The 57,671-nt window shown below is 65.9% G+C and carries 42 protein-coding genes and 1 tRNA gene (1 of these 43 running past the window's edge); 17 read left to right on the top strand and 26 right to left on the bottom strand.

Features of this window, described 5'->3' with window-relative positions; all coding sequences use genetic code 11:
• From QX124_RS29075 to QX124_RS29055, 5 genes are all read left to right on the top strand, one after another.
• Positions 1 to 737, top strand: partial view of an FAD-binding oxidoreductase gene (locus QX124_RS29075; protein ID WP_315798994.1) — the 3' portion only. 709 nt of this gene lie to the left of the window's left edge; the window shows 737 of its 1,446 coding nt (coding positions 710-1,446); its start codon lies beyond the left edge, outside the window; it ends in the stop codon at positions 735 to 737.
• A complete protein-coding gene (locus tag QX124_RS29070; RefSeq protein WP_315798993.1) occupies positions 734 to 1,177 on the top strand; it encodes a DUF4383 domain-containing protein in 444 nt (147 codons plus the stop codon). Before QX124_RS29075 ends, QX124_RS29070 begins: the two co-directional genes overlap by 4 nt.
• Complete coding sequence (locus tag QX124_RS29065; RefSeq protein WP_315798992.1) at positions 1,174 to 2,277, top strand: hypothetical protein; 1,104 nt, start codon at positions 1,174 to 1,176, stop codon at positions 2,275 to 2,277. Before QX124_RS29070 ends, QX124_RS29065 begins: the two co-directional genes overlap by 4 nt.
• Positions 2,261 to 2,566 carry a hypothetical protein gene (locus QX124_RS29060; protein WP_315798991.1) on the top strand — a complete coding sequence of 102 codons (306 nt, stop codon included), beginning with the start codon at positions 2,261 to 2,263 and terminating at the stop codon, positions 2,564 to 2,566. Before QX124_RS29065 ends, QX124_RS29060 begins: the two co-directional genes overlap by 17 nt.
• 159 nt (positions 2,567 to 2,725) lie before the next feature.
• The gene (locus QX124_RS29055) at positions 2,726 to 3,697 is read left to right on the top strand and encodes a S1C family serine protease (RefSeq protein WP_315716217.1); all 972 of its coding nucleotides are present in this window, start codon (positions 2,726 to 2,728) and stop codon (positions 3,695 to 3,697) included.
• 19 nt (positions 3,698 to 3,716) lie between these two features.
• Here QX124_RS29055 and QX124_RS29050 read toward each other — a convergent pair whose 3' ends face one another.
• A complete protein-coding gene (locus tag QX124_RS29050) occupies positions 3,717 to 5,651 on the bottom strand; it encodes a calcium-binding protein (RefSeq protein WP_315798990.1) in 1,935 nt (644 codons plus the stop codon).
• A 345-nt stretch (positions 5,652 to 5,996) separates the two neighbouring features.
• Between QX124_RS29050 and QX124_RS29045 the strand changes: the two genes are divergently transcribed.
• The 4 genes from QX124_RS29045 to QX124_RS29030 all read left to right on the top strand — a co-directional run bounded on the left by QX124_RS29045 (position 5,997) and on the right by QX124_RS29030 (position 9,694).
• Positions 5,997 to 7,064, top strand: coding sequence for a phospholipase (locus QX124_RS29045; protein ID WP_315782999.1), 1,068 nt, complete (start codon positions 5,997 to 5,999; stop codon positions 7,062 to 7,064).
• Between the two features lie 141 nt (positions 7,065 to 7,205).
• Complete coding sequence (locus QX124_RS29040; RefSeq protein WP_409997767.1) at positions 7,206 to 8,570, top strand: hypothetical protein; 1,365 nt, start codon at positions 7,206 to 7,208, stop codon at positions 8,568 to 8,570.
• Between the two features lie 4 nt (positions 8,571 to 8,574).
• A complete protein-coding gene (locus QX124_RS29035) occupies positions 8,575 to 9,396 on the top strand; it encodes a hypothetical protein (RefSeq protein ID WP_315798989.1) in 822 nt (273 codons plus the stop codon).
• A gap of 91 nt (positions 9,397 to 9,487) precedes the next feature.
• Entirely contained in the window at positions 9,488 to 9,694 is a 207-nt protein-coding gene (locus tag QX124_RS29030; RefSeq protein WP_172111383.1) for a hypothetical protein, read from the top strand.
• A 64-nt stretch (positions 9,695 to 9,758) separates the two neighbouring features.
• Here the strand turns inward: QX124_RS29030 and QX124_RS29025 are convergent, their stop codons facing one another.
• The 3 genes from QX124_RS29025 to QX124_RS29015 all read right to left on the bottom strand — a co-directional run bounded on the left by QX124_RS29025 (position 9,759) and on the right by QX124_RS29015 (position 11,907).
• Positions 9,759 to 10,421 carry a DsbA family protein gene (locus QX124_RS29025; protein ID WP_315798988.1) on the bottom strand — a complete coding sequence of 221 codons (663 nt, stop codon included), beginning with the start codon at positions 10,419 to 10,421 and terminating at the stop codon, positions 9,759 to 9,761.
• A 5-nt stretch (positions 10,422 to 10,426) separates the two neighbouring features.
• Complete coding sequence (locus QX124_RS29020; protein ID WP_315798987.1) at positions 10,427 to 11,212, bottom strand: sulfite exporter TauE/SafE family protein; 786 nt, start codon at positions 11,210 to 11,212, stop codon at positions 10,427 to 10,429.
• A gap of 200 nt (positions 11,213 to 11,412) precedes the next feature.
• Entirely contained in the window at positions 11,413 to 11,907 is a 495-nt protein-coding gene (locus QX124_RS29015) for a hypothetical protein (protein WP_315755910.1), read from the bottom strand.
• 191 nt (positions 11,908 to 12,098) lie between these two features.
• Between QX124_RS29015 and QX124_RS29010 the strand changes: the two genes are divergently transcribed.
• On the top strand, positions 12,099 to 12,413 hold the full coding sequence (locus QX124_RS29010) for a PsiF family protein (protein ID WP_315798986.1): 315 nt from the start codon (positions 12,099 to 12,101) through the stop codon (positions 12,411 to 12,413).
• Positions 12,414 to 12,496: 83 nt separating this feature from the next.
• Positions 12,497 to 13,582, top strand: coding sequence for an AbrB family transcriptional regulator (locus QX124_RS29005; RefSeq protein ID WP_315798985.1), 1,086 nt, complete (start codon positions 12,497 to 12,499; stop codon positions 13,580 to 13,582).
• Here the strand turns inward: QX124_RS29005 and QX124_RS29000 are convergent.
• Complete coding sequence (locus QX124_RS29000; protein ID WP_315798984.1) at positions 13,579 to 14,112, bottom strand: disulfide bond formation protein B; 534 nt, start codon at positions 14,110 to 14,112, stop codon at positions 13,579 to 13,581. The two genes, QX124_RS29005 and QX124_RS29000, sit on opposite strands and share 4 nt — an antisense overlap.
• A gap of 173 nt (positions 14,113 to 14,285) precedes the next feature.
• Here QX124_RS29000 and QX124_RS28995 point away from each other — a divergent pair.
• Positions 14,286 to 14,370, top strand: a tRNA-Leu gene (locus QX124_RS28995).
• Positions 14,371 to 14,644: 274 nt separating this feature from the next.
• Here the strand turns inward: QX124_RS28995 and QX124_RS28990 are convergent.
• The 6 genes from QX124_RS28990 to QX124_RS28965 form a co-directional block, all read right to left on the bottom strand.
• Positions 14,645 to 15,715, bottom strand: a complete 1,071-nt coding sequence (locus QX124_RS28990) for a hypothetical protein (RefSeq protein ID WP_315798983.1) — start codon at positions 15,713 to 15,715, stop codon at positions 14,645 to 14,647.
• 10 nt (positions 15,716 to 15,725) lie between these two features.
• Positions 15,726 to 15,935, bottom strand: coding sequence for a hypothetical protein (locus tag QX124_RS28985; protein ID WP_315798982.1), 210 nt, complete (start codon positions 15,933 to 15,935; stop codon positions 15,726 to 15,728).
• Entirely contained in the window at positions 15,935 to 16,951 is a 1,017-nt protein-coding gene (locus tag QX124_RS28980; protein WP_315798981.1) for a hypothetical protein, read from the bottom strand. The genes QX124_RS28985 and QX124_RS28980 overlap by 1 nt, the downstream gene beginning before the upstream one ends.
• A 100-nt stretch (positions 16,952 to 17,051) precedes the next feature.
• Positions 17,052 to 17,357: a hypothetical protein gene (locus QX124_RS28975; protein ID WP_315798980.1), complete on the bottom strand. Its 306-nt coding sequence runs from the start codon at positions 17,355 to 17,357 to the stop codon at positions 17,052 to 17,054.
• 260 nt (positions 17,358 to 17,617) lie between these two features.
• Positions 17,618 to 19,735: a S8 family serine peptidase gene (locus QX124_RS28970; RefSeq protein ID WP_315798979.1), complete on the bottom strand. Its 2,118-nt coding sequence runs from the start codon at positions 19,733 to 19,735 to the stop codon at positions 17,618 to 17,620.
• 17 nt (positions 19,736 to 19,752) lie between these two features.
• Positions 19,753 to 20,877, bottom strand: a complete 1,125-nt coding sequence (locus QX124_RS28965) for a phosphatase PAP2 family protein (protein ID WP_315798978.1) — start codon at positions 20,875 to 20,877, stop codon at positions 19,753 to 19,755.
• 230 nt (positions 20,878 to 21,107) lie between these two features.
• Between QX124_RS28965 and QX124_RS28960 the strand changes: the two genes are divergently transcribed.
• The gene (locus tag QX124_RS28960; protein WP_315782981.1) at positions 21,108 to 22,811 is read left to right on the top strand and encodes a hypothetical protein; all 1,704 of its coding nucleotides are present in this window, start codon (positions 21,108 to 21,110) and stop codon (positions 22,809 to 22,811) included.
• A gap of 277 nt (positions 22,812 to 23,088) precedes the next feature.
• Here the strand turns inward: QX124_RS28960 and QX124_RS28955 are convergent, their stop codons facing one another.
• From QX124_RS28955 to QX124_RS28930, 6 genes are all read right to left on the bottom strand, one after another.
• The gene (locus QX124_RS28955; protein ID WP_315798977.1) at positions 23,089 to 26,193 is read right to left on the bottom strand and encodes a DEAD/DEAH box helicase; all 3,105 of its coding nucleotides are present in this window, start codon (positions 26,191 to 26,193) and stop codon (positions 23,089 to 23,091) included.
• Positions 26,194 to 27,067: 874 nt separating this feature from the next.
• The gene (locus QX124_RS28950; RefSeq protein WP_315798976.1) at positions 27,068 to 28,951 is read right to left on the bottom strand and encodes a hypothetical protein; all 1,884 of its coding nucleotides are present in this window, start codon (positions 28,949 to 28,951) and stop codon (positions 27,068 to 27,070) included.
• Positions 28,944 to 34,613, bottom strand: a complete 5,670-nt coding sequence (locus tag QX124_RS28945; RefSeq protein WP_315798975.1) for a hypothetical protein — start codon at positions 34,611 to 34,613, stop codon at positions 28,944 to 28,946. The genes QX124_RS28950 and QX124_RS28945 overlap by 8 nt, the downstream gene beginning before the upstream one ends.
• A 37-nt stretch (positions 34,614 to 34,650) precedes the next feature.
• Positions 34,651 to 37,947, bottom strand: coding sequence for a hypothetical protein (locus QX124_RS28940; RefSeq protein ID WP_315798974.1), 3,297 nt, complete (start codon positions 37,945 to 37,947; stop codon positions 34,651 to 34,653).
• Positions 37,948 to 37,998: 51 nt separating this feature from the next.
• Complete coding sequence (locus QX124_RS28935; protein WP_315798973.1) at positions 37,999 to 41,505, bottom strand: DUF6603 domain-containing protein; 3,507 nt, start codon at positions 41,503 to 41,505, stop codon at positions 37,999 to 38,001.
• On the bottom strand, positions 41,498 to 44,014 hold the full coding sequence (locus QX124_RS28930; protein WP_315798972.1) for a M64 family metallopeptidase: 2,517 nt from the start codon (positions 44,012 to 44,014) through the stop codon (positions 41,498 to 41,500). Before QX124_RS28930 ends, QX124_RS28935 begins: the two co-directional genes overlap by 8 nt.
• Positions 44,015 to 44,398: 384 nt before the next feature.
• Here QX124_RS28930 and QX124_RS28925 point away from each other — a divergent pair, with 384 nt between their 5' ends.
• Entirely contained in the window at positions 44,399 to 44,683 is a 285-nt protein-coding gene (locus QX124_RS28925; protein WP_315736153.1) for a hypothetical protein, read from the top strand.
• A gap of 858 nt (positions 44,684 to 45,541) precedes the next feature.
• Positions 45,542 to 45,784, top strand: coding sequence for a hypothetical protein (locus QX124_RS28920; RefSeq protein WP_315736152.1), 243 nt, complete (start codon positions 45,542 to 45,544; stop codon positions 45,782 to 45,784).
• Between the two features lie 169 nt (positions 45,785 to 45,953).
• On the opposite strand, the gene QX124_RS28915 is transcribed toward QX124_RS28920, so the two are convergent.
• From QX124_RS28915 to QX124_RS28900, 4 genes are all read right to left on the bottom strand, one after another.
• On the bottom strand, positions 45,954 to 46,175 hold the full coding sequence (locus tag QX124_RS28915; protein WP_315716269.1) for a hypothetical protein: 222 nt from the start codon (positions 46,173 to 46,175) through the stop codon (positions 45,954 to 45,956).
• Positions 46,176 to 46,302: 127 nt separating this feature from the next.
• Positions 46,303 to 47,535 (bottom strand): MFS transporter, encoded by a 1,233-nt coding sequence (locus tag QX124_RS28910; RefSeq protein WP_315782971.1) that lies wholly within the window; start codon positions 47,533 to 47,535, stop codon positions 46,303 to 46,305.
• A gap of 100 nt (positions 47,536 to 47,635) precedes the next feature.
• Positions 47,636 to 48,325, bottom strand: a complete 690-nt coding sequence (locus QX124_RS28905; protein ID WP_315798971.1) for a substrate-binding domain-containing protein — start codon at positions 48,323 to 48,325, stop codon at positions 47,636 to 47,638.
• Positions 48,326 to 48,419: 94 nt separating this feature from the next.
• Positions 48,420 to 50,459 (bottom strand): NAD(+) synthase, encoded by a 2,040-nt coding sequence (locus tag QX124_RS28900; protein ID WP_315798970.1) that lies wholly within the window; start codon positions 50,457 to 50,459, stop codon positions 48,420 to 48,422.
• A 190-nt stretch (positions 50,460 to 50,649) separates the two neighbouring features.
• Between QX124_RS28900 and QX124_RS28895 the strand changes: the two genes are divergently transcribed.
• Positions 50,650 to 51,498, top strand: a complete 849-nt coding sequence (locus QX124_RS28895) for an SDR family oxidoreductase (protein WP_315798969.1) — start codon at positions 50,650 to 50,652, stop codon at positions 51,496 to 51,498.
• Between the two features lie 66 nt (positions 51,499 to 51,564).
• On the opposite strand, the gene QX124_RS28890 is transcribed toward QX124_RS28895, so the two are convergent.
• From QX124_RS28890 to QX124_RS28870, 5 genes are all read right to left on the bottom strand, one after another.
• On the bottom strand, positions 51,565 to 51,894 hold the full coding sequence (locus QX124_RS28890) for a hypothetical protein (protein ID WP_315798968.1): 330 nt from the start codon (positions 51,892 to 51,894) through the stop codon (positions 51,565 to 51,567).
• A 19-nt stretch (positions 51,895 to 51,913) separates the two neighbouring features.
• Positions 51,914 to 52,534, bottom strand: a complete 621-nt coding sequence (locus tag QX124_RS28885) for a hypothetical protein (protein WP_315737021.1) — start codon at positions 52,532 to 52,534, stop codon at positions 51,914 to 51,916.
• A 180-nt stretch (positions 52,535 to 52,714) separates the two neighbouring features.
• On the bottom strand, positions 52,715 to 52,981 hold the full coding sequence (locus tag QX124_RS28880) for a hypothetical protein (protein WP_315772726.1): 267 nt from the start codon (positions 52,979 to 52,981) through the stop codon (positions 52,715 to 52,717).
• 84 nt (positions 52,982 to 53,065) lie between these two features.
• Entirely contained in the window at positions 53,066 to 54,037 is a 972-nt protein-coding gene (locus QX124_RS28875) for a nitronate monooxygenase (protein ID WP_315736146.1), read from the bottom strand.
• 56 nt (positions 54,038 to 54,093) lie between these two features.
• Entirely contained in the window at positions 54,094 to 54,723 is a 630-nt protein-coding gene (locus QX124_RS28870) for a hypothetical protein (protein WP_315798967.1), read from the bottom strand.
• Between the two features lie 155 nt (positions 54,724 to 54,878).
• Here QX124_RS28870 and QX124_RS28865 point away from each other — a divergent pair, with 155 nt between their 5' ends.
• On the top strand, positions 54,879 to 56,441 hold the full coding sequence (locus QX124_RS28865) for an AMP-binding protein (RefSeq protein WP_315798966.1): 1,563 nt from the start codon (positions 54,879 to 54,881) through the stop codon (positions 56,439 to 56,441).
• Positions 56,442 to 57,671: the final 1,230 nt, after the last annotated feature.

Genomic DNA, 57,671 nt, shown 5'->3' with positions numbered 1-57,671 from the left:
GCATCGACGGCGACGCCAATATGAAGATGGCCTATGGCCGGATGTCGGTGTCGCGCAAGGCATTCTTCGACGACGCCCTGCTCGTCACCTTCCGACCCGTCCCCGATGCCCCCGCGACCCTGCCCGCGGCAGTGAGCTCCGGCAAGCTCACCGGCGTCGCCAACACGATCTATCGCGCCCAGACCGGCTGGGAGGTCGCCAAGGGCCTGCGCTGGTTCATGGAGACGCGGCTCGGCCCCGCCATCTCCGACAGCCGCTACACCCGCAACTCGTTGATGGCCGAGCCGGTCGCCAATCTGGCGCAGAAGGACATGCACCGCACCGACATCCTGCATGAATATTTCGTGGCGCCGGAGCGGTTCGGCGACTTCCTCACCGCCTGCCGCGAGATCATTCCCAAGGCGCGCGCCGAATTTCTCAACGTCACCCTGCGCTACGTCGCCGAGGACAGGACACCCGCGCTCACGATCGCGCCGGTGCGCCGCATCGCGGCCGTGATGTCGTTCTCACAGGCCACCTCGCCCGAAGGCGAGATCGACATGCTGCGGACGACGGAGGCGCTGATCGACCGCATCACGGCGATTGGCGGCGCGTTCTATCTGCCCTATCGTCTGCACGCCCGCCGCGACCAGGTCGAGAAGGCTTATCCGGCGGCCGCGCACTTCGTCGCCGCCAAGCGGCAGTATGATCCGAACCTCCTGTTCCGCAACGCGATGTGGGACGCCTACTTCGCATGAATACATCAGCAGCAGATGGCTTCGCATTGGACCGCTATCGCATCGCCGCGCTGTCGCTCGCCATGGCGCTCCTGTTCGCCGCCGCGACCGACTACATCCCGGCCTTCATCGATGCGCAGGGCCGCGTGTTCGGCCTGTTCCAGCTCGACATCTACAAGGATGCGCTGCATGTCGCCTCCGGCCTGTGGGCGCTGGCCGCGATGCTGACCCGCCGCAGCGCGGTGTTCTTCCTGCGCGTGTTCGGCACGCTGTACTTCCTCGACGGCGTGATGGGCGTGTTCACCGGCTCGGGCTATCTCGACCTCTCGATCGTGATCGACGGCATCCGCAACACCTCGTGGCTCGTAAAGGTTCTCTCCAGCCTGCCGCATCTCGCACTCGGCGCGATCGGCATCGCTGTCGGCTGGTCGCCGTGGCGCACGCAGGCCGCCGTCGCATGAGCCTGCGTCGCAAAGCGCTATATCTCGCCGGCGCCCTCGTCGCTGCCGCCGCGATCGGCATCGCCGCCACCGTGATCAGCGTCGAGACGGTCTGCGTCGCCGACGTACCGACACCCGCCGTGACCTCGGAGTTCGGCATCACCGATCCCGCTTATGCGCGATCGCAGGGTGACAGCTTCCTGACCTTTCCGGAATGGTACATCGTCCACGCCTATGCCGACCTCGCTGCGGTGACCGGGCAGGCATCGGAATCGGACTTCCACTATTTGTCGAGCATCTCCGGCTTCTGGCGCAGCCTGTGCCGCGCCACGCGGCAGGCCGCGGGCTCCGGACCCGCCACCTCGGATCAGAAGCTGACGAACTACATCATCGGCTTCAGCTTCACCGCCGAGATGGCGCTACAGGGCGCTTACGAGAAGAGCATCGGAGCGATCAGCTGGGAGACCACGAACGGCGTCAAGACGGCAGAGGACGCCTTCAACCTTGCCCTGCTGAAGGACTACGCCGCGTTCCTCTATCAGACACCCTGGTATCGGTATCCCTTCGCCGCCAAGCTCGGTGAGTTCTGGCGCGAGACGCCCTTCGTGCCGTCGTTCCGCGCGATGGAGCGGCGCGTTTCGCTCAGCCTGCAATATGCAGGGCGCGCCGCCTATGCGGCCGTCATCGGCTATGCGGCAGGCTACGATCCGGCCGTGCTGACCATCCAGAGCGTCGTCACCGGCCTGCCCGCCGCCGAGCTTGCAGTCATTCCGGGAGTGAAGGTGATCCGCGAGGTCACGGACGCCAAGGGCGCGAAGGGCGTGCTGGTGGAGACCCAGCGCTACGCCAAGTTCGATGCCTTCGCCAAGGAGCTCGGCCGTCATGACGGTGCTTCGCTCGGCGAAATCGCAGGCAACCACCGCATCCTGGTCACGATCGTGGTCCCGCCCGGAGACGGACGGCTGGCAGCTTTCGACGGGCTGCCTATATTCAGCGTGCCGATCCAGTCCCGTCCCGGTGCCCGTCGCATCGGTGTCGACGTGCCGGTCCGGTCACTGGTTCAGGACATCACCCGTTTCGAAGCCGCGGGATATACGTTCGAGCATGCCTACGACTACTGACCAGCATCCCAGATCCCGCGCCGTTCCAGTGAAGGGCGTGCTGGCAGTTGCCTTCGCCTGGTTTGCGGGCATGGCTGCCATGGCGCTGGTGATCAAGCCGGATGCGGTGGTCGTGTTCGGTCCGCCAGACCGTGTGATCCCCGCGATCGTTACCGCCGATGGAGCCTTGCTCGACGCCGGGCGTTTCCACCTCTCGGCCAGAACGGGAGCCGCCACGGTCGGCAGCCTCTACGCCGCCGGCGCGTGGCTGGTCTGGCCCCTGATCGGCAGGGGCTGCGGCCGCGGGTAGTCGGTGAAGCGCAGTTCCTCCTCGCGCGAACGCGGAGCCCTCGGAACTGGCGCCGACGCCCAAAGATGTTAAGCTCGCGTTCACGCTGTGGCCGTCACGCGACACGAAGCAGAAGCTTGGTCGATGCACCCGGGGGTATCGACAGAGCAGGAGAACGAAATGCCTTCTTTGACCGAATGGAAAGTGCCGTCCGCCTTCCAGCCTCGCGCCGAAGACTATCAATATGATCTTGATCAAGCCCTGTCCTCGATCGTGGGCCTGCATGCCATCATTCCGTCCGACGCCTTCAGCGCGGAAACGCTGGGGACCGAGCGCGCCGGCAATGCCGTCGTCATCGACGACGGGCTGGTGCTGACCATCGGCTACCTGATCACCGAGGCCGAATCCGTCTGGCTGCACCCCAATGACGGACGCGTGGTCGAAGGCCATGTGCTCGGCTTCGACTTCACCACCGGCTTCGGCCTGGTACAGGCGCTCGGGTCGCTCGACCTGCCGGCGCTGCCGCTCGGCTCGTCGGCCGCTACCAAGGTCGGCGATCATGTCGTGCTCGGCGGCGCCGGTGGGCGGACGCGATCGGTCGCGAGCCAGATCATCGCCAAGCAGGAATTCGCCGGCTATTGGGAATATCTGCTGGACGAGGCGATCTTCACCCACCCCGCCCATCCGAATTGGGGCGGCACCGGCCTGCTCTCGGCCAAGGGCGAGCTGATCGGCATCGGGTCGCTGCAGCTGGAGCGCGAGCGCGACAGCAAGGACGAGCACGTCAACATGATCGTGCCGATCGATCTGTTGAAGCCGATCATCGATGATCTCAGGCGCTTCGGCCGCGTCAACAAGCCGGCGCGCCCCTGGCTCGGCATGTACGCGACCGAGGTCGACGATCGCGTCGTCGTGATCGGCGTCTCCGACAACGGTCCCGCGGCCCGCGCCGAGCTCAAGGCGGGCGACGTGATCCTCGGGATCAACGGCGACAAGGTGACGAGCCAGAGCGAGTTCTATCGCAAGCTCTGGGCGCTCGGCGCAGCCGGCGTCGACGTGCCGCTGACGGTGCACCATGAGGGCGTCACCTTCGACGTCACGATCGCCTCGACCGACCGCGCCAAGCTGCTCAAGGCCCCGCGGCTGCACTGAGGCGGCCGCGGGCCTGCACTCACGCGTTGACGTGCCAAGCCGCCGCGATCTGGTCGTGCAGTTGCGCATCCGTCGGCAACTGTGATGCCACCGTGGGATCGAAACCCGGATGCGCCTGGGCGTAGGTCGCCATGGCCTGCACGAGCTGCGAAACGTGCGTATCGATCTCGAGACCGCCGGCCTTGATCTCCTGCAGCTGATAGGAGCCGCCAAGGAACCAGTCGGCCACCGTGACCTGCTGATGGGTGCCGAGAATGTCGATCTCGAGATCGTTGCCCGATTTGACGAACCAGAAATTGTCGGCCGTGTAGGCGGTGCCGAAATCGAGCGTGCCGGTCGGCTTCGCCAGCGACGCGACGCCATTGATGATGATGTCGTTGCCGTCACCGGGCGCGTAGACATAGGTGGCGCCGACGCCACCAACCAGGATGTTGTCGCCGGCCCCGCCCTGCAGCACGTCACTGCCCAGACCGCCGATCAGCAGATCGTCGTTGGCGGTCCCGAACAGCATGTCGTTGCCGCCGCCCGCGATCAGCAGCGCACCATCGGTTGCAGCAATGGTCGCGCCCGACACTGGATCGATCGTCACCGTTGTCGCCGCGTCGCTCAAGGCTGCGCTGAGCCAGTCGAGATTGTCGGTCTTGCCGCCCCAGAGCACGCCGATCGCCATGTCGATCAGGCCAGCATCCTCGCCGTCGAAGCTGGCGACGGCATCGATGAGCGCGACCTTGCCCAGGATGTCGACCGCCGATCCCGTGTCCCAGCGCGACCACAGATCGGATGACAGGTCGGCGACCAGCAGGTTCTTGGCCGTGTCCTGATAGAGGATGCCGTGCTCGTGGCCGATCAGGCCGGGCGTCGTCGACATCACCTCGTCATGGTTCTGCGCCAGCAGCGCCGAATACTCGACCACGATCTCGGCCAGCGCCTTCTCGACCCCGCCATCTTTCAGATAGGTCGCAGCCGAGGTTGCAGTCACGCTGTTGCCGAGCACGCCGCCGCCGTTGAACAGGGCCTGCACGGCGCTGTTGCCGTAGCCGCTGGCGTCGGTCACCGCCGAATAGGCGATCATGTCCTTCATCTTGTCGGACGGCGCGCCTTCCCCGCTCACACCGGCCGCGGGAATGCCGACGGCCGAAGCAATCGCGTCATCCTGCAGCGGCGCCAGCAGCACAGCCGCCGCTTTCTTCCAATCCTGGGCACCGTTGTCACTCGCCCATTGCATCATCGTCAGCAGCGCGATCGAGTGCAGGCTGACCGGATCCAGACCGAGATCCGTGCCCGCGCCGAGCACGGTCTTCTGCTCGGACGAGATGCCGATCGCAGCATCGGCAATGGCGAGCGCGCCGGCGACCGGTCCGAGCTGCAGCAACGCCAGGGGTGCTTCCAGCACGGGCGCCGCGGCTCGGACATATTGCAGGATCTCGCCGGCGACGGAGACCATATGGATGTCGGAATAGCGCTCGACGGGGTGCGACGTCAGCGCGCCCCAGAAGCCGTGCAGCTGATCGTAACGGACCTCGGCGGCGAACTCGAACGGCATCGCGTCGTAGGCGTAGACCACCTTGTCGTTGAGCGCAGCGATGTAGCCGGCAAGTCCGCCGCCCAACGAATGGCCGGTCAGCGAGACGTTCGATGTCGCCCATTTCTTGTAGTAGGCTTCCGCATCCGGGAACTGCGTCGGCCAGCCGGTCAGACCGGCGCCGCCAAGCCACGACGGCACGTCGGCGAGACTGTCGGTGCCGCGAAACGAAATGATCCGTGTCGATGGATCGCCCGCGAGCTGATAGGTCGCGGCCTCGAAATTGTCGGCGGTCGAGGTCACGCTCGCCGCCACCAGCTCATAGCTCCCGATACGGTTGAAATTGACCGCAAGCGTCGGGTTGACGCCTCTGTTGTAGACGTCCATGGCGAGCACCGCGTTGATCAACGCGGCCGACGGCGACTTGGTCATGATGCGAATCCCCCCTCGGCAACCGATCGGCAGTTTTGACCCAGGGCGGAGATCCACGAGGAACCCTCCGCTGCGCCGCCGGCTCTCACCAAGTGCGACATCGCGCCCGAATTTTGTCAACCAACTATCGTCTCCGCGTGTATTCGCGCGCGACTCACCTGCCGCGCGCGATGGCAGCCTCCGCGCTGTGTTGACTTGCAGGAGCCGCATCGCGAGATTGTGGCTTCGCGGAGCGAACACGCGTTCGGAAAATGGTCATTGCCCGGACGTCCGATTTTGCGTTGCATGACAGCGCTCGCCGGCAAGCAGACGAGACGGCCAGACCCGCGTACCAAGGAGACCTGCATGACGGATGCCGTGGTGGATGACATTCTCATCGTGTTGCCGCCACTGCTGCAGACGCTCGAAGCCCTGTCCCACGTTGCACGCTACCTGAACCCGCCGGATTTTGATCGCGTGATGGCTGATGTCGGCGATCCCGAGCGGACGCTGCACACGGCGCGGATTCATCTCACGTCGTGGCCGGCGGACTTCGCCCATATCCGTATCGCCTTCGACACCGCGGCGGACGCCGCGCTGATGTCGTTTGCCGGCCTGCGCGCCGTTCAGCGCGGTGAGGGCGACCTGGTCGATGTGTTCAGGGCCCTTCGTCAATTGCCACGCGCACTCGAGGCGCTGTTTCCACTGGCAGCGACGCTGCCGCCGCTGAGCGAATTCTTCCTCGATCCCGCCGTCGATGGCGACAACGGGCTGCGCCAGTTGCTGGCCGCTTCTTCTGCAGGCAAGGACGCCGTGTTTCACGACCACAACGAGATCGGCAATCGCGGCGGCTTTTCGCTGTATGTGCCGGAATACTACACGGCGGACAGGGCTTGGCCGCTGGTCATGGCGCTGCATGGCGGCAGCGGCAACGGCCGCGACTTTCTCTGGAGCTGGCTGCGCGCCGCACGCAGCCTCGGCGCCATCCTGGTCGCCCCCACCGCGGCAGGACCGACCTGGGCGCTGATGGGCGACGACGCCGATACGCCAAACCTCCTGCGCATTCTCGACCTCGTCCGCAGCCGCGTCGCGATCGATCCCGCCCGCATGCTCCTGACCGGGATGAGCGACGGTGGCACGTTCTGCTACGTCAGCGGATTGGCCGCAGGCTCGCCGTTCACGCATCTTGCGCCGGTGGCCGCGACGTTCCATCCCCTGATGGCGGAGATCGCCGACCGGGACCGTCTGCGCGGCCTGCCGATCCAGATCGTGCACGGCCGGCTCGACTGGATGTTCCCGGTCGAGATCGCGAGGCATACGGCCGACGCCCTGGCCAAGGCCGGCGCCGACGTCGCCTATCGCGAGATCGACGATCTCAGCCATTGCTATCCGCGCGAGGCCAATGTCGAGCTGCTGCGCTGGCTGTTGCGCTGAGCTCGCCTCTCCTTGCTACGACATGGCTGATCGGCAATGCCGCCGACACAATGTCGGCGGATTTTGTCCGCATTGGTCCTGCTCGGTCATACAGCGGGGGCGCTGCACACGGGCGGCCATGACGCCGCCGAAGGTCTGCTCATGCCCTCGCCGCTGATGCCCTCGCCTGCCGCGTCCGTCGCGCAAGTCTCGTCCGCCCGCTCCTCCACCTCCGTCGTGCTTGCCAATGGCGTCAACCGTCTCGAGGTGACGCTGAAGCTCACGACCGCGATCCTGGCGCTGGCCGCCGGCGTCTACACCTATCTTGGCGTCCGCGAACTGCTCAACGGCAGTCCGACCACGGTGTTCTTTGCGGCGGTCATCTACTCCGTCGCGGTCTCGGTCGGCATCTACGCCTTCTGGGTGTTCATGATGCAGTTCATGCCGCACGTCACCAGCGCGATGGGGCGTTTGATGATGGTCGGCTGCATGCTGCTGGGCTCGCTGATGATCGTCGCGATGTCGTCCTGGCTGAATGCGTCGGCCCTGGCCGGCGCCGCGGCGATCCAGCAGCATCTCGCCATCACCGTGCAGAACTACACGAGCGACCTCGACAGGGCCAATAGCCAGGCCATCGCTGCGCAAAGCCTACTGCCCGATATCCAGCTCGCCTCCTCCCGCTTCGCCAAGCTGGCGGACGCCGAACGCGCGGGCTCGCTGACCGGCACCTCCGGATCGGGCACCGTGGTCCAGCTTCTCGCGCAGATGTCGACGCAACTCGACGGACTGGGACAACAGGTCCAAGAATCCGGCAAGCGCGTCTCTGCTCTCTACGAGCAGGGCGGCAAGAGCCTCGCCAAGATGCGCGAGCTGATCTCCGACCGCGGCCCGATCGCAACGCGCAGCGATGCCTTCGCCACGGAGTCGTTGAACCTGATGGGCGTGATCGCCAATCTGCAGCAGACCTCGGTGGCACCTGCGGTGAGGCGCGCCGCGGCCTCGCTGTCCGCCGGTTTCATCGCGCCCGCCGCAGGCGGACGCAGCGGCGACCTGGCCGAGCGCCAGACCGCCGTCGTCGGCAAGGTGGAAGGCGCGATCGCCACGCAGGCCGCCTCGCTTGCCGACGCCGCCGACAAGATCCTGGCGCTGCCGCGCATCGAGCCGACCCGCTTCCAGACGCTGTCGCCCGCTGAAGCCGTGCTGCGCTACGCCGGCGACTTCATCCCGAGCTGGGCGGGCGCGATCTCGATCGACCTGATGCCGGCAGTGCTGGTGCTGATCCTCTGCGTCGTCCATGCCGCCATCCGCCGCGAGGGCCTGCCCGCCGTGAGCGCCTCCAGCCTGACGGCCGCCGATCTCGTCACCGCATTGCAGATTGCGCGCGAGGTCGAGGACGCCAGGCGGGCGGCCGAGCGACGGCCAGCCGAAACGCCCACGGAGGCGCCTGCTGCATCAGCCGTTGAGCCAGCGCCGGCCGCGGCGGATGAGAACGTGACGTCGCTGTCATCAGCTCGAATCGGAAAGTAGTCCCGTGGCTTCGGCGCTGAACCGACGCGTCCATGCCTGGCTCGCGGGCAATCCCGATGAGAGCATTCTGCGTTGGGTCTTCCGCAGCATTCTCGTCGTCACCGTCGCGGTTCTCGCGGCGGACCTGCTCGAGTTGAATGCTCCGCAGGTGCCATCGGATGCAGCCCCGCCTCAGCTCGACATTCGGCGCGAGGCGCCGGACCTGCCGGCCGAATCACCATCCTTGCTGGCGCCCTTGATGAAGCGGCTGATGCCGCTGCCGCAGGGCGATCGTGCCTTGCAGCAGCCGATTCAGTTCGAGCTGCGCGGCGGCGGCCGGCTGTTCGCGACCGGCACGATCACACCCGGCAGCGCGCGCAGCTTTGCGGACGCAGTCGAACGTCATGGCGAATATATCAGGACGATCGTGCTGAACTCGCCCGGCGGCTCCGTCGCCGACGCGCTGGCGATGGGGCGACTGATCCGCGCGCGGAAATTCGCAACCGAAGTGGAGGCGGGAAAATATTGCGCCTCGTCGTGCCCGCTGGTGTTCGCCGGCGGTCTCGAGCGCCGGGCCGGCGAGCGGGCGATCATCGGCGTGCATCAGATCGCCGCAGTCCCCACGTCCGGGACCGCCGTGAGGTCCGGCGACGACATGAGCCTTGCGCAGAACATCTCGGCGCGGTGCCAGCGCCATCTCGCCGAGATGGGCATCGATCTGAAGGTCTGGGTGCATGCGATGGAGACACCGCATGACCAGCTGTTCACGTTCAAGCCCGACGAGATGAAAACGCTCAATCTCGTCACTTCGCTGCCGGAATCGCGGCCTGAAAAATCGCGCAGTTAGGTTGTCTTGATCGCGGCGGACCGGGACCGCGGCGAGCGCGGAACCAAGTTTCGACCGCGGCGTTGTTGGCCGTCACACTGGAGAACATGACATGCGGACATTCGTGGGAATGATCCTGGGGGCCCTCATCCTGGGGTTCGGCGTCTACATCCATGATTCGATGCAAACCTCCGAGGTCGCCAACGGGCCGACCGCGCAGACGCGCCGGACCATCGTGAACTGGGACGTCGCGGCGGATAGCTGGAATTCACTCAAGACCCGCGCGCATGACGACTGGGTTCGCATCTCGTCGAAGTAACGCGCACGACGCGGCTGTTTTCAAGGCGTCTCGGCCGTTGGTCGAGGCGCCTTTGCTTTGCCCATCAGTTGGCCGCCTTGGCCTTGCGCGCGTCGGCGATAACCTGCTCGAACTGCGCCATGGTCAGCACGCCGGGTACCCTGAACTTGCCGACGATGAAGGACGGCGTGCCGCGGAAACGCAAGCCCCGCGCCTGCTTGTCGTTGCGCGCCAGCATGTCGTCGATGGCCTTGGCGTTGGCGGCGAGGTCGCGCTTGGCGCGGTCGACGTCGACGCCTGCTCCCGCGAGCAGTTCGTCGATGCGCGGCTCGGTGAGCTTCGAGCTGACGCCGATCAGCGCCTCATGCGCCTTCGCATATTTGTCCTGATACTTGCAGGCCAGCGCCATCCGCGCGGCAACCACCGAAGTCGGCCCGAGAATCGGCCATTCCTTGAGAACCCAGCGCACCTTGCCATCGTCATGGATGACCTGCTGCAGTTCGGGATCGAGCTTGCGGCAATACGGGCAATTGTAGTCGAACCATTCGACGATCGCGATGTCGCCCGAAGGATTGCCGAGCACCGGCGCGTCGGGGTCGCGCAACACCGCGCCCTCGTCGGGCTCGTCGGCGTCCTCGGCGCGACTGTCGCGGGGCCACAAGGAAAGCGCCGCGCCTGCGCCAAAAAGCGTCAACACGTCACGCCGGCTGCTGGCGGAGGTGATCGCAGTCGAGGGGACGCACTTCATCGAGGTCAGCTCCAGATATGCAGCAGGCTGCGCGTCAGCATATACAGCGCCACCACCGCGATCACGACGGAAAACACCACGTTCAATGCGCCGCGCCGTTCGGAGAGATGGCGCGCCAGGCGTGTGCCGGCAAGACCTCCGGCGATTCCGCCAGCGATGAACAGTCCGGCGAGATCCCAGGCGACGAGCCCTGACCAGGCATAGCTCGCCGCGGTGGTGAGCCCGAAGGTCGTCACCGCGACCAGCGACGAGCTGACCGCATTCATGATCGGCATGCCCGTCGCAGCCATCAGCGCCGGCACGATCAGGAAGCCGCCGCCGATGCCGAAGAAACCGGACAGCGTGCCGGTGGCGAGGCCGAAGCCGACGACCGCCGGGACGTTGGCCATGCTCATCTTCACATCGGGGGTGCCGATGCGGGCGCGCGTCTTCAGCATCAGCATGGCGATGACCATCATCACCAGCGCGAACAGCGCCAGCAGCTTCTGGCCGTCGACCATCTTGCCGAGCAGCGAGCCGATGAAGGCGCCGACGATGCCCGCCGTTGCGAACAGCGCCGCGATCGGCCAGATCACGGTGCCGCCGCGCGCATGATTGGCGAGATTGATGGCCGCGTTGGTGGCGACCGCGATCGCGCTCGAGCCGATCGCGATGTGCGGCTCGGGCACGCCGACGACATAGACCATCAGCGGCACCGCGAGCACCGAGCCGCCGCCGCCGACGAGGCCGAGCGAGAACCCGACCATCGCGCCGCAAAACAGGCTGAGCACACCTTGGACAGCAGAGATCATGGCGAGAGCAGGGTCATTTCCCGCACAGGAAGGCAAGCCCCAAAATCACCGGAGCAGCAATGCCGCCGCCACCGCTGCGAACCGCCGCGCGACCGGCGCCGATCCGAGCCCGGCCGCGGTCTCGCGGCGATGCGCGGCGTCGAAAGCGTCGACCGGACGCATGATGCCCCCGGCCGCCGGCAACGTCTCGTCAGCCCGGATCAGGCAGCGCCCTTCAGCTTCTTGGTGCATTCGCTGTAGTAGCCGCCGCCCTTCTGGATCCACTTCAGGCCGCCATTGGCGTTGGTCGCCTTGTTGGCATTGTACTGATCGACGCAGGTCTGCAACCGCGCCTTGCCGGGCTTCTCCTTGGCGTATTTCGGGTCCACCGCGTTGGGGAACACGGCGGGACCGGTCGGCGCGGGAGCGGCCTCCTTGGCTTCGGATTTCGCCGCCTTGGCCGGCTTGGCCTCGGCGGCAGGCGCGGCCGGAGCCGCCGGAGCCGCGGCCGCGGCGGCATCGCTGCCGCACTGGGCCTTGCGGAAGTCGTTCCACTTCTGGCCGCCCAGCGTGCCGGCCTCCTTCGCCTGCTTGTACTTGGCGCTGCATTCCTGCGCGGTCAGCGCCTTCGCCGGGGCGGCGGCGAACGTCGCGAGCCCGATCACGGCCAGCGTAGCGAGTGACGAAGCAACCAATGATTTTGCGTGAAAACTCATCCTCGATCTCCCTGTGGAGCATGATGGAATGGGACGGTAATTCTAGCGAGACGCCCGCGACCGACAAAGCAGGCGGGAGCGTGGCCGCGCGAAAATATAATTTGCGTCGCGCGGCGATCCGGCTCATTCCATTCACTGCGGGTTCAGCATCGCCGGACATCGCGCCGTGCCTTTCGTTCGAGGACTTCAGCATGAGATTCACTGCCCGGGCGGCGATTGCGGCCATAGCAATTGCCACCCTGTGGACCGCCGGCCCCGCCTGCTCGCAGCCCGGATTGACGCTGCCGGCGCGGCCCGATGCCGCCACCGACAAGTTCGCCAGCCTGGATAAGGCGGCGCGGCGGACGATTTCCGTTGCCTGCTCCAAGGAGGCTGACGAGCAGGGGCTGAAGGGCAAAGCACGCGGCAAATTCCGCTCGGCCTGCAAGCGCGACAAGGCGGCGGCGGCGGCCGCCGCGGCGACACCCGTGCCCGCTCCCGCGCCGACGCCGGAGAAGCCGAAATGACCGGCACCTGCGGGTGCACGCGCGCATGGCGCCTGCGCAGCGGCGGGAATTGTTCGCGCAGGCAGGTTTTGGCATAAGGCGCCGTGCGCCAGATCATCTCCTCCCTCCCCTTTGAGCTGCCGAGCCGCGCCAAGACCCTGAGCGCGATCGAGACCCTCGTGCTCGGCACCGCCGGCGGCCTGATCTTCCTCGTCGCCCATCTGCCTGGCGGGCTGATCTCCGGCGCGATGATCGCGACCGCGATCGCCGCAATCGCCGGCCGCCCGCTGGCGATGCCGCCGATCCTGACCCAGACCGTGCTGCTGCTGCTCGGCATCTCGATCGGCGCCGTGGTCTCGCGCGAGCTGATCAACCATGTCAGCGCCTATCCGGTGACCATCGGCCTCCTGGCGCTCGCGACGTTCTGCTCGACCTTCGGCTCCAGCCTCTATCTGCAGCGCGTCCATGGCTGGGACCGCACCTCGGCGCTGCTCGCCGGCAGTCCCGGTGCGCTGTCGCAGATCACGATGCTCGCGGTGGAGCGCGGTGCCGACCTGCCGGCGATCGCCGTGGTGCAGACGCTGCGGGTGATCATCCTGACGGCGGCGCTGCCGCTGGTGCTGGCAGTGGCTGGCGTCGCACCGGCGGCGCCGATCTCGCTCGGCCAGAGCGTCGCCTCGCCGCTCGGCCTGCTCGCACTGCTGGTGGCCTCGCTGGTCGCGGCGATGCTGATGCAGCTGATCAGGTTTCCGGCCAGCTGGCTGTTCGGTGCGATGGTCGCCAGCGGCGTCCTGCACGGCACCGGCCTCGTCGAGGGCGGCCTGCCGGAATGGATGCGCGGCGTGGCGCTGGTCGGCATCGGCGCCTTGATCGGCAGCCGCTTCGCCCGGATGCGGGTGAAGACCCTGGTCGGCCATATCAGGGCTGCGTTGGGCTCGTTCGCGATCGCGGTGGCGATATCGGCGCTGTTCGTCACCGTGATCGTGCTGGTGACGCATGTGCGCTTCTCCGACACCATTGTCGCGTTCGCGCCCGGCGCGATGGACGCGATGATGGCGCTGGCGTTGACGCTGCACATCGACCCGATCTTCGTCGGCGCGCATCACCTGTCGCGCTTCGTGTTCGTCACCATCGCCACCCCCGGCATCGTCCATTTGTTCGGACGGCCGCAGGAGGACGTCGACGACTAGGCGCGCTTCCGGGCGATGCCCCAGCCCGCGATGGCGGCGATCAGAAGCGAGATCAGCACGCTGTAGCCGGCGAGCGACAGGCCGAGGAAGCGCCACTGCACCTCGTCGCAGCGTACGACCTTGACGCTGTCGAGCCGCTCCAAGAGGTTGCCGGCGCTACCGAGATTGCCGATCGGCCCGGTGCATTCGGTCGGCCCCGGCCAGAAGCCCCATTCGACGCCGGAGTGATAGACGCCGAGCCCGGCATTGCCGAGTGCGGCCAGCGCCACCACGCCGACCCCGGCGAGCACCAGCGCGCGCGGCGCGCCGCCTTTGGCGGCGAGCGCGATCAGCAGCCCGAGCGGCACGATCGCATAATAGGCCCAGCGCTGCTTCAGGCAGAGCTCGCAGGGCTGCAGGCCCCAGACCAGCTGCATGTACCAGGCGCCGGCCAGGGTCGCCGCCGCGATGCCGGCCGCGAGCAGCGCCGCCGCCACCGCCGGGCTCATGGCTCCCGCCGCGGGGCGCGCCATCACAGACGTATTGGTCATCGGTCCTCCCGAACGGGGCTGCATCCGGTCCCACGCCGGGCCGTCCCGGCTCCTACTCCGGCCAGCGAAAGCTGTCGAGATGCGCGCCCATCACGTCCGTGCGGGTTGACCCGGCCCGGCCGCCCGCTATAGTCCGCCCGCTTCGCTATGGTTCCTGCACAGGCCCGGCGAATGCCCCTGTGGCGGAACTGGTAGACGCGCTCGACTCAAAATCGAGTTCCGCAAGGAGTGCTGGTTCGATTCCGGCCAGGGGCACCATTTGGGCGTTCGCCAGCGTGTTTCACCCTCAAAATCAAGCTTAAGCCGCCGTTTGCCCTTCGCCGGCGTCCGCCCCGTTCTGTTGGTATCCGCCCCCTATTTCCAGCACCTGAAGCCGGCAGCGAAAGACGACAAACGCTCAAATGAAGGCGGGCTCTTCATGCTCGTCACCGCGACCGGATCGTAGCTTTGGCGCTTCGCCTATCGCTACGGCGGCAAGCAGAAACCGCTCGCCAACTAACCTCCGTAGGCTTCCTTCGCTGACAAGCGTGGGTCAGTCGAACGCCGGCGGAAGCCCCAACTCGGGGATCCTGTCGCGCTGCGGATCCTGGAAGTCGAACAGCATGCGCCCGGGAATCTTGCCAATCTCAAGATTTTCGATCAGGAACGCGCGAACACCGAAGTGGCCCTTGAAGTCCTGCCGCACCTTGTCCCAGTCCGAGAAGGCGCAGAACTTCTCCTTGGGAATCGTGCAGGGTTGGGTCGGTGGATTCTTCTGCGAGAAGCCGAGCGGATGCCAATCGCGGTAGAGGCCGCCGACGAGCTCCTTGGCGGCGTAGTGCCCGCAGAAGAAGGTCTGCGCCAGCTCGCAATAATGCGGGTAGAACGGCTTGAAGTTGTCGATACGGTAGGTCTGAATGCCGGTGTCGCCGAACTCCTTGAGCTCCGCGTCGTGAAGCTTGCCCGGCTTGAGAAAGCGATCCTCCGGCGCAACCCCGGCCTCGACATTGCTGACGACCTGCAACAGACCCCGCGCATTGGCCGGATAGAGATCGATCTGCAGGGGAAAGATCACGACTGATACACGGTATCCGGCGACATAGCCGATGCCGAACAGGTCGAGCGCTTCCTTGACCGTATGACCCTTCAACTCCTCGTAGTCGGCGACGAAGGAATATCTCTGCCGGGGCGGACCGAGCTGGGTCAGCGCGTCGATGCCGAGGGCGGCATCGGAGGGGCTGCGCGAGATCATGCGGATGACATAGCGCACACGTCTGTTGCTGGCGAGATCGTCGATCGCTTCATTGACCGATTTCCTGCGAATCGGATCCTGCGACACGTAGAACAGCGCCAGCGACGGACCGGCCGCGGAGAACAGGATGCCACCAACCAGGCAAAGGAAGAACGCCGCCTTGAAGAACGAGGTGACCTCTTCCGGTTTTGACCTGAGCGCGATGCAGGCGAACACCGTGGTGATGAGCAGCAGGATCAGTCCGACCGCCAGCAGCGCTGCGGTCGAGGATGAGGCGAGCACGAAGCTCAGCACCTGAACGAAACCATCGATGGCCTTGTCCATATCGTCTCCCTCCGTCGTGAAGCCGTAGAGCTTCCAGAACCCGGTCATGACTACCGGCTCAGTCCTTGTCGGCGGTGCAGCGTCCGCCCGAGAAGCCAGCGAAGGCGGCACAGGTCTTGAAATTGAGCGAGAGCTTGTACAGGTCCGTTCGCTTGGCCGTCTCCTCGTTGCGCCCGTTCTGGTAGGAGAAGGCGAGCGCGACGTTCGCGCGCAGGCCGACGAAACCTGCAGGACGCGGCCTGCAGGTTTCATCTGCCGCTCGCCGCATCACTTGCCAAACAGAGGACCGACGGACGGAAGAATGACCGCCGTGACCGTTCCCTTTGCGCCGTCCGCAGACGGATTGCCGAAGCCGAGGTTTGCAGGCGACGGGAAATTGCCTGGCGATCCTCCACCCGTGCCCTTGCACCAGCCATTGGCCGGCGCGCCCTGGCCGCCGGGGCCCGGATTGCCCGGGCTGCCGCCCCGACCGGGGAGCCCGGCCCGCCCGCCGACATTGTTGATCCGCGAATAGCTCAGGACTTCGTAGGCAGGTCTGGTCGTGACGAAGACGAGATCGGCGCCTTGTCCCCCAGCGCCGGCGTCACCGCCGCGTCCTCCGGGACCGGCAGCGCCTCCCGTCCCGCCGGGGCCGCCACCCTCCTTGCAGTCGAACAGACTCGTGGCCCCTTCCTTGCCGTTTCCGGCCCGACCGCCGTTGCCACCTTTTCCCCCGGTCCCACCATCGCCGCCGTCAATGCCGCGGAAGAGAAGGACGAGGTTGAGAAGACCAGCCGGGATCGGCCCTTTCGGATCGGAGAGCTCTCCGGCGACCAGATAGACGTCGGGCAGTTGCCGGGTCTGTCCGGCCACGGCAGGCCCGCCAGGGCCGCCGGGATAGCCTGGATTGCCGGTCCGGTTGGTCTCGCCGGGATTGTCGGCGCCATTGGGACCTGCAGGGCCGTCACTGCCGACGGCGGCCACGGCCTGCGGATCGCGCTGGATGATGCTGTAAGTGTCCGGGTTGGCGAACTTGATGCGTTGCGCGGCCACCACGATGTAGGGATAGTTCAATCCGGTCAGCGTCAGCTTTGCCCCCGCCGCGAAGGAAATCTCGTCTGCCTTGATGATCTGCTGCGCGAATTTCTCCTCACCGCTGATCGGAATCAGCGTCTGCGTCAGCGGAGCCGCCTTGATCGCGGCCGCGATGTCGGGCGGCAGTGAGCCTGTCGGAATCTGCTGTTGCGCCAGAGCGACGCTGGGCAACAGCATGGCGGAGCAGGCCATCAGTCGAAGACTCTTCATCTGCAATCTCCTCAGGTCATCATGATTGTTTGAATCAGCGGCCCGCTTTCGAGACGCCGCGCCTGGACGGCGAGCTGCCATCCAGGTCGCCGAACAGCGCCTAGCGAGATCCCGGAATCGGGAAACGGACGTTTCCCTCGGCGCTGTTGCGGGTCACGTTGCCGCCGAGCGAGACATCGCGGTTGACGTTGAGCCGCGGCTCGTTGGTGGAAGGATCACGGCTGATGTTCGGATAGTTGGTCGGAGGCGGAGCTGGAGCGTGGAAGTTCTGCAACCGCTCGCTGTCGGTTTGTTGATGCGGCTGATAGCTCGGCACCAGGTCCTTGAGGTTCTGACCGGAGGCCTGGGACATCAGCAAGGGCGAGATGATCAAGCCCATCACGATACGGATATTGGATCTGCGCATTGAATCCTCCTGTTGTCTCGTTTGCACGGGAGGAACTATGCCAAGATGGTGTGAGACGATCGTCAGGACATCGCAAGAGCATCGTCAAAAATGCATTGGAACGACGCCATCTGCACTCACGCACTTGCGCTTACGACGCGCGTCGGCAACGGCGCGGCGCAAGAAGTATCGGATGCAGGCTGGGAGTCGAGGCGCTCCTGTGCTGGCTCACTGTCTGCCAGCATGCTGCAATTGCGCGGCGGCGAACCAGGGAGTCGGGCTCAGCGCAAGTTTGGGCTGCGCGGATAGGTCCGCGGCGGCACGCCGAAGTGGCCGCTCGCACGCAGGATGAAACTGCCGATACGAGCCTGGTCACACGGCGAAGCAGCGACCGCGTCCTGCTTGATCGGCTCGAGCACGGCGGCGCCCGGCGGCGGGACGTCGGGGCTGGCCACGGGACCGTCGGTCACCGCAAGCGACGCAAGCACCGGGCCTGGTTGTAGCGATGCGAGATAATCTGCGAGCCTACGTACGAGTTGCGGCGCTGCCACGCTGGTGCCGCGCATCGCCACCACCGAACCGCTCCGGGTACCGGCCGCGAGCACGCCCCAATGCGCGGGCCCCTGGTCGGCGATGGCAGCACAATCGGGCTCGGCGCGCCCCGGCGTCGGACCGCTCGCCGTATAATCCGTCGGCTGGCCCGCGGCATCGACGGCGCCGACCACGAGCGCGCCCGCGCCGGTCGCGAGCGCCGACAGGGTGTCCTCGCGAGTCATGGGGCAGCCGCTGCTGTCCGGATCGCTGTAGCTGCCATCCAACGCCGCACGCTGATAGCCCCCTGCATGATCGAAATAGGACTGACGTCCATGCTGCACGTAGCCCAGCGGGGTATCGTCGCGCTGGATGTAGAGATGTGCGGTCAGCGGCGCCTCCGATCCGTTGGTGACGGAAAGCCGCCAGCGTCCGGCCGGCGCTGGATGCCTCACGCTCCAGCGCGCGGTGGTCGGATTGACCGACAGATGAAAGCGAACGCGGTCGGGCTGGCCGGCCACCGTGGCCAGGTGGCCATTGATGGCGGCGATCGGCTTGCCGTCATCCTCCAGCACCTGCACATCGCCATCACCGAATCCCTCGATCATGCGCGGCACGCCGCCGGGCGGCGTCAGGCTGACGCCGACACGCGGCCATTGCTGCGCGATCGCTTCGCCGTCGAGCCAGATCTCGAGATGATTGGACGTACCGTCATCCGGCAGCATGATCCAATCGATCTGAGCAGAGGCGCCGGGCTGCACAGCCATCCGGCCCGTAGTCCGCTCGCGATAGCTGTTGCCGGCCGGCAGCACCAGATAGGTCGGCCCGCCGCGCTGGTTGCGGCGCTCGATCATCCGCGACAGAGCCTGCTCGATCTCGTGGCTGCCGTTCTTGGGGCCGGCCGCGATGCCGTAGCTGAAATTGATGACGAGCGGCAGCTTCGGGCTGATCCGATCGGCCCACAGCATGATCTGACGCGCTCCCTGCAGCACGTAGCTCGCCATGGTAACGCCCGTCGTATCGCCCGACACCGGCGACGGCAGCTGCACCGCCAACAGAGGCCGCTTGCTGCCGATATCTTCCGCGGTCGGATCGTAGCCACCGGAGAGATCGAGGATGTGTGTGCCGTGCGAGACGCGTTGCGCCAGCGGCTTGTGCTGATCATTGCCGAAATCGGTCATGCCGAACGCGCGATAGATGTCGGCCTCGCTCGCATTCGCCGCAAACAGCACGTCGAGCTCATCGCCGGTGAGCCGCTGCCCGGCGGCGACGCCGAAATCCTTGGTCCGGCGCTCGACATCCTGCAACCAGATCGCTCGGATGCGCGATCTGCCGCTCCTGCTGCGAAAGCGGCGGTTGGCAAAGGCGATGCCGTCATCGATGACGCCGATAGCGACCTGCCGCGTCAAATCCGTCAACGGCTTGCCGAGATCGGTCGGCGCGGCGATGACAGAGTCGAAGCGGAGCCCTGGAATCGGCGGGCCGACATGGATCGCCGTGAAGAGACCGTTGGCGGCAGTGCGATTGGCGATGTCTTCGGGCCGGTAGATAAAGAACTGCACATCGCGCGGATCGTCCGGCGGCCGGACGCGACCGATGCGGATGTCGTCGATCAGCTTCGTCAGCAGATCGAATTCGTCGGCCGACATGCGGATGGTCAGCGCGCCTGCAGGCTCATCCGGCTCGTGGCCGGCGGCCACCATGGCGGCCAACTGGCCGAGATGGGCCACATAGCTGCCGTTGGCCTCCGGCAGCAGTTGGATCTGCGCGCTGCACCAGTCCAGCCTCTTGCCAAGTGGCCTGTTGCGCAACTCCCAGTCGAGATAGGGATTGGCCCGTTCGGCCCGATCTCCTCGCCAGTCTCTCATGCGCCTGTCCTTTCGTGTCAGCCGACGATCAGGCGGCACTCGGCGAGCGCCTGCGTCCAGAGATGCTGCAAGATCGGCGAGGCCGGAACGGTCGATGGCGTGCCGGCCTCGATGATCGCGCCGCCCCCACCCTGCTCGCTGGCGACGTTCGCAGCGGCCGATCGCCTGTAGGACATCGCCAGCACATCGTCGTAGCGGAAATCGTCGTTGAACCCCCGCCCGTCGAACTTGCGCATCGTGACCTGGCCGCAGCCGGAGCAGCGCGCAATGAACAGCTCCGCCAAGGTCCAGCCCAGCACCATACCGGCCACGCTGTCGACCGGAAAATGCACGCCGGCGACCGTCCGGTTGATGGCAATGCGCTCGGCGTGGCGCATCAGCTGCACGAACACTGGATCGGTCGCATCGACATCATCCCGCCCGGTCCTCGCCTTGCGCATGAGGGCATTGATCACGAAGGCCGCGGCAAAGGATTCCGTGGCATGGCCGCTCGGCAGCGAGCCATGCCCCGGCGTCTGGATCATCGGCTGTATCTGCGCTGAGTATTCGATTGGGCGCCGGCAGGTGAGCGCATGCTTGACCCGCATTTCGATCGTGGTCGTCACCTGCAGGATCAGCGCCAGCAGCTCGGCGGTGTGCGGGCTGCGGCTCGGATTCCAGTATCCGACCAAGCCCAAGAAGCTGGTGAAATCGTGCAGCTCGGCGAGGATCTCGCTGCTGCGTTCCATCCGCAGCGCGGCATAGTTGAACACCCAAGCCGCTTGTCTGGCGAAGTCCGCGGCATTGGGACGGATCATGTGCACGATCGGCGTGAACGTCTCATCGCTGCGGCCACGGTACTGAAGCGAGATCGAGGTCTCGCCTTCGTCATAGACAAGGCCCGACAACAGCTCGCCCGCGAAGATGCGCAGTCGCACGTCGCGCGACCAGCGATCGAGCGCCTCCGGCCCGGCAGTATAGTGATCAGGAATGTGTGACGGCTGGTTCCAGTAGCCGACGACGCCCTCCCGGCTGGTAATCAGCGCGCGTGCGCGCGATGAGGCGTGGGCACGGCGGCCCTCGCCGCTTTCACCGCTTTCGCCGCTCTCACCACTTTCGCCGCTTTCTCCGCTTTCTCCGCTCGCCCCGCTTAGCCATGCCATCTGCCGCCTCCCTGCCTGGCCCGGCGGACTTGCTCCGCCCGTTACCACTGAATGGTCGTTTTGACGGCACGCGCGGTCAAGCCGCCCGCTTTCGAAATGACGGCGTTTCACGGATTTTTCACGTTGACAGCAAGGGTGTTGGAGACTTCACTACTCAATCATTGGTTTCCGTATTTTCACGACTGATTACATCATGGTTGTGGGCGACGAATGTGAGCTCCGATCCAAAATTGCTGATCAAGCTTCTTGGTCCGTTTCGCGTGGTCAAGGCTTCTGGCGAGGATTGCACGCCCAGAGGACGCAAGGCTTGCGCTCTCATTGCGATGTTGGCGCTGGCGCGTGAGCACAAGCGATCGCGGGTCTGGATCCAGGACAGGCTCTGGGGTAGCCGCGGCAAGGAGCAAGGCGCGGCCAGCCTTCGCCAAAGCCTGACCGAAATCCGCAAGGCGCTGGGCGACTACCGCTCTCTGCTTTGCGCTGACAGCTTCGTCATTTCGCTCGATCCAAAGCTATTTGAGACCGACATCGCCCGTTACGCTACCGCGTCACCGCAGCAGACGATGGCGCCTCCCCAAGGTGAGTTTCTTGAAGGCTTTGACATTGCAGAGGAGGAGTTCGAGGATTGGCTGCGCGAGGAGCGTGCGCGATTCCAGACGCACGTCGCGCCGGCGCCTGAACTCCACCACGCCGCCAATCTCGCGACCGACCTTGCAGAGCACCTGCAGCCCCCCAAGGAGCGGCCCTCACGAAACCGGATCGTCCTGATCCCCGGCTGCCGGACAGGCCCGTCGGATGCCGCGGTCGTGACGGATAGCCTCGTCGATTCCATCGCCAAGACGATCAAGGAACTGGGCGTAGCCACGATCCAAGATCGTCGCGACATGAGCGCGTCGGCCGCCTGGCCGGCGGACACTTTGCCTGGAGATGGCTTGACTGGTGACGATGGCGCCTCGGTCAGCACGCTGTCCCTGCGCTCTGATGTGTTCGGATCTGACACGAGCAAGATCGTTCGGCTCGCGCTGCTGCAGCGCCCTGCGAACACGCTGGCATGGTCGTCGACATTGCAGATCAACGGCGACGGTACGCTCGACCTGAACGACACCAATGTGATGAGAACCATCAACCTGGTGGTCAACTTCGCCGTCGATCAGCTCGCTCATATCGAGGATGGCGCTCCGAGGTCTGCCTCCCATCTATGCTATGCTGGTATCCTGCGCCTGTTTCGACTTGGCAGAGCCAACTTCGAGTCCGCCGACAAGCTGTTCGCGGCTGCTTTCGCGGCCGAGCCACGCGGTATCTACCTCGCGTGGCGCGCCTATTTGCGCACCTTCATGCTCGCCGAACGCCAATTCAACTGCCGCCAGACGATCGAGGCGGAGGCTTTCGATCTGATGTACCGGGCGCTGGAGCTCGAACCCTACAACTCCTATGTTGCTGGCCTGAGCGCGCATGTCCATTCCATGATGCGACGCTCGTACGTTGCCGCCTATGAGCTGGCCGAGCGAGCCATTCAACTGAACCACGCCAACCCGATCGCCTGGGCCTGCCTGGGAATCGCAAAGAGCTATCTCGGCAAACCAGAGGACGGCTTCCAGCACACATTGCTTGCCCGTACGATCGCTGGTGCGGCACCATTCCGTTTTCAGCTCGATGCCCTGAGCTGCATTGCAGGGACGATGGCGGGAGAACTAGACAAGGCCGTCCATCTTGCAGAAGCCAGCCATGCTCTTGCTCCGACCTTTGCGCCCCCCTTGCGATATTTGTCGGCTCTCTATGCGCATAATGGGCACCGTGAGCTTTCTTTCGAGATGGTTCGCAAGCTGCAGACAACGGAACCAGACTTCTCATATGACAAGCTGAGGGATAAAGCCTATCCCGCGGCTGGCCTCCATCGGACATCAATCATCAACTCGCTGCCAGCCCGACAGTTCTAGCGGCGTCACACATCATCCGAGAGGTTGTGGAGCGGCAGACGCGATCGCTTACGGTCACAACGCAGTCCACGCGCATCGATTGACGCGAGCGAAGGCCACGAAAGAAAAGCCAAAGGAAGCCTCCTCCGACGAGCCGCTTCAGAACAACGATCGTCTCTGCGTCAGCGCAACAAGGGTTCTCTCAATCGTCCTTGCCAAGGGTCAAGCTCCATCGCTTTCATTTCAGGCGCCGAGGAGGGTCCACAGGATCGCTTCAAGTCGAGTGACGCGTCACCCTTCATTCGTCCAATAGATCCAAGAACTGTTCGACCCTTCGTAGGGCAGGCTCATCGCTGCGTCCGGGATAGACGACGCGATCGCCCTCGCGCTGCAGTGACCGCGAGCGTAATTTACCGATCCTCCCTGCGAGCATCGTTGCAGCAATCGCATCCGGGCCGACATCGAGACGCATGATCCCTCGTTGCCGGCAACTTACCCTGAGCTTGGCGACAGCAAAGAAATTGCTGGCCTCGGATGGCAGCTTGCCGAATCGGCGGTGCGTTTCATCCTCGAGCTCCTCCAGCTCGTCATCACTCCGGCACCGAGCGGCTCGAGCATAGATCTCGAGCCGGACCGCCTCCGATTGCACATAGCTCGCGGGAAGCAGCTCAGGGATGGGAAGATTCAGCTCAGGGATCCAGAGCGCGGACATTCCATCGCGGTCTCCCTCCAGGGCTAGCGTAAGAAGGTGGCCGTAAAGCGTCGGTCCGAACACCTGCGTGTGGCCGGATTGTCGATCGGAGCGCAGGTCGCCGCCGCCGCGGAGGTCGAGGTCGCGAGCGCTGATCGCGAAGCCGGCGCCCGGACGGCTCAACTCCTCGAGGGTGGAAAGCCGTTTTTCCGAGCGTTCGGAGCCGCCTTCCGTCAGGAAATGTGCAAACGCCCGGATGCCGCCGCGTCCTACGCGTCCCCTGAGCTGATGCAATTGTGCCAGGCCAAATTTTTCCGGCCAGCACACAACGATAGTGTTCGCACGTGGAATGTCGAGGCCGCTTTCCACGATGTTGGTTGCAAGTAGTACATCGGCACGACCTTCGACGAATCCCATCAATCGCTCGTCAATCTCGTCCGTTGGCAACTTGCCGTGAATGGTAATGATACGTAGTTCCGGCGCCAGCGCGTGGATCCTGGCCAGCAGGGGATCGAGATCCTGGATCCGCGGACAAACGACAAAACTCTGACCGTTACGTCTGTGCTCACGAACCAGGGCAGCGGCGATAGCTATGTCCGAGAGCGGTGCCACCTTGGTGGCAACCGGAACACGATGGACCGGCGGGGTCGCGATCACGCTGAGATCCCTCAAGCCCGTCAAGCCGGCCGCAAGTGTGCGGGGGATCGGAGTCGCACTCATCCAGAGCCTGTGGCCGTTCTTATTGAGGCCCGACAGCATGGCTTTCTCAGCAGCGCCGAAATGCTGCTCCTCGTCAATGATGATCAGGCCAAGTTCGGCAAATCTCACCTCCTTGGATGCGAGCGCGAGGGTCCCGACGACGACCCTGAGTTCTCCGCTCTTGAGGCGCTCCCTTACCTTTCGCGTTTCGGCGGTCGAGGCAACCCGCGACAGGTTTCCAACATCGATGCCAAGAGGCGCGAAGCGCTTGCGGAAGGTTTCGACATGCTGTCGTGCCAGCACTGTCGTCGGCACGACGATAGCGACCTGCTTTCCGGCCAGCACGGCGGCTGCCGCTGCTCGCAGCGCCACCTCGGTTTTGCCAAAGCCGACGTCCCCACAGACGATCCGGTCCATCGGGTGCCCCGATGCAAGATCATCCAGAACGTCGCGGATGGCCTTCGCCTGATCGGGGGTAGTGAAATAGGGAAAACGCGCGACGAACTTCTCATAGACAGCAGGGCGCGGCACGAGCTTCGGAGCCGGGCGCCGACGGCGCTGACTCATCTGCTTGGCCAGCTCCTTTGCGACCACATGAATCTCCGTCTCGGCAGCAGCTCGCCGCGGCCGCCATGAGCTGCCGTCGGCCTTGTCCAGCGAGGTGTCTCCGAGCTCAGCGGCGTAGGGCCAGATCAGGGCCAATTCTGCGAGAGGGACGAGAACGGCATCGTTTCCGGCGAATACCAACCTGACCATCTCGCGCGCCGAAAGATCTCCCGTGCCCATGGATCTCAGGCCGCCAAGGCGTGCCAGTCCACGTTGCAGATGAACGACCACGGATCCGAGTTCGGGGAGGTCTCCCGAATCGAAGCCGGGCGTCCATGCCCAGTTCATCGGTTGCGGTTGGTGTGCCCTGCTGCCGAGCACGTCGGCAGCAGTGATGACCACGAGCGGCTTCTTTCCAGGAACGACAAAGCCCGCATCGAAGCCTGCCAGCAATGCGGCCTGCTGCCTGCCCGTTGCGGTCGCGTGCGTCCAATCCGGCACGCATTCAGCCTTGATAGCGCTCATCCGGGCCATCACACGCAAATCCGCTTCGACCGCAGCGACGAAAAGCACACGTGCCCTACCGCGCTGGGCTTCCTCGATAAATGCACGGAGGGCCTTCCGCGGAGAGGCTGCCTTGTAGAACTCTGGCGTCGCACGATACGGAGTGGTTGGCGGCAACACAGTGATCTTCTTCGCCGACAGCTCCCATTCGCGTCGGCTGAGATAGGCACGGTCGCGCTCACTGCGGGCGGCCGCATCCTCGATCGTGCTCAACCAGGTGTCGGCGTGCCTGGGCACGGTGCTGTCGGCGATCCATTTGGCGCGCGCACAATAGTCCAATAGGCTGGACCTTCTTCGAGCCCGGCCCGTGAACGCCAGCCGCTCGGACATCGGATCAATCAGGAGCTCCTTCGTTTCGGAAATCACCTCCTGGTCTATCGGATTGATCGCTGCGATGCGCCGGATTCTCCCTCCGGAATGCTCTATCCTAAAAGGTCCGAACGCGCCGGCTGGGAATATCTCGAAGGTGTTGCCGTGAAACAAAACTCCACCGGGATAATCCGGACTATCGTCCAGGTCGTACCCGAGAGCTTGCAGACGGGCCTCAAGGTCTTCCTCGGAATAGACGGTCCCGGTCCGAAGTGGAAATCCGATACGAGACCAGTTCGCAGGCAACGGCAGGAGCTCCATTATGGCCTCCGCCGTCGTGATCAGCAGGATCGGCTTCTTTGCCCTGGCAAGGCGTCTCAAGACGGAGCTCCGCCGGCCCGCGATATCACGTGAAGGCTCAAGCTGATCGAACGGAAGCGTGTTCAAACGGGGATAGACGAGCACATCACAGCCCGGCTCGATAACTGGGATGATCGAACCCAACAGCTCGGCTCGGCTCTCATTTTCGGCGAGGAACACAAGTCCGCCTCGGCCCGAAGCACGCCATCGCGCCGTAAGATACAGCGCCAACATGCCCAGTGGAGACGAGGAGGAAATGCCAGTCCGAATCGGAGCCTTCGTTGTTGTCGCAACCGATGTCTTCTTCCGCGGGGCGGCCTTTGGTGACGCGGAGCGCTTTGCTGATGTGTTCTTGCGCGGCGTTGAGCCACGGAGCGTACGAAGAGCAGTGGTCACTGAATTCTCGTGCTGAATTGACGAATGCTAGGCAAGCCTGCGAATCTTTGTCGAGCTTTAGCGGATTCGACGGCTTCAAGGGATCCAAACTTCGGAGTGTCGATCACCGTTCTCCCCTTAAGTGCGACGGTGTCACCAACCAGCACCATCGTCGCGCTCCACGTGGCAGACTGGGGTGCCATGACAACTATGACTTAGAGATTCGTTCTTGAATGACCATGGTACGAACGCGTTGATAAGCGTGATTGCAGCCTTGATGACGGGGCTGCACAGAAGTCACGGCTGAGACGTCCTGCGGTGGGACTACCCGTCACCAGGTTTGAGCAGAGCCGGCGGTTGCCCATGCTGGAAGCGATGCCGCGTGATCTCTGCCCTTATGGCTATGGGCCTCTGCCGAAGAGGCTCAGGCCGCAACGTACAATAACGCAGTGACTCTCGATTCGGCACAATCAAGGCGAACTTCTCCGCGCTCAACCTTGAGCGGTGTTCCTCGTGCTGGCTCTCCGTTGCTTCTCCTACGTCATGAAGGAAGCGCTGAGGTCGGGAATGGGTCCTCGGATATTCACACTTGCCGGCCGCTACGTAATCTTGGGGCGCCGAGCGTCTGCCGCCGCGCGAGAAATTGCCGACTTGGGAATGGCGCGCGCCCGTTCAACCCTCCATCTCCGGCGGCCGCGCCACCGCTATATTTCGACGGTGACGTTTCATGCGTTCATGCCTTCCGCTTCGGAAGGATCGCGTCGAAAGCGAGCCTGCTCGACCGCTCGCCGCGATCGGTCTCCTTGCGGATGCCGAGCCAGACGAAAGTGCGGCCGTTGTACCAGCGCGTGCGCTGGAAGCTCTGGGTGACACGAATGCCCGCGCGCGGCACCTCCTCCTCATGGAGATTGTAGCCCTGCTGCTGCGGGAGGTCGAGACCGTGGCGCAGCAGATCGGTGCGAGGTTCGACGCGCACCGGCGGATCCGGGTCGCGGTCGATGACCCGCAGCATTGCTGCGCGACGCAGCTGGATCTCGCGGCTGTCGTTGTCGATGTGCACCGGGATGAATGGAATCCAGTTCTCCGGCATCTCGCTCATCAGCCGATAGCGGATCGCGGCGTCGTTCTCGATCGGCGGCGCAGGTGGTGGGCCCGGCGGCAGGCTCTCCTCCACCAGGCGACGGAAATAGCGGCGGGTGTCGAGCGCGGCGCTGCGCCCGCTCTTGCTGTCGCCCGAAGCCAACGTCACCCGCGACTCGACGCCCCACACCATGTTGGCCATCTCGTCGCGGAACAGTTCCACCGACTCCAGCGGCTCGCTCTCCTGGATCTTCGGCACGCTGGGCACGATGAACAGGCTGAGATCGGCGGGAATGTCGTCGCTCCCCTTCGTCGCCAGCGTAAACATCGACCAGCGTTGCCAATCCGCGTCCCCGCCCTTGCCCGCGGCTTCGACCCAGATCCGCTCTCCGAAGACGTTGATCACGCTCATGCCGGCGACCCGGGTGATCGTCCCGGCCGGCACCGTGAACGGCATCAAAAACCAATCGTTGGCGTAGACGAGGCCGAATTCGATCAGCAGCAGCTTGTTGACGTCCGTCGTCTCCGGATCGATGTCGCCGAAATTCGTTCGTCCCTCCTCAAAGGTCCACCAGCGCGTGTTCGGCATGCCGTCGAACTGGATCGGCGCCGGGATGAACGACGCCGTGAAGGTCGTCTCGACGGCGGCCGGCGGCGGCGCGTCCGCCAGGTCACCGAGTCCTGCGCCGGAGGCGTCGACGTCGAAATTGTACCAGTCGAGATGCCCCTGGAAGTATTCGTCGGCGACCACGAGCTTCTCACCGCCCGCCTTGGGCGCCGACGCTGCGAAGGCGTATTCGAGGCGATCGGGCAGCCAGGCATCGGCGGCCCCCGCGGCGGACTGGTAGAACGCCTCCCGGTACCAGCCAAGGAATTCCGCCTCGGCCGTCTCGATCGCAGCGGCGCTGGCCGGATTGCCGAGCACGACGAGGTCGTGCGCGTGATTGCCGGGCGCGGCCGTCAGATGCTCGACGAGGTCGTAGCCGTCCATCGACCGGCCGGCCAGCGCCGCCATCGTCTGCCAGGCTTCGCGATGGGCGGCGACCGGCGCATCGGCCTTGAGCGCGGGATCTGGCATGGCGACCGGCAGCGCCGCGATGAATTGCTGGGCAAGCCCCGGCTCGATGCCGGCGACGAGCTTCAGCCAGCGCCGGCCCAGGGCGATGCGGAGATCGAACGCGATCTTCTGGCCGGCGAGACGGAACGGGATCGGCCGCCGCTCGACCTTGGCTTCGAGCGGCACGTCGTCGGCGAACGCTTCCGGCGGATTGCCGGCCGTGCGGTATTTCGTCAGTTCGGTGGTCTCGATGTGCACCTTGGCGACGACGGGCGAGCCGGCGTCGTCGCCCTGAAACTCGCCCATCTGCCACTGCTTCGTCAGCAGCCACAGCGGATCACGGACCTCGGCCTTGAGCGCGCGGTCGAAATCGTGCGTGCGTGGGCGGCCCTCGAGCCTGTTCCACAACGTGATGGTGGGCAGCTTCACCTTGCCGGAGAACACGGCGGAGAGGTTCTGAACCGCGACATAGTCAGCCATTGCCGGTCTCCGTCTCGGCCAGCACCGCGGCGAGGTTGTTGTTATAGGCGAAGTTGAGCGAGGCCGTGATCGGATGGAAGGCCACGGCGGACACCAGCGCCGGCAGGAAGCGGGCATAGGCGGTCGTGTCGACGTGGTCGGGCTCGATCGCGCGCTTCTTGGCGAGGTCCATCGTCTCGCGCACCGTGTCGACGAGATCCTGCCACTGCCACGAGCCGACAAATTTCGGCGGCAGCGCCAGCAGCAGAGTCTGCGGCGGCTCGGCGTTTGGCCGGTCGAAGTGGAACGCCAGACCGGTATCCTCGGTCGGGCGCGGGATCACTTCGGTCCACTCGTCGAGCAACAGCCCGAGTTGCCGCCGCGCCGGATCGAAGCTTTCGGCGAAATGCGCGGTATAGAGCAGCTTGTCCTCGTCGATCACGAACGGCTTTCCGTCGGAATCGGTCTCCGGGAATTCGAGTCCGAGCCACGGCAACTCGGGGCGATGCGGAAATTGCAGCGCCTGCAGCGCGACGCCCGCCCCCGTGAACGCGTCGGCAAGATGCTGCGAGGCTTCCAGATCGTGCAGCTTCGACCGCACCCGCGCGACACCCGTGAACCAGTCGTCGAGCGGAAAGCGGCGTCCGATCGTCGTCTTGACGAACCCGAGAATGGTCTCGTCCGCCTGCGCGCCCGCGCCCCAGGCGTTGCTCCATTCACCGGCCTGCGCCGCCGGCAGGCCGAAATCCGGAACGATCTTGAAATCTTCGCCGAACAACAGCTTCGCCGCCGCGGTCAGCGCCTCGATCTTGTTCTTCGCCTCCGCCGCGGCATCGTATTGATCGAGCCGGGCCTGGATCGCCGGCAGCCGCGTCGTCAGCTCGAGCGCGAGCGCCGCGGCGCGCTTCGCCATGTCCTCTGCGAGGGCGACGATCGCCGTGCGCTGTGCCACGATGTCGATCGCCGCCGCGTCGAACGCGGCGTTCGCAGCCTTCGACGCCTCGATGCCGTCGTGCAGGGCGGCGAGATTGGACGCATTGTCGTAGAGCATGATCAGAACGGCGCGCTGTCCAACGAAGGCGGCGCGCTTGCCGCTCATGAGATCGTCGCGGAAATCGTCCGGCTGCGCCGGTAGAGGGTCGGTCGCCGTGGTCGCGATCAACGTTTCGGCCACCCGCAGCGCCAGGAACTTCGCCGCGTCCGGCGCGCCGGAATCAGCGTCGTAGGCGACTATGCGTGCGTCGAACTCGGCGAGCTGCCTGGTCCATCGAGCGATGTAGCCGGCGAGTGCGGCGCGCAACTGGGCGAAGATCCGCCGCCGGTCGGCGTAGACGGCACCGGTACCGGTCTGCAGCGCCGCGAACGGACCGAGACCCTGCATCACCGACACGAAGCCGGTGATCGTCTGCTCGATCTCCGTGGCGATTTGGGCCTCCTGCTTGGCGTCGAGGCGGGCCTGCAGCGCCGTACGGAAGGCGTCGAGATCCGCAAGCCGCGCGGCGAGCAGATCGCGCGGCAGCGTCGCCCGCTCGCGCGCGAGCGCCGCGTCAAGATCGACGGCCTCGTTCGCCTCGCCGGCCATCGCCATGTCGCTCGCCTTGAGCGGACGCGAACGCAGCAGCAGGCTTCTGAGATGCCGCATCAACGCCGACAGCTCGAACAGCGGCACATGCCCGGCGATCGCCGCGATCCTCTCGCGGTAGGCGATCGTCAGCATTGCGTCCGGGCGCGACGGATGGACGGCGATCACATGCGCTTCGATCAGATCGTCGAGCGCCTTGGCGGCCGGATCGTTGTCCGGATCGAGCAGATACAGCAGGTCGATCGGCAGCAGGCCGAGATCGGCCTGCGTCACGTTGTAGGTGACGGAGGAGAGATCGAGCGGGTCGGTGACCGTCACCGAGCAGGCGACCGCTGTCGGCGGCGGCAGAATGCCCGCGAGCCAGGCGTTGAGCGCGGGCTCCGCCTTCGCCCGCGGCGATGTCAGCGCGCCGTCGTTCGGGTCGAGCCCGGCCTTGAGATGCAGCGCCACCCGATGAGTCAGCGTCACCCCCGACCGCGGCGTGCGGACCACGTCGGGGGTCGCCGGGAATTTTCCCTTGGAGTAGGTGTCGAGCACGGCGCCGGCGCGGTCGTAATTGCCCTGCACCACCTGATGCACGCTCTCTGCCATCGCGAGGTCGGCGACTGCGTCGGCGATGTCGGCAATCCGCGCGGCCTCGGCGGTGATCGCCGCGGCCTGCTGCGGGCTCGCCGCCGGCAGGTCGGCATCGTGGCCGAACGGGTAGCTGCTCACGCCGCTGGTCTTGATGTGCTCGACCAAAGCAAGGCCGTCGATGACGTTGCGCGCCTCCACCCGGTTGATCCGCAGTCGCCGACCGAACGCGTCGAGCCGGCCGGTACGCGTCGGAGCCAGCCGGTCGCCGACCAGCGGGAACACCTTGCGGAGGTCGTAGATGAACCCGTCCACTTCGACGTCGTGGCGATCGTGCAGGCCGCGCTCGAACTGATAGCCGAGCAGCGCGCCGAGGCTCTGCTCGCCCTTCATTCCCTCGATGATCGACAGCGCGATGCGGACTCGTTCCGAGCTGAGATTGACGGCGAGGCTGCCGGGATTGTCGGGCGTGGCGTTGGACAGATAGCCGTTGCGCAGCACCGCGGCGGTCACCGCTTGGTTCAGCGACGGCGCGTGGATGTAGCCCTGGTTGCTGCGGTCGCGCATCAGCTGCGGCGCATCCGGATCGGCGAAGATCGCCGCGAGGTTTGCCGGCAGCTCGACCGCCGTCAGCTTCTTGAACTCCGGCTTGACGTTCTCGAGCCAGCCATAGGCGCCGAGATAGATTCCGGTCTTCGCCTCGCCGGTCGGTGCGCCCGGCTGGGCGGTCCCCTGGCCGGCACCGTTCGGATAGCGCATCCGCTCCAGTTGGCGGCTCATGATGCCGCCGTACCAGGCGTCGAACCGGTAGGTGCAGAGGTCGAGATGCTCGGCGAACACCCGTTCCAGAACCGCCGTCGGGGACCTCTTCAGCCGTTCGAGCGCATCGAGCTGGCGCTTGAGATACGCGGTGGCGACCATCGAGGTCAGCACCGTCGGGATGAACTCGCCGACCGTCCTCAGTCCCGTTCCGGTGACCGCGGCGTCGCTGCGGTGGAGGTAGCGCCAGCGGCTGCCGCCGGCCGCAGCCGGCACGGCGAGGCTCGCCTCCTCGACCTGGAAGAACTTCGGCTCGCGCCGCGCCGCCTTCAGCTCGGTCTCGCCGATCAGCCCGGCATTGAAGAACAGGCGGATGCTGGTCTCGACGAAGCTCAGGTCGAGCGCGTGATGCAGCATGAGATACAGCAGCGCGTTCGGGCGCTGGGTGAAGCCCTGCTGCAGCCGCAGCGCGTCGTGGGAGGTCGCCGCAGCCTTGATCAGCCAGCCGATGTAGTTGTCGCCGCCGGCGGTGTAGGCGCGGATCTGCTCGGTCTCCGACAACGGACGGTCGTCGATCAGCGGGCCCTTGAGCTGGTTGGGCGCCTTGAGAAAGAGTTTCTCAAGGATGTCCGGCACCTCGATCCCCTCGGGCGGCGTGTAGCCGAGCTGCTTCAGCAGATCGAGCCCGCTTCCAACATAGCCCGCGGCGAGCAGGAGCGCGACCAAGGCGCCGCCCGCCCCCTGCATCGCGAGGCGGTTGTACAGTTCCTTGAAGCTTTCGGCGAAGCGCTGCTGGAATTCCACCGATCCGGCGTGCAGGCCGAGGACATCGAGCAGTATCTGATGACGGTCGCCGTCCGGCTTGCCGATGTACGACACCCGCGACATCAGCGGCTCGAGATCGGCCTCGACCTTGCGCAACAACTGATACAACCGCGTCAGGAACCGAAGTTCCGGATCATCCGGCGCGTGCGCGGCCCCGACTGCGACGTTCGCCCCCGCGAAGATCCACTGGATGCGCGAGCGCGGCGTCGCCGGCAGGATGCCGTAGGGCTGACGACCGACGCGGATCGTGGGCATCGGCCCGCGTGCCGACACGTGCCGGACGAAGAAGTCGCGGGTCCGCTCCACCGTCGAATCGTCGAAGACCGGATGAAGCATGCTCTCCATGAAGTAACCGAGCGTGGCCGGCCACAGCGCCGTGTTCATGGCGCGGGCGTCGTTGACGTCGTGGCGATGGTAGAAGGGGATCGCCGCCAGCGCGGCCGGATCGAGACCGAGCGTGGCGGCGAGGCAGCGTCCGTCTGTCCGCTCGAACCATCCGTCGGGGTCCAGGGGCGGAGTGCCGAAGTAGTGATCGAAGCTGACGTCGGACTCCTCGCGCCAGCTGTAGGCGGCGCCCTCGCCCTCGACGTTGTTGGTCGGCTGGCCCTGCGGCAGGATCGAGAACCCCGCCTTCGACTGATGATGATGGGTGAACAACTGCTCCAGCGCGACCCGGCCGGCGTCTGCATCGGCCCCGAGCCGCACACCGAGCACCATCAACTGATCGAAGCCACGACGGAAGGCGGGCGGCGTTAGCGGCACCCGGAATCCCATGCCGATCTCGACGGCGCGGTCGAAGTTGCGCACCCATTCGAGCTCCGGACCGAACTTGATGTCGTCGCCGTCGTGCGCGACCGATGCGTCGTCCGTTCCGGTCGGCGACGGCGTGACCGGCAGCGGCGACGGAATCGGTTTTCCGAGCTGCTCGAGTTCGAGCGTTCCGCCGTTGTAGCCGAGCAGGACGAGGCGATCAGGCAAGGTCCGGGCGGTCGCCGGCTGCGACCAGCCGGTCTCGCGCATCGGCGTGGCGTCCGCGGCGGGAAACTCCAGATACGCGGCGATGACCGTGGTGGTCGTGCGGTCCGCGCCCTCGGGCGGCGCGTCGGCGAGATTCCGCGGCCGGTACGCCTCACGGACCGCCGCGGCGCGCTCGGCGCCGAGCGCGTTGTCCAGCGCGGCGATCGCGTTCATCTGCGCGGCCGCATCCGTCCCCGCGCGCCACAGCGCCGTCCAGAACGTGCTGACCGCACCTCGCTCGGGATCGACCAGCGGCGCGCTGGTCACCACCGTCAGGATCACGGTCGGCACGCCTTCCACCCTGGCCGGTCGCGCCGCCTCGTTGAGCGGGCGATGAGTCTGGGTCACGTAGTAGGACCGCCCCGAGCCCTGTCCGCTCAGCAGCGTTCGCCAGGCGGCCCGCTCCCCGGCGGTGTCGCGGTTCGCCCGCCAGACGTCGGCCCAATAGGCCTGGGCGCGCTTCACCTCGTCTTCCGACAACGCCTCCTCGAAGCTGTCGACCGCGATGTCGTCCGGATAAGCCCGGACCCACAGCTCGTCGCGGTCGCCGCCGAATTCCGTCGCTTGCTTGAAGCGCGTTTCGATCCGCAGCGGCATCAGCAGGATCGGCGTCTGATCGGACAGCAGGCCGATGTTGCGGCGCGGGTCGGTGAAGTTCGCGAACAGCCCGATATTGCGGACCACTTCGTCCTTCGCCGCCTTCAGCGCACCGCCCAGCCGCTCGATCTCGGAGGCCGCCGCCTTGATCTCCTTGTCGATCGCCGCCAGCGCCGGATCGTCGGCGCCCTTGCTGACGCGCTCGGCCCGTGCGCGGTCGCGGATCAGCCGCGCGCGGGTCTGGCGAAGCCGGCCGATCTCGCGCGACGTCGCATCGGCCGCGGCGCGCGACGCTTCCAGCTCCTTGCGGATATCATCGAACTCGGCCATTTCGCCTCCGCCGCCCCCTGTCGTGTCCGCTGCGCGATCAGTTCGGCAGCATCTCGCTGCCGTGCACCGCGACCAGCACGGGAACCTGGTAGAGGATGTAGGCGAGCTCCGCGGAGTTGCTGTCCGGATGCCAGCGTAGCGCCTTGTCCTCGTCGTACTGTTGTTTCTTCTCCTGCAGCTCCGGCGCCACCGGATCGTCCAGGGTGAGCGTCGGCCCGCCCGGCCTGATCTGCAGAAAGCCCTTGTCGGCGTCGGACAGCACGTCAGGCCAGGCGAGGTCGTTCCAGACGTTGAGCGGCCCGTCGCGAGAAATATCAAGGCCGAAGCGCGGCTCGCCGGGCCGCTCCTTGATGACGAAGAACCAGCCCGGCGCCGTCGAATTGCCGCGGCCGGTGCCTCCCTTTGCCTCCTTCGAGGTCAGGTCGAAGCCAATGAAGGTGATGTCGGGATCGACCTTGGCTTCGTAGAGCGGTGTGCGCAGGCGGTCTTCCACCGGACCGTCGGTCTCCAGCACCCGCTCGACGCGGGGATTGATCGCGCCGCCGTCGTCGCGCTGCCAGCGCGCCTTCTGGGCGTAGATCACCGCGGTGGGATATTTCTTCAGCAGCTCGCCGCGGATGACGAGGACGACTTCCTCCTCGTTCTCACCCGGCTTCTCGCGATGGTCGTGATCGCCGAGCTTGGAGAACAGCGACCAGGTGTGGAGCGGCGGAATATCGCGGAGCTTTTCGCGCAGTTCGTCCTTCGACAGGCCTTCCCGGTCGATCACGCCGCTCGGGTCCCAGAACTGGCGGAAGCAGCTGCCGCGCTGGTCGGTGGGATATTCGCGCCACAACAGCTCGCGGGCGAATTCGTGGTTGAGGCCAACCATGTAGGCCTCGATGAAACGCTGATTGGTCTCGAGCAGCGTGATCGTGTTCTGCGGAATCTTGTCGATGTTCGGCAGGAAGTGCTCGTCGGACAGGCCGAGAAGCGGCTTGTACATCGGCAGGTCGATTTCCGGATATGCCATCACAGGCTTGAACACTTCCGGCTGCAGCAGCGTCGCGATCCCGTTGATGGCCAGCACTCGCGGCGGAATGGCGATCGAGGAGAAGGTGAAGGCGGGCACCGTCTTGTCGGGATCAATCGCAGCGAAGGTCGACGCTCCGAGCGCGGCGATGTCGATCGGCTTGCGCAACGGCGGCTTGCCGAGATCGGCGCTGACCGTGAGCAGCCGGTTGAGGTCCTTGAGGGCTAGTTTGAAGCGCGCCGCCTCCGGACTGTCGGCGGACGAAGCGCCGCCGACCGGCTCAGGCGCGGCGGGATCGGGATCGCGGATGGTGAAAGACGGAAAGCCCGGCAGCGCGTCGATGACGTCGGGCGAAGCCCCTTGCGGCAACACGCCGGTCGCGATGCCGGCCTGCTTCTCCAGCCGCACCAGCCATCGGAACAGCGCCAGCGCCGCTGCCGCGACCATGATCGCGAGCGGAATGGCGACGGCCAGCAGCAGCACGGCGAGCAGCAGCAGAACGACCAGTAATACCCACTTCGCCCAGCGGTGCTTGGCGAGCCAGTCGGTCAGCTCCGCGGGCAGCGACTTCGGCTGAAGCTGCGCGGCGACATCCTCCACCGCCGGCAAGGCTTCCGGGGTGACCCGCGGCGGCGCCGCGCTGACCTCGCCGCGATTGATCTTCTCCAGCAGCTCTTCGGCGCCTTTCGGCGAGTCGAAGCCGAGCGTCGCCGCGATGTGGTCGCGCGGCCGGACCGCGCGCCGGAACGGCGCAGACAGCGCCGCGCGGGGCACCGTGCTTTCCTTGAGCCGATGGCGCAGCGTGAAGCCGTCGGCGATCACCCGGCGCTGCACCGGCGCCATCATCGTCAGCCCGCGTTCCGCACTGAGATCCTTCAGCGGCCCGAGATGGCGCGCATGCCAGATCGCGGCCGCGGCCTTGGCGAATTGCGCCAGCCTGATCCGCCGGTTCGCCGCAAGGATGTCGCCGACCTGGTCCCAGGCGGCGTCCATATAGGCCTCCTGGTTCTTCTGCACGACCGCGGTGCCGAACGCGGCGGGAACGCGAAACCGCGGGTCCAGATTGAGCTCGTGCACCCAGTTGCGCGGCTGCGGCGCGTCGCTGCCGTCCGCCTCCTCAAGCAGCCGCTCGGTGAGCGCGTGCCAGCGGCCGTACAGCGGCGGCGTGATCACTGGGTCGGGCGCGCCTTCGCGGGCATAGTCGTCGGTCAGGTTGACGAAGCCCGCCAGCGCCTTCTCGAATTCGTGCGCGTAGGGTTCATCCCAGCCCTCGTAGGCCGCAGCCTCCGCCTCCTGCGCGCCGGTCAGCGCCTCGTCCGGCACCTTGAGCGCGCCGCCGAGCCGCAGCACCCCGTGGAGCCCGGCGACCGCGATGGGCGGCATCCCGGAGCCGGGCGTCTGCGTGTCCATGTCGCGGCGGCCGAGCCGCGAGTCCGGCGGACGCGGCTTCAACAGGCGGACGAGGTACTCGAAATCGCCCACCGTCCCGGTCTTGAAGTACCACCGCTTGTACACCGGATGCAGCGTCGGGGACGGCCGGTCGGTATAGTCCGCCCAGGCCGACAGGGTGGCGAAGAATGCGGGATTCGCCGCGGGCGCGATTCCTAGGCCGGCGAGACGGCCGCTCTCGAAGGTCGGCACCACGAATGCATGGTAGGACGTATTCGGCTCCAACTGACGCGGCGACAGGACGCGCGAATAGGCGTAGTCCGGATTGCTGGCCAGCAGGCTCTCTAGCCGTGCCCTCGCCTGGTCGGCATTGGTCGATTCCACCACGCCGTCCTGCTGGATCAGGTCGCGGTTGACGTGGACGTGCGCCCAGGCCCAAAGCTGGTCGGCGGGCGGAAATACCGAGGCCGGATCGCCCGTCACGTCGATCGCCGGCAGCGGCCGCGCCGACGACACCGCGACTTCCTTGAACTCCTCCACCTTGAGTACCAGCAGTGCGAGCCACGGGCGCAGCCGGTGGCGCGACTCGTCCGGCGCCGCTGGCGTGTAGCGCCACGGAAAATCCTCGTCGTAGAACTCAACGAAGGGCAGGTAGTTCGGCTCGAAATTGGTGATCCAGTCGCGCGGCTCCACCTTCACCACCGCCTTCGGATCGATGCCGACAATGTCGCCGGGACCATAGAGCGCGACGTCGCGCGAAATCGTCGCCGTCAGATCCGTGTCGCCCTGGACCGGCCGCCCGGCCAGCGACAAGTCGACCTTGATCGTCGCGCGCAGCGACACCGAGTTGTCGTTGTCGGCCGCCGTGATGTTGTTCGCCACGCCGAGCCGCAGCCAGGGCAGGAAGGAATAGGTGCCGATCGTATCGCTCATCCCGTCCCTCCCCGCCGCCTCGCCGGATCGCCCGCCATCATCGTGCCTCCGCTACGCCGCGCGCTTCATCTCGTGCGGGCGCACGATATGGGCCTCGCTGGCGAAATTCGGATTGCGCCGCGTCTCCGCCGCCATGAATTCGCCGGCGCTGGCGCGCGATTGGAACGACACAGGCGCGCCGGCGATCGGCGAATTGTCGGCCAGGCTCACCACCACATAGGACGCCTGATCGACCGCGATCTTGTCGTCGAATGCGTGCTTCAGATCGCGTGACTTCGCCGAGATCTCCGACCGCGCCACGGCGTTGTTGGCCAGGAAGTGCGTGAACAGCCCGGAGATGAGCGTGACGAAGCGCCGGCGTGCCCGCTTGAAATTGTTGTCGACGATGATCTCTTCGTAGCGGGCGATGCGCTTGGTGACATAGCTGGTCTTTGCCTGGTTGCCAGTGACCGACAGCTCCAGCCCCGCCTCCTCGGCCTCGTAGTCGGACGCGCTGAGCTTCTCGCCGTCCTTGAGGTCCTTGAACTGGGCGATCGCGAACGACTCCCGAATGGTGGCGCGCTTCTCGATGCCCGACGTCGCGGTCGCGACCGAGAAGTAATTGGCGTCGTCCGGGCGCTGCGCGCCGATCTTGTCGAGGGTGATGCCGAGCGGGATCGCACGCTGGGTGATCTTGAGCGAACCGACCGGATGCAGGACAAGGTCGGAGCCCGCGTCCACGGTCTTGAGCGTCACCAACAGCCTGCTGCTGTTCTGCAGCGCGGCAGTCCAGTTCTCCGCCTTCGAGTATTCCGCCGCCAGCAGGGGCAGCACGGAGACCGGCGGAAGGCTGGTGTCCTCCTTGTCGCCCCAGGTGTGGGAGAAGTCGACGTCGACGTCCCAGAACAGCAGCGAGATGCTCCCGGTGCCCTCGACGTGCCAGGGCGATGTGCCTTCGAGCGAGCCGCGGAAGCGGATACTGAACAGCCCCGCGCCGAACAGCTTCACCGACAGCGAGGCAGAGATCGTGATGATGAAATAGAACGGCGAGAACTGGAACAGCGCGTCGAAGGCGAGATGGCCCTCGATGTTGGCGATCGAGACGCCGAAATACAGCTCCGCATGGGCGCCGAACTGCACGGTGTTCGACGTCACCGCGAAATAGGCGTCGACCCGGATGCGGGCCACTGGCGTGTTGAGGATGTTGATCGCGATCCGGGGGATCGGCGGGAACGGCAGCGCCGGTGGATTGTAGGCCGGGTGGAAGCCGCCGACGGAGACGATGAAAGTGGCGTCGCCGCCGAACGACGCGAGCACGCCCATGCCGCCGTCGAGCGGCATGAAGATTACGCGGGATTCGTACAGGATGGCGAAGAACCAGCCGCGCTTCTTGTCGAATTCGATCGCGCCCATGAAGGCGACCTGGATGATGATGAGCGGCAGCCGCTCGTCCGGGATCGCCACCGTCAGCTTGCCGATGATGGCGATGTTGCCGGGAATCTCGATGATGATCCCGAGCGACAGGCTGATCAGCGTCGGCGTGCCCCAGCCGAACTTCGCCATCGGGCCGATGAGGAAGGTCCCCTGCTCTGGCGGGAAGAAGGTGCGGAGGTCGGAGATGATCCGGTGCGCGTTGGCGACGACGTCGTGCGGGAACAGCACCGAGTCCAGCGAGCCGGCGCGCACGCCGTTGACTAGCGCGTCGAGGTCCATCGAGCGGTTGAGCCCGACCAGTCCGCCGACTCCCAGCAGGGTGAAGCCGAAACCGAGCTGCAATCCGGGATTGAACTCGACCGTGATGATGGCGATGAAGGAAAAGCCCTTTGACCCGTCCGGCATCTTGGTGGTGATGACGCCGATTGCCGTCACCGAGAGGAAGTCGAGGATCTTCAGTTCCAGCGCGCCGGCATATTCGCCGCGGTCCGGATCGATGAAGAGATAGCCGCCGCCCTTCACCGCCCCGGCATCGATCGACAGCCCGACGCCGTTCGGTGGCTTGAACCCGAAGGATAGATCGATCGGGCCGAGATTGCCGCCGCTCCCCGGAAAAGCGAGATCGGTCCGCAGCCCGATGTTTTCCACCACCGCGACCAGCGGACCGAGCGCCGCCTTCAGCGTCGCGCCGATATCGATCGGGAGGCCGTCACCCGACGGTGTCACCGCGAGCGTCAGTCCCTGCACCTGGATCGGACCGAGGTCGATATGCGCTGGGATCTGGATCTCGAGATGCGAGGTGCCGCGGAAATACACGCCGCGCGGATAGGCGACGCCGAGGCCGAGATCGAACTCGAACCGCGTCGAGATACCCGACAGGATGGTCGAGATGAAGCCGTCCGAGCCGGACGCGTCGAGGACGAAAGCGAGGCCCTTGAGGTCCGCCTCGGCGAACACCTCGACGTCCTTGCCTGCCACCAGCGTGAAACCGCCGGCACCGCTCACCGATTGGTATTCGAGCCGCGTGCCCTCGCCGGTGCCGAGAACGATGGTCGGGCTGCCGGAGGCGGCGGAGTATTCCACTTCGACGCGCGCGGTGCCCTTGGCCGACGTCGGCGCGCCGCTGCCTGCGAAGCCGATCACCATGTCGATGCCGCTGCCCGGCCGCACCATCAGGCCGACACCGCCGGTGAGATCGAGGTCGCTCGAGATCGTCACCGCGATCGTCGGACCGAGCTGCATCCGCACCGACAGCAGCCCGCTGAAAGACGGCAGCAGCGCGAAGCCCGGCTTCTTGCTCCCGGACTTCGGCAGCGGGAACAGTCCGAGCTCGGCCGATAGCCGTCCCGCGTCGCGCGCCCGCTCGAAGAACACCAAGCGCAGCCGTTTGCGCACGGCGGCGCGCCCGGTCGGGGGGCCGCCTTCGAGCGCGAGCGCGACCCGATCCGGCACCTCCACCATCCGGACATCGAGCCCGAGCCCGGCCGCGAGGCTGTCGATCTGCCGCGCGAAGCTGGAGAAGTCGAAGCTGTCGGTGCCCCAGCCGAAGGCGTTCTCGAACAGCGTCACCGGGTCGGAGACGATCTTCGGCAGGTCCGGGAAACTGAACTTGTAGTCGATGTAGTCCGGGCGGTTGCCGGCGGGCGCGGTGTAGCGGGTGCGGATGACGCCGAGCGCCTGCAGCGCGAAACCGATGCCCGGATGATGGTTGCGCAGATAGGTGATGAAGAGATAGCCGACGAGCTGTCCCGGAAACTCGCCCTTGAAATTATCGGCGTTCAGCGTCGCCGGAAATGCGCCGCCGGGCGCCGAGACGAGGTCGTCGATCGCCTGCACGACGCCGGCGATCGCCTCGATGGTCTTGAAGGCGTCTTCGAGCGATCCGGACACGACCGTCGTCTCGCCGTCGGACGCCACTTCGCCGTCGAGCGACAGCCCGCCGCCGACCAGCGCCTGGAGCCGATCGAACAGCAGCTGCAAGTCGACCGCGAGATCGGCGATCGGCTTCGGAATCACGTCGGAATCCCAGCCCAGCTTGAGCAGCAGGCCCTGGAACGCGGCCGGCGACTCCACCGCCGCCCGCAGCGGCAGCAGCAGCTTGCCGATCTCGGCGACGATCGTTTCGAGGGCGCCCGGTTCAGCCATTTTTCTTGGCCTCCGGATAGAATTCGCGGTCGACGACGTCGTGCAGCGCGGGATCGACGCGGTTGGTGATCAGCCATTTGCAGACATGGCAAAAAGTGCCGCTGTTGTTCCGCATCTTGCAGTCGCCGGCCGGACGATAGACCAACCCGGTGAAGTTGTATGCGCCTTCGTACAGGCCGACCAGCCGCTGCGCCTTGCATGGCGGCTTGAAGTTCGGGATGTCCTTCGGGTCGTCGCCCTCGTCGTTCACATGAGCGAAGTCGGGATCCTTGTTGAGCGGCAGATGGTTGCCTGCGATGAAGTCGCGCACCTTCTTTTCCACCACATAGACCAGCGCGTCCGCATCGTCGCGGCGCGGCACGAACAGCAGCGAGCCTTTCGGAAACACGGGAAACGGCGCCGGCGGCAATTCCAGCCCGCCGAGCCGGATCGAGCCGAGGTTCTGGTCGATGTCGCCGATGTCGAGTCTGACGAGGTAATCGGAATCGGTGAACGTGAGCGGCAGTTGCCGGCCGATCGCCGTGATCTGGATGCGGCGGAGAAACGCCTGGCGGCCGGCCGCCTTCGCCTGCACCCAGCGCGGGATCTGGCGCGGGTCGATCCTGACCTCGATCGAGCCACCCTGCTGGGTCGAAGCCTGGGTCAGCTTGGCCGAAAGCTGGACCCTGAGAAGTTCGAACCATTTCACCTTGAACGGATCGACCAGACGGGAGTGATTGGCGGCGTAGTTCGGATCCTGAAAGATGCCGGCGAGCGCGACGATGTTGTCGTGCTCGCTCGAAGCGGTCGCATTGTCTTCGGCGCTCGTTTCGTATTCGTCGCCGAGATTGAAGGAATGGCCGAATTCGTGCGCAACCGTGTCGATGATATCGGTGAGGTCGGCGTCGATGTCGCTGGCGGGCTTGCGCCGCATCACTTTCTTCGTCGCCGTGTTGGTCGCCGGATATTCGAAGTCGAGCGTCTTCAGGCTCTGCAGCGAATTGGCGGTCACGGTCGACTGGTTGAAATTGGTGCCGCCGATCATGTCCTCGTTGGTGATCATGGCGATCAGGCCGCGGCTGCGCTTGAAGGTGCCGTCCGGTATCCACTCGGCGCCCAGCGCGGTGTGCGGCGACGACCCGAGCCGCAGTCCGGACAGGTAGGCCATGATCGGCGCCGCAACGTTCGCGCGGCCGTTCCTAGCGAGTTCCGGCGGGTGCCGGCGCGGATCCGGGGCAAGGTGCCGGGTGGCGCTGGCCGGCTTGAAGAACTGATAGGCGCGGGCGATCAGGGGCGCGAGGTTGGCATCGCCCGCCGCATCCGCCGCCGGCATCGTCAAAGCGGCGCCGGACTTCGCCGATTGGTCGCCCCAGCGGGAGCCGAGCATCAGGCCGTAGAAGGTGTCACGTGCCTCCAGGATGCCGAGCGATTTCTGCTTCCTCCACGCTTCGATCAGGGTGTCGTTGACCTTCGCCGCGTCGTAGTTGGACAGCGACTGGCCCGCCCAACGCGCCTTCAATTGCGCCGGCGTCGCAGTCTCGTTGCGGAGCGGCAGGCCGACGCGGGCCACGAGCTCGTCGACCTCGTAGATGCTCTTGTCGTCCGAAACGCTGTAGTTCCACGGAATCGGTCCGCCCCTGCCGAGCTCCGAGGTCTCCTCGTCGTTGACGCGCCAGCCGCAGGTCACCGCCTGCTCTTCCGATGCCTGGAAGGCCTTGAATACGTTGAAGCTGCCCGCGAGCGTGCCGTAGGGCTCGTGGCGCTTCTGCGAGAACAGACCGTCCGCCGCTTCCTGCACGATCTTGTCGAACTTGTCCTTCTCGGACGCGCGAAAGCCTTCGGCGAGGAACAGGATGTTGTGCATCTCGGCGGCATTGGCGAGGTCACCGGCGCGCACCGTCGAGATGTTGTCGCGAGTCTTGGCGTAGTCGACCACTTTCACCGGCAGGCTCTGGTTGACGCCGAGGAAGCTGCCGTTGAGCTGGGCCGCCCCCTCGCTCACGCCCCTCAACCGTCCCTCATTGTTCGTATTTGCCACCACGAAGGTGCCGGGGCTGGCCGAGCTGAGCGTGACGAAGCCGTGTCCGGTGATGTCGCCGACGAGATCGGTCCCGGTCGGATCGTCGCTGAACAGCGCGCACAGCGTCGGCTGGCTGTGGGCGACCGTCGGATGCAGCGCCGTGGTGATCGAGGAGTTGCCGAACCACCAGCCGAGCACATCGTCGTGCACCTGGATACGCGCGACGACGTAACCGGGTCCATATTCGATCACCACGAGATTGATGCCGACGTCGTCGCCGGTGATGGTGCGCGCCGCAGGATCGATCGTCACGAAGCTGGTCAGCCGGGAGCCGACCGGGTTGTACGGCGCCAGGATCCGAAAATTGCAATCCGCGGTGACGTCGGTCAGCGTGTAGGTCGTCGACCCGTTCGGCAGATCCTGGTCGAACACGCGGAACGGCAGCGCTTTGGTCGCGGGCTTCTTCAGCGCGACGTGCATGTCGCAATGCGGGTAGACAATGAGAGGCATGCCGGCACAACCCTCTCTCAGCCAGTAGAACTATTGGGAAGCCCGTCGCTCCCATCGGAAATCTGGCATCGTAAAGATTTTACACCCAAGCCTTCTCAATACAACCTCAACGTGATACTGTTTCGACATCCTTCTTCAATTGTCGTTTGCCGAGTGGAGCTCTCTATCGCTGAGGCCAATCGTGATGCAAAAGCCGTGATGCAAAAGCCGGCGGCGTGGAGCATCTCGTTGTCCTCGTTCATCGGATAGACACGAACGCTCAGTGGTTTCCGATCGCCAAGAAGCCATTGGAGGGCGCTGGGCTTGTAGCTGTCCCCGCGAGGTACGGGATCTATGGCGTGATCCGTTTTCTTACGCCGTCAAGCGTCTTGAGTCGCACTGCGATTGACCGCGTCTCCCATCCGTGAACGCGAACAGCGCCGGGGCCTCATTCTCGCGCTAACTTTGGCGGAGATCCTGCTCCTGCTCACGCTTACATCCGAACTCAAGATTTGGCAGGACAGAGCTAATGCGGCTGAAGAGCAGCTGAAGCCGCTTCAGCAAGTACTGTATGTAGGTGGCGCGGTCGATATCACCGGCGTGCGGCAGCTCGTTGAGCGTTTCGAACGGCTCCCAGACTTGGAAGCGGAAAAGACAGCCCTCAAAGGGGGAGGCAGCCAAGCGGGCTGAGCAATCTGAGCTGTTTAAGTCACTCGGCCTCGACAGCGCGCAGACACTCCACTCGTTTTCCACCGCGCAGGCGTCGGAAATCGGTCCTAATGATCCGCCGGCCGTTCTGAAGCGTGCGGTCGATGTTCTCAGCCCTTAGGCAAAGATCCGCAGCGGAGCCAGATCAAGCCGCTATCTGAAGTTGCCCAAAAACTTGCAGCGGCGGAAGCTGAACGGGAGAGGTATCACCTCGACGTGCTCAATCTAATGCGCCGAAATGGAAACGGCCTCGCCTATCCATCATGCTGGAGGACGCCGACGGGACAAGCGGAATACATCTTCGATATCACGTTCGGCGATCGCGGGATACGGGTCAGCGATGCGCCCAAACCCGATCGAAAGATCCGGCTTGGAAAGATGATGGGATCATTTTATGCGTGGCATCGAGATCAATGAACGAGATTTCGCCGCGGCTACCCGGAACCTTGCCGACTGGGCGACATCCCAAAACTGCAAATTCTACTCACGCAACAGGGATGAAACCGGCCTTTCAAACAAGACGCGCTACAAGTACCTGCAGCGGACCATCGAGCAGAATTTCTATCCTTACTATTCGCCAGCTCCGAGCACGTCACCGAGAAGACCAGCATCCGCTGCCATGACCACGACTGCCGCGCCTAGCCCACCTGTAGGGTAGCTGAGCGAACCGCGGACGGAATAGTTAACACCGCCACCGCCTGACAGAGGATGATAGATGCAGAGCGAAGGCATCCAAGAATACTGTTCACTCTCGCTTCTTCGCGCTGCAGCGTTGCCAATCGGGCGAATTGAGCGCAGGCTCCTCCCCAAGCGCGCAAGTCGCATCATGGGGAGAGACGCATGAAGGAACCGGGACTCGACGGCCGTCATCGGGACAAGGATGGCGAGATCAGCAGGAAGCACGGCAATACGTTGGTCGCCACGTTGCGCAAGATCTATGGGAAGTCGTTTGCGGCCGGCTACCCGGATTCGACGAAGCTCAGTGACGTGCTGCTGCAGCTCAACGAGACGTCGCTGAGCCAGTTGCGCCGGGATCACGGCACCGGGCATTTGGATCACAAGATCAAGGAAGCCTCGAAGTGATCGGGTTTTGCTGATCGGGATCCCTCGCCCGATTGGCGAGGCCGATTGGTGGTCGCAACGTTTGTTCGCTCCCGTGGTTTCGTGCTGTCCCGCTGCGCGGAGCGCCATCGCGCGTCGGAAAGCCCGGGCACCGGGCACTCCGACGCTGAATCCGACGGACGAATCCGTCCTACTTCCCCATGCTTCCCGCCTGGTTCGTGCCCGGGCCGACATTGCCCTGGCTCGACGAGGTGGAATCGCGGCCGGACTTCATGTTGCTGCCGGTGGTCTGCGACGAGGTGGTCGACGTCGCGGCGTTGTGCTTCTTGTGGTGCTTCGCTTGCGCGGCGAGCGGGACGGCGGCGAGGGTAGCGGCGACGAGGGTGGCAATGGCGAGTTGGGTCTTCTTCATGGATCCGATCTCTATCCGGTTGAACTCCACGCTCGCCCAACCCGGCTGCGACATCACAGTTCCTGCCGGGGGATCAAGCGTTGTTGTTCGATTCCGACGGCGCGCGTGAAGGTGCGATGCAGCAGCGTCAGGCCGGCGCTTGCATGGGCACGGCGCCAGGCTGCGACGTCGGCTTGGGAAACGGCCGGAAGGTCATCATCATCATGACAGCGCCGAGGCCCATCACCCACGAGCCGACATAGAGCCAAGTGTAGCTCGCAAAGCTGTCGTAGATCAGGCCGCCGGCCAGCGGGCCGGTCGCCATGCCGAGGCTGCCGGCCATCGCCGTGCCGCCGATCACCGTGCCCATGATGCCTTGCGGAAAATTGTCACGCGCGATCGCGGCGTAGAGCGGCATGGTGCCGGCATAGAGGAAGCCGAAGGTCGCCGCGACCGCATAGAACGCGGCGAGGTCGCGCACGACCACGTAGGCGAGCGCGCCGAACGCCTGCGCGAGCAGGCCGAGAACGAGTACCCGCTTGGCGCCGAAGCGGTCGCCGAGCAGGCCGAAGGCGATGCGGCCGCCGAGCCCGGCGAGCCCCTCGATGCTGTAGATCGTCACCGCCGCCATCAGCGGGATGCCGCAGGTGACGGCGTAGCTCACGGTGTGGATGATGGGGCCGGAATGCGTGGCGCAGCAGAAGAAGTTGGTGGCGAGCAGGATCAGGAACTGCGGCGAGCGCAGCGCCGCCGATCGCGTCATCTCGGCCGGCCCGGCGGCGGGACCCGACGCGACGGCGTCGCCGGGCGCGGACGATGGCGGACGGCCCACGAGCAGCGACGTGGGAATCATGATGGCGGCCACGATCGCGGCGATGCACTGCATCGCGGTCCGCCAGTCGTAGCTGGAGACGAGCCAGGCCGCGAGCGGCGACATCGTCATCGGCGCCACGCCCATGCCGGCCGAGACCAGCGACACCGCGAGGCTGCGATGAGTGTCGAACCAGCCGGTGACGGTCGCCATGACCGGCGGAAAGATCGCCGCCGTCGCGATGCCTGCGATCAGGCCGAACAGCAGTTGGAACGCCAGCAGCGAGGATGTCAGGCTTGCCAGCAGCAGGCTGACGGCGAGCAGGATCGATCCGATCAGCAGCACGGGACGCGGGCCGATGCGGTCGGACAGCGTGCCCCAGCCCATGCTGGTGACGGCCATCGCCAGGAAGCCGATCGTCATCGCGGTGGAGATCCCCGCGACCGACCACCCGGTCTCGGCGGCCATCGGCTTGAGGAACACCGGCAGCGAGAACAGGCCGCCGACGGCGACGCAGCCGAGCACGCCCCCGGCCGCCACGATCACCCAGCGATAGTACGATGTGCTCATCCGCCGTCTCCTTCCCGATTGTTCGGTTGGAAGACGATCGGGACAGGGCCGAGACGACACGCGGCGATCGGATTTTTTCGCGGGCTGTGGAGCCGGCGCCTCACACCGGCGTCATGCCGTGCTGGCGCTTGGTCTCGGCGGTCTCCTCGGAGACCAGATATTCGATGAAGGCCCGCGCCGCGTCGGTGTGCGCGCCGGCCTTGCACAGCGCGGCGGCGAACACCGTGCCCGGCTGCAGCGCATCCGGCAGCAGGCCGACGATGTCGATGCCGGGGGCGCCGAGCATTTCGCTGAGCTGCTGGAAGCCGACATCGACCTCGCCATCGGCGAGCAGTTTTGCAACCGGAATGCCCGGCTTGGCCTGCACCAGGCGCGACGCGCCCTCGCCTTCCAGGCCCCAGTCGCGAGCGAGCTTCTGCACGTGCGTTCCGCTCGGGCCCGTGGAGATGCCGATCGCCCTGGCATTCTCCATCGCCTTGCGCACGGCGGCCTCGTCCAACGGATCAGGCTTCACGGCGCCCGCGCGCACCGCCATCGCCATCGGCGATTCCGCGATCTCGATGATGCTGCCGGGCACGAGATGGCCGTCGGCCTCGAGCTTCTGCAGCGCATCCGAGGCGAGCACCGCGAAATCGAACGCTTCGCCGGCGCGGATGCGCTTGGCGGCATCGACGCCGCCGACGGATTCGATCGTGATCACCTCGCCGGTCGCCTCCTCATAGGCGGCCGCGAGCTCGGCGAGGATCTGCCTCGTCGCCATCGAGGAAATGCCGGCGGCGGTCACGCTCATGATCTGCTCCGTTCAACGATGTCGATGACGACGCCGCAAAGGCGGACGCGCACGTCTCGGATATGGCAAGCGCGGCGGCCGAGCAAGATGGTCGTCACTTCGGCACGTTGCGCTCCAGATCCTCCAGCCACGCGGTGGCGTTGCCGTCCGACGGCGCGCGCCAGTCGCCGCGCGGCGACAGGGCGCCGCCGGCGACCACTTTCGGGCCGTTCGGCATTGCCGAGCGCTTGAACTGGCTGAAGGCGAAGAAGCGCTTGAGGAACACCTCCAGCCACTTCCTGATCTCGCCGAGCGTGTAGGCGTGGCGCTTGTCGGCAGGGAAATGCGGCGGCCAGGCGCCGTCGCCGACATTCTTCCAGGCGTGATGCGCCATGAAGGCGATCTTCGACGGGCGCATGCCGTAGCGCAGCGTGTAGAACAAATTGAAGTCCTGCAGCTCATAGGGGCCGATCGCGGCCTGCGTGCTCTGCGGCGTCTCGCCCTCCTTCACCGGCACCAGCTCCGGCGAGATCTCCGCTGAAAGCACCGCCTCGAGCGTGCGGTCCACTTCGGCGGAGAACTGATGCGAGGCGATCACCCAGCGGATGAGATGCTGGATCAAGGTCTTCGGCACGCCGGCATTGACATTGTAGTGCGCCATCTGATCGCCGACGCCATAGGTGCACCAGCCCAGCGCGAGCTCGGAGAGATCGCCGGTGCCGAGCACGAGGCCGCCCCGATCATTGGCGAGGCGGAACAGGTAGTCGGTGCGCAGGCCCGCCTGCACGTTCTCGAAGGTGACGTCGTAGACCTGTTCGCCGCGGCCGAAGGGATGGCCGATGTCCTTCAGCATCTGCGTCGCGGCGGGGCGGATGTCGAGTTCGGCGGCGCTGACTTGAAGCGACGACATCAGCGCATGCGCGTAGGACTTGCTCTGCGCGCCCGTGGCGAAGCCGGGCATCGTATAGGCCAGGATGTTGGTGCGGGGAAGGCCGAGCAGGTCGATCGCCTTCGCCGCGACGATCAGCGCATGCGTGGAATCGAGCCCGCCGGAGACGCCGATCACGATGCGCTTGGTGCCGGTGGCGCGCAGCCGCTGCGTCAGGCCGGCGACCTGGATGTTGTAGGCCTCGTAGCAGTCCTGATCGAGCCTCGCGGGATCACTCGGCACGAACGGAAAGCGCTCGATGCTGCGCATGAAGCCGATGTCATCGAGGGTCGGCTGCAGCTCGAAGCCGATACGGCGGTAGTGCACGCCGGCGCGTTGCGCGCGCGCATTGTCGTCGAACGTGCCCATCAGCGCCCGCTCCTGGCGCAGCAGATCGAGATCGACGTCGGCGAAGATGGTCTGGCCGATCTGGCGGAAGCGCTCGCTCTCGGCCAGCAGCATGCCGTTCTCGAAGATCGAGGTCTGGCCGTCCCAGGCGAGATCCGTGGTGGATTCGCCCACACCGGCCGCCGCGTAGATGTAGGCGGCGAGGCAGCGCGCCGACGTGGAACGACAGAGCAGCGAGCGCGACTCGGCGCGGCCGACCGTGATCGGGCTGCCCGAGAGATTGGCGAGCACGGTGGCGCCGGCGAGCGCCAACTCGGACGCCGGCGTCACCGGGATCCACATGTCCTCGCAGATCTCGACGCCGATGACGAGCCCGGCGACGTCAGCGGCGGCGAACAGCAGATCCGTGCCGAATGGCGCCATGGTCTCGGCGACCTCGATCATCTCGCCGCGGATGCCGGCGCCGGAGGCGAAGTGACGGCCCTCGTAGAACTCGCGATAGGTTGGCAGGTAGCTCTTCGGGATGACGCCGAGTACCTCGCCGCGATGGATCACGACGGCGCAATTGTAGACGCGATGCGCAAAGCGCAGCGGCGCGCCGACGATCATGACCGGCATCAGGTCGTGCGAGGCTTCGACCAAGGTGAGCAGGCCGCGCTGGACGGCGTCGAGCAGCGGATCCTGCTTGACCAGGTCCTCGATCGCGTAGCCGGACAGGCAGAGCTCCGGAAACACCGCGACCGCCGCCCCCTGGTCATGGCAGGCGCGCGCCGCCGCCAGGATCGCCGCCGCGTTGGCGGTGGGGTTGGCGACGCTGGAGGCGGTGACGCAGGCGGCGACGCGGGCAAAACCGTGCCGGTAGATCGAATGGAAATTCATCGTGGCAGTCCATCTCCTGTCACCTGATCATACGACATGGACCATGACGGGAGCCATAACAAGGGCGGCAGGCCAGCACCGCCAGGGGCGCAGGCTGTGACCTCCGCACGCGTCATTTGAATTGCGCGGGCCACCCGGTGCCGGGTAACTCGAGGCTCGCTTCTTCGCGCCATCCGGGTGAACGGCATCCATGAACCTCTTCGTCATCGGCTTCGGCTACACCGCGCAGCGCTTCGTCGAACTGCACCGCGGCGCGTTCGCGCGCGTCGGCGGCACGGTGCGCGGCGCCGACAAGCGCGCGCAGCTGGCGCCTGATGACATCGACCTGTTCGACGGCACGGCGCCGGCCGCGACGCTGGCGAAAGCCGCGGGCGCCGACGTCGTGCTGATCTCGGTGCCTCCGGGAGCCGGCGACGACCCGGTGCTGGCCACGTTCGGCGACGCTATCACGGCAGGGCGCGCGCGCCGCGTAGTCTATCTCTCGACTGTCGGCGTCTATGGCGACCATCAGGGCGGCTGGATCGACGAGGACACGCCGCTGGCGCCTGAGCACGACCGGGTGCAGGCCCGGGTCCGCGTCGAGGCGGACTGGCGCGCGCGGATCGGCGACCGGCTCGCGGTGCTCCGGCTCGGCGGCATCTACGGGCCGGGCCGCAATGCGCTGGTCGAGCTGCGGGCCGGGCGGGCGCGGCGCATCGTCAAGCCGGGACAGGTGTTCAACCGCATCCATGTCGATGATGCGGGCCGCGCGATCATGGGCGCGATCGAGCGCCGGCAAGGCGGCGCCTGGAACATTGTCGACGACGAGCCGGCGCCGCCGCAGGATGTCATCGCCTACGCCGCCGCGCTGATGGGCATCGCGCCGCCGCCCGAGCTGCCGTTCGACCGCGCCGAGCTGTCGCCGATGGCGCGGAGCTTCTATGCCAGCAACCGCCGCATCCGGAACGTCCGCGCCAAGCAGGAGCTCGGCGTCGTCTTTGCCTACCCGACATATCGTGCCGGGCTCGACGCGCTGTGGGCCGCGGGCGAAGGGCGCTGACGCGAGATTTTCTGGGACACCGGCGAAACCTTCCGCCGCGCTCGCGATTGCCACGAACAGAGATTGTCATGCGGGTTTGACGCGACTGCACGTCGTGTGCCCCTCACACGACGGATGTTCGACGTGCAAGGCGATCAACCCATCAGCTGGCTGATGTTCTTCACGCTCGCGGCCGCGATCATCATTGCCGCCGGCGCGTTCCTGGCCTTCCTGCGCTCGCGACACAACCGCGAGATCGCGGCGGTGGCGCTCGAGGGCGACGGCCGCGCCCGCGTCGTCGCTGACCGGAGCCGGTGCCGAGAGCGGCGGGCATCCGGAGGCAAATCCGCCGGCGAGGTAAAAAATACCGCCAGGAAGCAAGAAGGCCGCGCAATGGGCGGCCATCTTGATGTTCAACCCGGGTGGATCGCCCCGATCAGATCGCGGCTGCGACCTTGTCGAGGCCGATGGTGCGCGCAAGCCGCCGCACTTCGTCCTTCTGGTCCTCGCGCAGCTGCCACAGCAGCGGCATCGCGGCCGACTTCAGCTGTTGCACCTCATCCGAATCCGGATCGATCGCCACCGCGCCCGGCTTCGCCGCGCCCTGGCGGCCGGCGTGGATCTTGCGGGCGACGGCGCGCAGCGCCGTCTCGACCGCCGGCCAATAATATTCCTGGCTCGACGACAGCCGCAGCCGCTCCTTGATGCCCGCGATCTGGCCGTCCGACAGCAACGAATAGGCCTTCTGCACCTCCGGCTTCAGCGGCGCCGGGGCCGGCTCGCTCCTGGCGAGAATCTTGGACTTCGGCACCACCGGCTCGGCAGCGACGACGGCCGACGCTTTCGCCATTTCCGGCTCGGACGGCGCATAGGCAAAGGCCTGGCGCAGCGTCGCCTTCGACGGGGCACTCGGCTGCTGCACCTCGGGAGCCGCAAGTGTGACCATCGCCAGGCGGTCGCCCTTGGCTTCACGGTTGGAGATTGGGCTCTTCGCCACCACAGGCGGCATCATCGCACCGGCCGAAGGCACGCTGTCCCGCATCAGGACGCTTGTCACGGCCGCGCCTGCGATCAGCACGCCCAGCACAGCGACAAAAGCGATCGACTTCGTCACGCAATTCTCCGTATCCCGGCGGAAAGCCGCAGCTTGCCGAAAAGTGGGAGTTAATTAAGGCTTTACGATGCCACAGAAACACAGAGGCCACCATTCTGCCCTGTGAACATGACGGATATTTTTTTACGCCGCCGAAGACAGCTCGGCCGGCATCGGCAGGTCGTACGCGGCCTGGATGTCGGCGACGATGTCGGAGGCCTCCCAAAGCGCCGCCGGTTCCACCGAATGCAGGCTGATGGTCCAGTTCCCGCCGCGAGCGGTGCGGGGAACGCTCATGATGTCGAACTGGACGTTGCGGCACAGCGGATGCCGCTGCAAAGCATGCCCGACGCGGATCCGGATCTCCTCGAGCGTCGCCCGCTCCTTGTCCTGCCGTAGCCCGATGCCCATCGCACGATTCCGCCAAGTTCAAGCTCCGCGGATTGTGGGACCCGATGGTTAATGGTGCCTTAAGGACACACATCACGTTTTCTCTCATGATCGGAGGCCACCCGCGCCGCCGTACTCATCAGCCGTGCGCGCGACCAGCACGGCGACCGACGGGATGTCGGTGACCCCCGAGGTCGCGTGCCCCGCGCTCCAGATGTCGCGCCAGCGTTTCGGCCGCGCCTCGCGCGCGGCGATGTCGATGTCGCTGCCGATCTCGATCGCGCCGCGCGCCGGCAACGCTTCGGGATCGAGCCCGGCCGCGACGATCGACGGCCGCAGCATGCTGGTCGGCAGGCCCGTGAAGGCCGAGGTGAGCAGCACGTCATCGGCCGAGCTTGCCACCAGCATCGCCTTGTAGCGATCATCGGCCATGCTTTCGCGCGTGGCGATGAACTTCGTGCCCATATAAGCGAGATCGCAGCCGAGCACTTCGGCCGCCCGCAAGGCCACGCCGTCGCTGATGCCGCCCGCGAGCACGATCGGCCCGGCGAAGAACGCCCTGACCGCGCGCACGAAGGCGAACGGGTTGAGCCAGCCGGTCTGGCCACCCGCGCCGGCCGTGAGCAGCACCAGCCCATCGGCGCCGGCTTCCACCGCGCGCTCGGCATGACGGATCGAGGCGACGTCGGCCAACACCAGCGCGCCCGCATCATGCAAGGGCGCAACGACCTTCGCCGGCGAGCCGACCGATGTGATCACGATCTCCGGCCGGTGCCGCAATAGCACCGCGAGATCGTCCTTCAGCCGCGCGTTGGAGTGATGCACGATCAGATTCGGGCAGACCGGCGCAGTCGCCGCCCCGCTGGTATCGCTGCTGCGCGCAAGCCGATCCGCAATCCGGAACAGCCAGGCGTCGAGCTCGTCGGGGGTGCGGCAATTGACTGTCGGGAACGCGCCGATCACGCCGTTGGCGCAGGCCGCGCTCACCAGCTCGATTCCCGACACCAGAAACATCGGCGCTGCGATCAGCGGCAGGCGCAGCCGCGTCCGCAGCCCGGCCCATCGAGTCTCCCGCACGGCGCTTCCTCCCTGATCTCTGTTCGGCTCAGGGATAACGACGCAGCCGCATGCGATCAATCGTTGCCGAAGAAGCTGAAGCGCGGCCCCTCCATGCCGACCGGCTGCGCCGCATAGGCGCGGGGCGTCGTATCCTCGCGCACCGCCTGCTCGACGGCGCGCAGATCCTGCTCGCGGCGCTGGCGCCGGCGCTCGACATATTGCCGGTGCCGGTCGGCGCGGCGCTGCTCGGCGACGCGCTTGCGCTCGGCCCCGCGCGCCTTCAGGTCCGCGTCCTGAACTTTTTCTGCGGCCTTCTCCTGGAGCTTGGCCTGGGCTTCGTCGGACGTGGTGGCCGGGGTGGTGGCCGCCACCGCAGAAGCCGCGGACGCAGCGTTCGCGTCCGGCGCAGCCGCCTGCTGCGACGGCGCGGGACTGGCCGAGGCCGACGTCGCAGGCGCCGTCTCGGCTGCTGCAGGCGACACCTTGATCGGCGTCGTCGCAGCCGCCTGCGTCGCCGCAAGATACGCGGTGGCGGTCGGACTTGGCGACGGCGCGTCCGGTCCGGAGCGCTCGAGCTTGGTCGATTCCATCACCGGCGATCGCGGATGCATGCCCTCGGCCAGAATGAGCCCACCGCCGAGACCGGCCGCGACGGCTATGGCGACCGTTCCGGCTCCTGCAAAAAAGGCTGTCGAGGTGCGCATGGCCTTGCTCCTTAATTCTTCGGCCGGGCAACGCGGGGCGCGCTGCGATGTTCCGGGAACGGCAGAGCGCGCCTTGAGCGCGAGGCACTTTCTGATAGCGTCGGCAACAAGCCATGCGACGCCACAACGATCGCGGCCTCCCGGGAGGACGTTCCATGAGCCATCAGCTTCACACGTTTCCAGTCGTCTGCGAGCAGACCCTGCTCACCCTGTCGCGTCACCCCTCGCGCACCGCTTTCAGCTGGCCCGGCGGATCGCTGTCGTATCAGGGCGCGATCGACCTGATCGGGCGCATGCAAGGCGTGTTCATGCGCCTCGGCCTTTCGCCGGGAACACGTGTCGCGTTGCTCACCGCGAACCGCGCCGATACCTGGTGCGCCGGCACGGCGGCACAGCTGTCGCGGCTCGCCATCACCTGGCTGCATCCGCTCGGATCGCTGGAGGACCAGCTGTTCCAACTGTCGGATTCGGAATCGCAGGTGCTGGTGATCGATGCGGCAGCGTTCCGCGACCGCGGCGGCGAGCTCGCCGCGCGCGCCGACGGCCTCCGTCACGTGTTCACGCTGGGGCAGGCCGGCTATGGCGTTGACCTGCTCGCCGCAATCGAGCAGGCCGGCCACGCCACCGCACGCAATTTCGCCACGCCCGACGACATCGCGACCCTGAACTACACCGGCGGCACCACCGGAAAGTCGAAGGGCGCGCTGCGCCATCACCGCGAGTATGGCGGCTTCGCCACCGCGATCCTCGCCGATTTCGAGATTCCGGAGCGTGCGCGCTACCTGACGGTGGCGCCGATCAGCCATGTCGCCGGCACCAAGGTGCTGCCGACCCTGATGCGCGGCGGCACCGTGCACATGCTGAAGGGATTCGATCCCGAGGCCGTACTGGCGACGATCGCCCGCGAGCGCATCGACTTCACGCTGTTCGTGCCGACGATGATCTACGTGCTGCTCGATCATCCCGCGTTGGCTAGGACCGATCTCTCCTCGCTCGAGCTCGTGCTGTACGGCGCCTCGGCGATGTCGCCGACGCGGCTCGTCGAGGGCATCGAGCGCATCGGCCCGGTGTTCTCGCAGCTCTACGGCCAGACCGAATGCTATCCCGTCTCGGTGCTGCGCAAGGCCGATCATGATCCGAAGCAGCCGGAGCTGTTCCTGTCCTGCGGCTTCCCGATCGCGGCCTGCGAGGTCAAGATCCTCGACGACGACGATCGGGAGGTCGCGCAGGGCGAAGCGGGCGAGATCTGCGTGCGCGCGCCGCATGTGATGGCGGAGTATTGGAAGCGGCCGGACACCACGGCGGAGACGTTGAAGAACGGCTGGCTGCACACCGGCGACATCGCCCGCCGCGACGAGCGCGGCTACGTGTACATTCTCGACCGCAAGAAGGACATGATCGTCTCCGGCGGCTTCAACATCTTCCCGCGCGAGATCGAGGACGTGCTGACGCAGCACGCCGACGTCGCGATGTGCGCGGTGGTGGGCGTGCCCGACGACAAATGGGGCGAGGCCGTCACCGCGATCGTGGTGCCGCGCGCCGGCGCGCAGATCGACGCTGCCGAGCTCATCGAGCTCGTGAAGGCGCGCAAGGGCTCGGCCCATGCGCCCAAGAGCATCTCGTTCGTCAAGGAGCTGCCGATGACCGGCGTCGGCAAGGTCGACAAGAAGGTGCTGCGCGCACGGTTCTGGGAGGGCCGCGGGCGGATGGTGGGGTAGCGGCATCATCAGCTCCCTCGATCGCCACCGTCATTGCGAGGCGCTCTTGCGCCTTCCAGGGCCGCGGATGAGGCCCTGGATTGCTTCGCTCCGCTCGCAACGACGGCAATCCAGACTCGCGGCTTTGCAATGCCGATGGAAGCTCTCGCCCGTAGCCGCCGCGCTCCGCTGTCGTCCCGGGCAAGCGAAGCGCGACCCGGGATCCATAACCCCAGGGCAGCGTCGTAAGCGCTGACGTCGCGACCCGCGTGCCTCGACCATCGTCCTGTGATTATGGGTCCCGGCGTTCGCCGGGACGACAGCCTCTGTGTGGCGCGATACTCGCCACGCGATCCGCTGTATCCAAACAACACTGAATGCGTTGCCCCCATTGCAGACATGACATTGCTGCCTCGCGGCGCATCTGCGTCCGAGTCTTGCTGGTGTCGTTCCCCTCCAACTCACGGAGGGTGCAGGGAAGGCCAGGCCTCGACCGAGGCCTGCGGTCCGCGTGCAGCAAAAAAGCACGCGGCAGAACCACAGGTTCGGCCGGATAGACCCGGCCTTCCCTGCGCGATGGCTTTACGATTTATACGCAGTCTCCTCGGTGACCGGCTTGTTTGCCACCGTGGCGACAACGCGTTTCACGCGTTGCGCGGACCTCAGCGTCGGGAGGCCAGGACCCTGCGACTTCACCGTCCGCGACGTGGCGTACGTCGGCATGCCCAAAGCATGCTGCGCCCCATCGCGGCCACCGCATCCCACCCCAACGCATCGTGACGTTCGCGAAGCGCCCCTCGTCAATGAAGCGGGATGCGGAGAAGAGACCATTGATTTCGGAAAATGAAAAGTCGAATATTTTTCGCTCCGCATCTGGACAGCCCAAATCAGCTTGATCGCGCGAGCGAATTTCGTCTTTGCGCGCGCCGCTGCGGACGCCCGACCTGCGCCGGAAGGTATCGATGGGGAAGCAAGCCTGCTCGTCGGCCAAATCAACCTCGCTGCGGCACAACGAATCCCACGCGACGCGCAACAGAGGGCCCAACGTAAAGCCGGTCTGCACTCCGACCCGCTGTCGTGCCGAACAAGCGAAGCCGGACGATGTGCAGGCATCGGCGCGTTCGCGCGACCCAGGACCGAGACCACAGGACGTGGCGAGCCCGGATGCATCGGCCATCGTTGCGAAAGGTTGTCGGCGACCGGCACACCGCCGTCGCGAGCCCCCGAAACGACGAAGCGATCCAGGCCTTC

Source organism: Bradyrhizobium sp. SZCCHNRI3043 (assembly GCF_032377735.1).
Taxonomy (GTDB): domain Bacteria; phylum Pseudomonadota; class Alphaproteobacteria; order Rhizobiales; family Xanthobacteraceae; genus Bradyrhizobium.
This window is presented reverse-complemented; position numbering and strand designations above follow the sequence as displayed.

Coding starts and splice junctions, on each gene's coding strand:
- QX124_RS28915 (WP_315716269.1), bottom strand. CDS start 46,175: ATGAAGAAGACCCAACTCGCCATTGCCACCCTCGTCGCCGCTACCCTC.
- QX124_RS28965 (WP_315798978.1), bottom strand. CDS start 20,877: ATGGCATGGCTAAGCGGGGCGAGCGGAGAAAGCGGAGAAAGCGGCGAA.
- QX124_RS28980 (WP_315798981.1), bottom strand. CDS start 16,951: ATGAAGAGTCTTCGACTGATGGCCTGCTCCGCCATGCTGTTGCCCAGC.
- QX124_RS28970 (WP_315798979.1), bottom strand. CDS start 19,735: ATGAGAGACTGGCGAGGAGATCGGGCCGAACGGGCCAATCCCTATCTC.
- QX124_RS29015 (WP_315755910.1), bottom strand. CDS start 11,907: ATGAGTTTTCACGCAAAATCATTGGTTGCTTCGTCACTCGCTACGCTG.
- QX124_RS28940 (WP_315798974.1), bottom strand. CDS start 37,947: ATGAGCGATACGATCGGCACCTATTCCTTCCTGCCCTGGCTGCGGCTC.
- QX124_RS28900 (WP_315798970.1), bottom strand. CDS start 50,459: ATGAATTTCCATTCGATCTACCGGCACGGTTTTGCCCGCGTCGCCGCC.
- QX124_RS29055 (WP_315716217.1), top strand. CDS start 2,726: ATGCCTTCTTTGACCGAATGGAAAGTGCCGTCCGCCTTCCAGCCTCGC.
- QX124_RS28950 (WP_315798976.1), bottom strand. CDS start 28,951: ATGGCTGACTATGTCGCGGTTCAGAACCTCTCCGCCGTGTTCTCCGGC.
- QX124_RS28985 (WP_315798982.1), bottom strand. CDS start 15,935: ATGCGGCGAGCGGCAGATGAAACCTGCAGGCCGCGTCCTGCAGGTTTC.
- QX124_RS29065 (WP_315798992.1), top strand. CDS start 1,174: ATGAGCCTGCGTCGCAAAGCGCTATATCTCGCCGGCGCCCTCGTCGCT.
- QX124_RS28905 (WP_315798971.1), bottom strand. CDS start 48,325: ATGAGCGTGACCGCCGCCGGCATTTCCTCGATGGCGACGAGGCAGATC.
- QX124_RS28865 (WP_315798966.1), top strand. CDS start 54,879: ATGAGCCATCAGCTTCACACGTTTCCAGTCGTCTGCGAGCAGACCCTG.
- QX124_RS28945 (WP_315798975.1), bottom strand. CDS start 34,613: ATGGCCGAGTTCGATGATATCCGCAAGGAGCTGGAAGCGTCGCGCGCC.
- QX124_RS28975 (WP_315798980.1), bottom strand. CDS start 17,357: ATGCGCAGATCCAATATCCGTATCGTGATGGGCTTGATCATCTCGCCC.
- QX124_RS28955 (WP_315798977.1), bottom strand. CDS start 26,193: ATGTTGGCGCTGTATCTTACGGCGCGATGGCGTGCTTCGGGCCGAGGC.
- QX124_RS29045 (WP_315782999.1), top strand. CDS start 5,997: ATGACGGATGCCGTGGTGGATGACATTCTCATCGTGTTGCCGCCACTG.
- QX124_RS29025 (WP_315798988.1), bottom strand. CDS start 10,421: ATGAAGTGCGTCCCCTCGACTGCGATCACCTCCGCCAGCAGCCGGCGT.
- QX124_RS28870 (WP_315798967.1), bottom strand. CDS start 54,723: ATGCGCACCTCGACAGCCTTTTTTGCAGGAGCCGGAACGGTCGCCATA.
- QX124_RS28935 (WP_315798973.1), bottom strand. CDS start 41,505: ATGGCTGAACCGGGCGCCCTCGAAACGATCGTCGCCGAGATCGGCAAG.
- QX124_RS29000 (WP_315798984.1), bottom strand. CDS start 14,112: ATGACCAATACGTCTGTGATGGCGCGCCCCGCGGCGGGAGCCATGAGC.
- QX124_RS29030 (WP_172111383.1), top strand. CDS start 9,488: ATGCGGACATTCGTGGGAATGATCCTGGGGGCCCTCATCCTGGGGTTC.
- QX124_RS28990 (WP_315798983.1), bottom strand. CDS start 15,715: ATGACCGGGTTCTGGAAGCTCTACGGCTTCACGACGGAGGGAGACGAT.
- QX124_RS29050 (WP_315798990.1), bottom strand. CDS start 5,651: ATGACCAAGTCGCCGTCGGCCGCGTTGATCAACGCGGTGCTCGCCATG.
- QX124_RS29060 (WP_315798991.1), top strand. CDS start 2,261: ATGCCTACGACTACTGACCAGCATCCCAGATCCCGCGCCGTTCCAGTG.
- QX124_RS29010 (WP_315798986.1), top strand. CDS start 12,099: ATGAGATTCACTGCCCGGGCGGCGATTGCGGCCATAGCAATTGCCACC.
- QX124_RS29040 (WP_409997767.1), top strand. CDS start 7,206: ATGCCCTCGCCGCTGATGCCCTCGCCTGCCGCGTCCGTCGCGCAAGTC.
- QX124_RS28880 (WP_315772726.1), bottom strand. CDS start 52,981: ATGGGCATCGGGCTACGGCAGGACAAGGAGCGGGCGACGCTCGAGGAG.
- QX124_RS28930 (WP_315798972.1), bottom strand. CDS start 44,014: ATGCCTCTCATTGTCTACCCGCATTGCGACATGCACGTCGCGCTGAAG.
- QX124_RS28920 (WP_315736152.1), top strand. CDS start 45,542: ATGAAGGAACCGGGACTCGACGGCCGTCATCGGGACAAGGATGGCGAG.
- QX124_RS29070 (WP_315798993.1), top strand. CDS start 734: ATGAATACATCAGCAGCAGATGGCTTCGCATTGGACCGCTATCGCATC.
- QX124_RS29020 (WP_315798987.1), bottom strand. CDS start 11,212: ATGATCTCTGCTGTCCAAGGTGTGCTCAGCCTGTTTTGCGGCGCGATG.
- QX124_RS28910 (WP_315782971.1), bottom strand. CDS start 47,535: ATGAGCACATCGTACTATCGCTGGGTGATCGTGGCGGCCGGGGGCGTG.
- QX124_RS28895 (WP_315798969.1), top strand. CDS start 50,650: ATGAACCTCTTCGTCATCGGCTTCGGCTACACCGCGCAGCGCTTCGTC.